The 57671-nt window shown below is 70.5% G+C and carries 49 protein-coding genes and 1 tRNA gene (1 of these 50 running past the window's edge); 19 read left to right on the forward strand and 31 right to left on the reverse strand.

Translation table 11 applies throughout. The features are described 5' to 3' along the window. On the reverse strand, window positions 1–1168 hold a 1168-nt coding region (locus QMK24_RS23930; protein ID WP_283468750.1), incomplete at its 3' end, for a lytic transglycosylase domain-containing protein. A 137-nt stretch (window positions 1169–1305) separates the two neighbouring features. Between QMK24_RS23930 and QMK24_RS23935 the strand changes: the two genes are divergently transcribed. Further along, window positions 1306–2175 (forward strand): DUF4184 family protein, encoded by an 870-nt coding sequence (locus tag QMK24_RS23935; RefSeq protein ID WP_283468751.1) that lies wholly within the window; start codon window positions 1306–1308, stop codon window positions 2173–2175. Here QMK24_RS23935 and polA read toward each other — a convergent pair. Next, the gene (gene polA / locus QMK24_RS23940; RefSeq protein WP_283468753.1) at window positions 2106–4844 is read right to left on the reverse strand and encodes a DNA polymerase I; all 2739 of its coding nucleotides are present in this window, start codon (window positions 4842–4844) and stop codon (window positions 2106–2108) included. The two genes, QMK24_RS23935 and polA, sit on opposite strands and share 70 nt — an antisense overlap. A 117-nt stretch (window positions 4845–4961) precedes the next feature. Here polA and QMK24_RS23945 point away from each other — a divergent pair, with 117 nt between their 5' ends. From QMK24_RS23945 to QMK24_RS23985, 9 genes are all read left to right on the forward strand, one after another. Next, window positions 4962–7250: an FdhF/YdeP family oxidoreductase gene (locus QMK24_RS23945; RefSeq protein WP_283468754.1), complete on the forward strand. Its 2289-nt coding sequence runs from the start codon at window positions 4962–4964 to the stop codon at window positions 7248–7250. A 75-nt stretch (window positions 7251–7325) separates the two neighbouring features. Further along, window positions 7326–7799, forward strand: coding sequence for a PaaI family thioesterase (locus QMK24_RS23950; protein WP_283468818.1), 474 nt, complete (start codon window positions 7326–7328; stop codon window positions 7797–7799). A gap of 67 nt (window positions 7800–7866) precedes the next feature. After that, window positions 7867–8250 (forward strand): hypothetical protein, encoded by a 384-nt coding sequence (locus QMK24_RS23955; RefSeq protein WP_283468755.1) that lies wholly within the window; start codon window positions 7867–7869, stop codon window positions 8248–8250. Beyond that, the gene (locus tag QMK24_RS23960; protein ID WP_283468757.1) at window positions 8247–9026 is read left to right on the forward strand and encodes a hypothetical protein; all 780 of its coding nucleotides are present in this window, start codon (window positions 8247–8249) and stop codon (window positions 9024–9026) included. The genes QMK24_RS23955 and QMK24_RS23960 overlap by 4 nt, the downstream gene beginning before the upstream one ends. 170 nt (window positions 9027–9196) lie before the next feature. Continuing rightward, complete coding sequence (locus QMK24_RS23965; RefSeq protein ID WP_283468819.1) at window positions 9197–10423, forward strand: branched-chain amino acid ABC transporter substrate-binding protein; 1227 nt, start codon at window positions 9197–9199, stop codon at window positions 10421–10423. A gap of 105 nt (window positions 10424–10528) precedes the next feature. Beyond that, window positions 10529–11458 carry a branched-chain amino acid ABC transporter permease gene (locus QMK24_RS23970; protein WP_283468758.1) on the forward strand — a complete coding sequence of 310 codons (930 nt, stop codon included), beginning with the start codon at window positions 10529–10531 and terminating at the stop codon, window positions 11456–11458. A gap of 5 nt (window positions 11459–11463) precedes the next feature. After that, window positions 11464–13293: a branched-chain amino acid ABC transporter permease gene (locus QMK24_RS23975; RefSeq protein ID WP_283468759.1), complete on the forward strand. Its 1830-nt coding sequence runs from the start codon at window positions 11464–11466 to the stop codon at window positions 13291–13293. An 8-nt stretch (window positions 13294–13301) separates the two neighbouring features. Further along, complete coding sequence (locus tag QMK24_RS23980; RefSeq protein ID WP_283468762.1) at window positions 13302–14180, forward strand: ABC transporter ATP-binding protein; 879 nt, start codon at window positions 13302–13304, stop codon at window positions 14178–14180. Then, a complete protein-coding gene (locus QMK24_RS23985; RefSeq protein ID WP_283468764.1) occupies window positions 14177–14893 on the forward strand; it encodes an ABC transporter ATP-binding protein in 717 nt (238 codons plus the stop codon). Before QMK24_RS23980 ends, QMK24_RS23985 begins: the two co-directional genes overlap by 4 nt. Window positions 14894–14964: 71 nt before the next feature. Here QMK24_RS23985 and QMK24_RS23990 read toward each other — a convergent pair whose 3' ends face one another. Beyond that, a complete protein-coding gene (locus QMK24_RS23990) occupies window positions 14965–15540 on the reverse strand; it encodes an ANTAR domain-containing response regulator (protein WP_283468822.1) in 576 nt (191 codons plus the stop codon). Window positions 15541–15685: 145 nt separating this feature from the next. Between QMK24_RS23990 and QMK24_RS23995 the strand changes: the two genes are divergently transcribed. After that, window positions 15686–15760, forward strand: a tRNA-Leu gene (locus tag QMK24_RS23995). A 35-nt stretch (window positions 15761–15795) separates the two neighbouring features. On the opposite strand, the gene QMK24_RS24000 is transcribed toward QMK24_RS23995, so the two are convergent. From QMK24_RS24000 to QMK24_RS24010, 3 genes are all read right to left on the reverse strand, one after another. Then, on the reverse strand, window positions 15796–16095 hold the full coding sequence (locus QMK24_RS24000; protein WP_283468765.1) for a helix-turn-helix domain-containing protein: 300 nt from the start codon (window positions 16093–16095) through the stop codon (window positions 15796–15798). Window positions 16096–16269: 174 nt separating this feature from the next. After that, on the reverse strand, window positions 16270–17703 hold the full coding sequence (gene pyk, locus QMK24_RS24005) for a pyruvate kinase (RefSeq protein ID WP_283468766.1): 1434 nt from the start codon (window positions 17701–17703) through the stop codon (window positions 16270–16272). 170 nt (window positions 17704–17873) lie between these two features. Next, window positions 17874–18587 (reverse strand): SIMPL domain-containing protein, encoded by a 714-nt coding sequence (locus tag QMK24_RS24010; RefSeq protein WP_283468767.1) that lies wholly within the window; start codon window positions 18585–18587, stop codon window positions 17874–17876. A gap of 148 nt (window positions 18588–18735) precedes the next feature. Between QMK24_RS24010 and QMK24_RS24015 the strand changes: the two genes are divergently transcribed. Beyond that, window positions 18736–20571, forward strand: coding sequence for a bifunctional metallophosphatase/5'-nucleotidase (locus QMK24_RS24015; RefSeq protein WP_283468768.1), 1836 nt, complete (start codon window positions 18736–18738; stop codon window positions 20569–20571). On the opposite strand, the gene QMK24_RS24020 is transcribed toward QMK24_RS24015, so the two are convergent. The 6 genes from QMK24_RS24020 to QMK24_RS24045 all read right to left on the reverse strand — a co-directional run bounded on the left by QMK24_RS24020 (window position 20543) and on the right by QMK24_RS24045 (window position 30918). Next, entirely contained in the window at window positions 20543–21964 is a 1422-nt protein-coding gene (locus tag QMK24_RS24020; RefSeq protein WP_283468769.1) for a lysine N(6)-hydroxylase/L-ornithine N(5)-oxygenase family protein, read from the reverse strand. The two genes, QMK24_RS24015 and QMK24_RS24020, sit on opposite strands and share 29 nt — an antisense overlap. After that, window positions 21961–23349: a pyridoxal phosphate-dependent decarboxylase family protein gene (locus tag QMK24_RS24025; protein ID WP_283468770.1), complete on the reverse strand. Its 1389-nt coding sequence runs from the start codon at window positions 23347–23349 to the stop codon at window positions 21961–21963. Before QMK24_RS24025 ends, QMK24_RS24020 begins: the two co-directional genes overlap by 4 nt. Window positions 23350–23479: 130 nt before the next feature. Continuing rightward, window positions 23480–26020: an aminopeptidase N gene (gene pepN, locus QMK24_RS24030; RefSeq protein WP_283468771.1), complete on the reverse strand. Its 2541-nt coding sequence runs from the start codon at window positions 26018–26020 to the stop codon at window positions 23480–23482. A gap of 33 nt (window positions 26021–26053) precedes the next feature. Continuing rightward, window positions 26054–26947, reverse strand: coding sequence for a helix-turn-helix domain-containing protein (locus QMK24_RS24035; protein WP_283468823.1), 894 nt, complete (start codon window positions 26945–26947; stop codon window positions 26054–26056). An 82-nt stretch (window positions 26948–27029) separates the two neighbouring features. Next, the gene (locus QMK24_RS24040) at window positions 27030–30182 is read right to left on the reverse strand and encodes an endo-alpha-N-acetylgalactosaminidase family protein (protein ID WP_283468773.1); all 3153 of its coding nucleotides are present in this window, start codon (window positions 30180–30182) and stop codon (window positions 27030–27032) included. Window positions 30183–30585: 403 nt separating this feature from the next. Next, window positions 30586–30918 carry a hypothetical protein gene (locus QMK24_RS24045; protein ID WP_283468774.1) on the reverse strand — a complete coding sequence of 111 codons (333 nt, stop codon included), beginning with the start codon at window positions 30916–30918 and terminating at the stop codon, window positions 30586–30588. A 190-nt stretch (window positions 30919–31108) separates the two neighbouring features. Between QMK24_RS24045 and QMK24_RS24050 the strand changes: the two genes are divergently transcribed. Next, a complete protein-coding gene (locus tag QMK24_RS24050; protein WP_283468776.1) occupies window positions 31109–32011 on the forward strand; it encodes a hypothetical protein in 903 nt (300 codons plus the stop codon). A gap of 145 nt (window positions 32012–32156) precedes the next feature. Here QMK24_RS24050 and QMK24_RS24055 read toward each other — a convergent pair whose 3' ends face one another. The 12 genes from QMK24_RS24055 to QMK24_RS24110 form a co-directional block, all read right to left on the reverse strand. Continuing rightward, window positions 32157–33617 carry a glutamate synthase subunit beta gene (locus QMK24_RS24055; RefSeq protein WP_283468777.1) on the reverse strand — a complete coding sequence of 487 codons (1461 nt, stop codon included), beginning with the start codon at window positions 33615–33617 and terminating at the stop codon, window positions 32157–32159. Further along, on the reverse strand, window positions 33610–38160 hold the full coding sequence (gltB, locus tag QMK24_RS24060) for a glutamate synthase large subunit (protein WP_283468778.1): 4551 nt from the start codon (window positions 38158–38160) through the stop codon (window positions 33610–33612). Before gltB ends, QMK24_RS24055 begins: the two co-directional genes overlap by 8 nt. A gap of 306 nt (window positions 38161–38466) precedes the next feature. Further along, window positions 38467–39201, reverse strand: a complete 735-nt coding sequence (locus QMK24_RS24065; protein WP_283468779.1) for a VIT1/CCC1 transporter family protein — start codon at window positions 39199–39201, stop codon at window positions 38467–38469. Window positions 39202–39373: 172 nt separating this feature from the next. After that, window positions 39374–40399 carry a prolipoprotein diacylglyceryl transferase gene (lgt, locus tag QMK24_RS24070; RefSeq protein ID WP_283468780.1) on the reverse strand — a complete coding sequence of 342 codons (1026 nt, stop codon included), beginning with the start codon at window positions 40397–40399 and terminating at the stop codon, window positions 39374–39376. 141 nt (window positions 40400–40540) lie between these two features. Beyond that, window positions 40541–41347 carry a DsbA family protein gene (locus tag QMK24_RS24075; RefSeq protein WP_283468781.1) on the reverse strand — a complete coding sequence of 269 codons (807 nt, stop codon included), beginning with the start codon at window positions 41345–41347 and terminating at the stop codon, window positions 40541–40543. Window positions 41348–41415: 68 nt separating this feature from the next. Beyond that, window positions 41416–42273, reverse strand: a complete 858-nt coding sequence (gene trpA / locus QMK24_RS24080; protein WP_283468783.1) for a tryptophan synthase subunit alpha — start codon at window positions 42271–42273, stop codon at window positions 41416–41418. After that, window positions 42270–43505, reverse strand: coding sequence for a tryptophan synthase subunit beta (gene trpB, locus QMK24_RS24085; protein WP_283468784.1), 1236 nt, complete (start codon window positions 43503–43505; stop codon window positions 42270–42272). The genes trpA and trpB overlap by 4 nt, the downstream gene beginning before the upstream one ends. Before the next feature lie 190 nt (window positions 43506–43695). After that, complete coding sequence (gene trpM, locus QMK24_RS24090) at window positions 43696–43893, reverse strand: tryptophan biosynthesis modulator TrpM (protein ID WP_283468824.1); 198 nt, start codon at window positions 43891–43893, stop codon at window positions 43696–43698. 125 nt (window positions 43894–44018) lie between these two features. Continuing rightward, complete coding sequence (trpC, locus tag QMK24_RS24095; protein ID WP_283468785.1) at window positions 44019–44828, reverse strand: indole-3-glycerol phosphate synthase TrpC; 810 nt, start codon at window positions 44826–44828, stop codon at window positions 44019–44021. A 320-nt stretch (window positions 44829–45148) separates the two neighbouring features. After that, window positions 45149–45538 carry a DUF2752 domain-containing protein gene (locus QMK24_RS24100; RefSeq protein ID WP_283468826.1) on the reverse strand — a complete coding sequence of 130 codons (390 nt, stop codon included), beginning with the start codon at window positions 45536–45538 and terminating at the stop codon, window positions 45149–45151. Window positions 45539–45757: 219 nt separating this feature from the next. Continuing rightward, window positions 45758–45967, reverse strand: coding sequence for an HGxxPAAW family protein (locus QMK24_RS24105; RefSeq protein WP_283468786.1), 210 nt, complete (start codon window positions 45965–45967; stop codon window positions 45758–45760). Between the two features lie 146 nt (window positions 45968–46113). After that, window positions 46114–46755, reverse strand: a complete 642-nt coding sequence (locus tag QMK24_RS24110) for a TIGR02234 family membrane protein (RefSeq protein WP_502989161.1) — start codon at window positions 46753–46755, stop codon at window positions 46114–46116. Between the two features lie 389 nt (window positions 46756–47144). Here QMK24_RS24110 and QMK24_RS24115 point away from each other — a divergent pair, with 389 nt between their 5' ends. Further along, entirely contained in the window at window positions 47145–48428 is a 1284-nt protein-coding gene (locus QMK24_RS24115; RefSeq protein ID WP_283468788.1) for a S53 family peptidase, read from the forward strand. A 49-nt stretch (window positions 48429–48477) separates the two neighbouring features. Here the strand turns inward: QMK24_RS24115 and QMK24_RS24120 are convergent, their stop codons facing one another. The 4 genes from QMK24_RS24120 to QMK24_RS24135 form a co-directional block, all read right to left on the reverse strand. Continuing rightward, window positions 48478–50055 (reverse strand): anthranilate synthase component I, encoded by a 1578-nt coding sequence (locus QMK24_RS24120; RefSeq protein ID WP_283468789.1) that lies wholly within the window; start codon window positions 50053–50055, stop codon window positions 48478–48480. A 38-nt stretch (window positions 50056–50093) separates the two neighbouring features. Beyond that, on the reverse strand, window positions 50094–50759 hold the full coding sequence (locus QMK24_RS24125) for an enhanced serine sensitivity protein SseB C-terminal domain-containing protein (RefSeq protein ID WP_283468790.1): 666 nt from the start codon (window positions 50757–50759) through the stop codon (window positions 50094–50096). Window positions 50760–50809: 50 nt separating this feature from the next. After that, window positions 50810–50938 carry a hypothetical protein gene (locus tag QMK24_RS24130; protein WP_283468792.1) on the reverse strand — a complete coding sequence of 43 codons (129 nt, stop codon included), beginning with the start codon at window positions 50936–50938 and terminating at the stop codon, window positions 50810–50812. 78 nt (window positions 50939–51016) lie between these two features. Further along, window positions 51017–51910, reverse strand: coding sequence for a hypothetical protein (locus QMK24_RS24135; RefSeq protein ID WP_283468793.1), 894 nt, complete (start codon window positions 51908–51910; stop codon window positions 51017–51019). 118 nt (window positions 51911–52028) lie between these two features. Between QMK24_RS24135 and QMK24_RS24140 the strand changes: the two genes are divergently transcribed. Next, window positions 52029–52856, forward strand: coding sequence for a hypothetical protein (locus tag QMK24_RS24140; RefSeq protein WP_283468794.1), 828 nt, complete (start codon window positions 52029–52031; stop codon window positions 52854–52856). Between the two features lie 264 nt (window positions 52857–53120). Here the strand turns inward: QMK24_RS24140 and QMK24_RS24145 are convergent, their stop codons facing one another. Both QMK24_RS24145 and hisI read right to left on the reverse strand, forming a co-directional pair. Then, complete coding sequence (locus tag QMK24_RS24145) at window positions 53121–53279, reverse strand: hypothetical protein (protein WP_283468795.1); 159 nt, start codon at window positions 53277–53279, stop codon at window positions 53121–53123. 299 nt (window positions 53280–53578) lie between these two features. Further along, window positions 53579–53953 (reverse strand): phosphoribosyl-AMP cyclohydrolase, encoded by a 375-nt coding sequence (hisI, locus tag QMK24_RS24150; RefSeq protein ID WP_283468797.1) that lies wholly within the window; start codon window positions 53951–53953, stop codon window positions 53579–53581. A 376-nt stretch (window positions 53954–54329) separates the two neighbouring features. Here hisI and QMK24_RS24155 point away from each other — a divergent pair, with 376 nt between their 5' ends. Further along, complete coding sequence (locus QMK24_RS24155) at window positions 54330–55007, forward strand: hypothetical protein (RefSeq protein WP_283468798.1); 678 nt, start codon at window positions 54330–54332, stop codon at window positions 55005–55007. A gap of 33 nt (window positions 55008–55040) precedes the next feature. Further along, a complete protein-coding gene (locus QMK24_RS24160) occupies window positions 55041–55673 on the forward strand; it encodes a TIGR03085 family metal-binding protein (protein ID WP_283468800.1) in 633 nt (210 codons plus the stop codon). A 24-nt stretch (window positions 55674–55697) separates the two neighbouring features. Here QMK24_RS24160 and QMK24_RS24165 read toward each other — a convergent pair whose 3' ends face one another. After that, on the reverse strand, window positions 55698–56585 hold the full coding sequence (locus QMK24_RS24165) for a LysR family transcriptional regulator (protein WP_283468801.1): 888 nt from the start codon (window positions 56583–56585) through the stop codon (window positions 55698–55700). Between the two features lie 95 nt (window positions 56586–56680). Here QMK24_RS24165 and QMK24_RS24170 point away from each other — a divergent pair, with 95 nt between their 5' ends. Together QMK24_RS24170 and QMK24_RS24175 are read left to right on the forward strand one after the other, a co-directional pair. After that, entirely contained in the window at window positions 56681–57385 is a 705-nt protein-coding gene (locus QMK24_RS24170; protein WP_283468802.1) for a succinate dehydrogenase cytochrome b subunit, read from the forward strand. Window position 57386: 1 nt separating this feature from the next. Continuing rightward, window positions 57387–57671 carry the 5' end (the start) of a fumarate reductase/succinate dehydrogenase flavoprotein subunit gene (locus QMK24_RS24175; RefSeq protein WP_283468803.1) on the forward strand. It continues 1662 nt past the right edge of the window, so the window shows 285 of its 1947 coding nt (coding positions 1–285); the start codon lies at window positions 57387–57389; the stop codon falls past the right edge of the window.

Genomic DNA, 57671 nt, shown 5'->3' on the forward strand with positions numbered 1-57671 from the left:
GCGTCGGCGTGGGAGTCGGCGTCGCGGTCGCGGTCGGCGACGGGGTGGCGGTGGGCGACGGCGAGGCGGAACCGGTCGGCGTCGGCGACGGTGGGGTGGAGGGGGTCGGGCAGCCCGGGGTGGGGCTCCCGGTGCCGGTCGGGGTGCGCGTCGGCGAGGCGCTGCCGCCCGGGGTGCCGCTGGGAGTCCCGGGCCCGGTGTCCGGCGGTGTCGGCCCGACGGTGCCGCCGGTGGGCGACGGTGACGCGGATCCGGTGGGCGACGCGGACGGGCTGGTGCCCGGCGCCGGCACGGCGGAGGCCGGCGGGGAGGTCTTCGCGTTGGGGCGGGCGCCCGGCGTGCGGCCGCTGTCCGGGACGGCGACGGCTCCGGCCTTCGTGAAGTGCTCGTACCAGGCCGTGACCGTGTTCAGGTACTCCTGCGAGTGGTTGTAGCCGAGGATCGCGCGGTCCCGGTCCGCGGGGACCGACAGGTCGCGGCCGTCCGCGCACAGGTAGTGGCCTGCGGCGAGCGCGGCGTCATAGATGTTGTTCGGGTCCTTCACGCCGTCCGCGTTGCCGTCCGCGCCCCAGCTCGCCCAGGTGGACGGGATGAACTGCATGGGGCCGACCGCGCGGTCATGGACGGTGTCCCCGTCGTACAGCCCGCCGTCGGTGTCCGGAATGTTCGCGAAGCCCGCGCCGTCGAGCACCGGGCCCAGGATCGGCTTGAACGTGGTGCCCTTTGAGTCGACAGCGCCGCCGTTCGCCTGTCCGGATTCGACCTGCCCGATCGCGGCGAGCAGTTGCCAGGGCAGCCGGCAGCCCGGGTCCGAGGAGGCGACGGCGCTCTGGGCCCTGCGGTAGGCGTCCAGAACCGTGGCGGGCAGGCCCGTGCCACTGGCGTCGATGCCGCTGCTGCCACCGCCGGTGGCCGTGGGGGCCGAAGTCCCGCTCACGGCACCGCCGGTGGAGTCGTCCGGGGGCGGCAGGGCGGTGAGGTACGGCGATCCGCCGTCGATCTGCGGGCCTGGTGGCGGGGTGGGAGCGGCGTGACGGGCGAGGTGTGCCGCCTGGGCGAAGCCCGGGCCCTGCGAGGCGCTGAGCGTCGCCACCGCCACCGCCGCGACCGCTGTGCCGGCCGCTCCCCTGCGCATCGCGCGTATCCGTCGTCCGTATCGCGCTGCCATGTCCGCAGTCCTCCCACGTGCGAGATGAGCGCGTTACCGCGCCGCAACCCCACGGACCCTACGGGAACTTCCGGCGCGCATCCACCGTGCCGCGGTCCCCATACTGGGCGGAGAGGATCTCTTCACGAGGGGGATTGATGCCGTTCACCCTGAGCCACGCGGCCGCGGTACTGCCGGGGCTGCGCCGCGACGGTTCCGCACGCGGGCCACTGGTCGCGGCGGCACTCGTCGCGGGTTCCTTCGCCCCCGACATGCCCTACTTCGCCGCCTCGGTGGCGTCCGGCGTCTTTCGGTACGGCACGGTGACCCACTCGGCGGCCGGAGCGCTGACCGTTGATCCGCTGATCGCCGCGGGCCTGGTGGGCGGCTGGGTGGTCGTCCGTGACCCGCTGCTCACGCTGCTGCCCGAGCGGTGGCAGGGGCGGGCCGGGGCGCTGTTCGGCGGACGCCCGAGGCCCTGGCCACCGAGTGCCGTGGGCTGGTTCTGGGTCTCGGCGACCGTCGGCGCGGTCACCCATGTCGGATGGGACATCTTCACCCACACCGGGCGGTGGGGGGTGCGCACCGTGCCGGTGCTGAACACCGTGGTGCACGGGCAGCAGCTCTACCAGTGGCTGCAGTACGGCAGTTCCGCGGCGGCGCTGGTGGTGCTCGCCGCCTTCACCGTCCGCGCCCTGCGCGCCGTCCCGCAGGGGCCGCCGCCCGCGCGGCTGCCGCGGCTGACGGTGCGCAGGCGGGCGGCGGGCGCCGTGCTGCTGGGCGGCTGCGCGACGGCGGGCCTGGCCGTGCGCTGCGCGAGCGAGTATGCCGTCAAGGCCCCTCAGTCGCTCGGCGAGGTGGTGCCCACCGCGGCCTTCGGCGCGGGGGCCGGTCTTGCGGGCGGCGCCCTGCTGTACGCGGCCGCCGCCCGTCTGCGCCTGAGGCGGCGCCGCCGCCGTCAGTGCGCCGCGGACTCCCAGTCCTTGCCGACGCCCACCGAGACATCGAGCGGGGCGCGCAACGGGTAGGCGCCGGCCATCTCGCGGCGGACCAGTTCCTCGACGCGCTCGCGCTCGCCGGGGGCGACCTCCAGCACGATTTCGTCGTGCACCTGGAGCAGTAGCCGCGAGCCCAGCTTCTCCTTGGTGAGCGCCTCGTCGACCCGGAGCATCGCGAGCTTGACGATGTCGGCGGCCGAGCCCTGGATCGGCGCGTTCAGCGCCATCCGCTCGGCCATCTCGCGGCGCTGTCGGTTGTCGCTGTTGAGGTCGGGCAGATAGCGGCGGCGGCCCAGCAGCGTCTCGGTGTAGCCGGTACCGCGGGCCTCCTCCACGACGCGCTGCAGATAGTCCCGCACCCCGCCGAAGCGTTCGAAGTAGGTGTCCATCAGGACCCGTGCCTCGGCCGGTTCGATACCGAGCTGCTGCGACAGGCCGAACGCGGACAGCCCGTAGGCCAGGCCGTACGACATGGCCTTGATCTTGCGGCGCATCTCGGCGTCCACGGCGTCCTTGGGGACGCTGAAGACATGCGAGCCGACCGTGGTGTGGAGGTCCTCACCGGTGTTGAACGCGTCGATCAGGCCCTCGTCCTCCGACAGGTGGGCCATCACCCGCAGTTCGATCTGGCTGTAGTCGGCCGTCAGCAGCGACTCGAAGCCCTCACCGACGACGAAACCCCGCCGGATCTCGCGGCCCTCATCGGTACGGACCGGCACATTCTGCAGATTGGGGTCGGTGGACGACAGCCGGCCGGTGGCGGCCACGGTCTGGCTGAACGTGGTGTGGATCCGCCCGTCCTCGGCGACGGTCTTGACCAGGCCCTCCACCGTGACCCGCAGCTTGGCCTGCTCGCGGTGGCGCAGCATGATCACCGGCAGCTCGTGGTCGGTCTGCGCCGCCAGCCAGGCCAGCGCGTCCGCGTCCGTGGTGTAACCGGTCTTGGTCTTCTTGGTCTTCGGCAGCCCCAACTCCCCGAAGAACACCTCCTGGAGCTGCTTGGGCGAGCCCAGATTGAACTCATGGCCCACCGCGGCGTGTGCCTCCTTCACCGCCTGCATCACCGCGTCCGCGAAGCGCTGCTCCAAACGCTCCAGATGGTCGCGGTCCGCCGCGATGCCGAACCGCTCCATCCGGGCCAGCAGCGCCGAGGTCGGCAGCTCCACATCCCGCAGCAGGTCCGTCGCGCCGTCCTGCTCCAGCCGGCCGGTGAACGCCGTGCCGAGGTCCAGGACCGTACGCGCCTGCGCCATCAGCGCGTCCACCGCGGCGGAGTCCTCTTCCTCCTCGCCGAACGCCAGCTGTCCGCTCTCGGCGCCGGCCGGCGCCAGCTCACGGCCCAGATACTCCACCGACAGCGCGTCCAGCGCGAAGGAGCGGCGGCCGGGCTTGATCAGATACGCGGCGAGCGCGGTGTCCATACCGACGCCGGCCACCTGCCAGCCGTGTTCGGCGAAGACCCGCGCCACGTTCTTCGCGTTGTGCAGCACCTTGGGGCGGGCGGCGTCGGCGATCCAGCCCGCGAACACCTTCTCGTCCGCCTCGCCCAGCTGCGCGGGGTCGAACCACAGCGCCGGGCCCTCGGCCCCGGCCAGCGCGACCTGGGTGACGCTGCCGCTGCCCAGCGCCCAGGTGTCAACGGTGGCCAGGCCCAGCGGCTCGGTGCCGTGGCCTTCCAGCCACTCCCGCAGACCGCCCTCGGTGAGCACCGCGCCGTCCACCGCGACGCCCTCGGCGACCTGGGCCTCTTCCTCCCGCGCGCCCGGATCCACCGCGAACAGCCGGTCCCGGAAGTTCTGGTTACGGAACTCCAGGGTGTCCAGCACGATATTGAGCGACTCGCGGTCGTACGGCGCCCGCGCCAGGCCCTCCGGGCCGGCCGGCAGCTCCACGTCCCGCACCATCTCGGTCAGCCGGCGGTTGAGCTTCACCGCGTCCAGGTGCTCGCGAAGGTTCTCGCCCGCCTTGCCCTTGACCTCGCCGGCCCGCTCCATCAGCGCCGCGAACGACCCGAACTGGGTGATCCACTTGGTGGCGGTCTTCTCCCCCACCCCGGGGATCCCCGGCAGATTGTCCGACGGGTCGCCGCGCAGCGCCGCGAAGTCCGGGTACTGGGACGGCGACAGGCCGTACTTCTCCTCGACCTTCGCGGGCGTGAACCGCGTCAGCTCCGAGACGCCCTTGGTCGGGTACAGCACCGTCGTGTGCTCGCTGACCAGCTGGAACGCGTCCCGGTCACCGGTCACGATGAGGACCTCGAACCCCGCGGCCTCCGCCTGGGTGGCCAGCGTGGCGATGATGTCGTCCGCCTCGTACTTCTCCACCGCGAACCGCTTGACACCCATCGCGTCCAGCAGCTCGCCGATCAGCTCCACCTGGCTGCGGAACTCATCGGGAGTCTTGGAACGGGTCGCCTTGTACTCGGGGAACTCGTCGAACCGCCAGGTCTTGCGCGACACGTCGAACGCCACGGCCAGATGCGTCGGCCGCTCATCACGCAACGTGTTCGCCAGCATCGACGCGAAGCCGTACACGGCGTTCGTCGGCTGGCCGGTGGCGGTATTGAAATTCTCCACCGGCAGGGCGTAGAACGCCCGGTACGCCAGGGAGTGCCCGTCGAGCAGGAGCAGCCGCGGCCGGTCTCCCGCCGCGGGTGCCGTGCCGGTCGTCTCGCTCGTCTTCGATGCCTTTGCTGCCACGTCCTCGATACTCCCACGGCCCACTGACAACGCCCGACAACGCCCGCCGGTACACGAGCGCCGGTACACGAGCATGCGACGCGGCGGCTGTCGGCCCCGCGTGGCAGGATCGGACACATGGCAGCCAAACCCCCCGCGGACGACCCCGTACAGGACGCACCCGACGTCACAGCGCCGCAGCACGCCGCCGCCGGCCTGCCCGCGGTCGCGCACACCCTGCGCATGGCCCAGCAGCAGATGGGCGTGCGCCGCACCGCGCTCACCCTGCTCAAGGTCAACCAGAAGGACGGCTTCGACTGCCCCGGCTGCGCCTGGCCCGAGCCCGAGCACCGCCACAAGGCCGAGTTCTGCGAGAACGGCGCCAAGGCCGTCGCCGAGGAGGCGACGCTGCGCCGCGTCACGCCCGACTTCTTCGCCGCGCACCCGGTGTCCGACCTGGCGCGGCGCAGCGGCTACTGGCTGGGCCAGCAGGGCCGCCTCACCCAGCCGATGTACCTGGCGGAAGGCTCCGACCACTACGAGCCGGTGCCCTGGGAGCGGGCCTTCGACATCGTCGCCGAGGAGCTGCGCGCGCTCGCGTCACCCGACGAGGCGGTCTTCTACACCTCCGGGCGCACCAGCAACGAAGCCGCCTTCCTGTACCAGCTCTTCGCCCGCCGGCTGGGCACCAACAACCTGCCGGACTGCTCCAACATGTGCCATGAGTCCTCGGGCTCCGCACTCACCGAGACCATCGGCGTCGGCAAGGGCAGCGTGCTCCTGGAGGACCTGTACCGCTCCGAGCTGATCATCGTCGCCGGGCAGAACCCGGGCACCAACCATCCCCGGATGCTGTCCGCCCTGGAGAAGGCCAAACAGCAGGGCGCGCGGATCGTCACCGTCAACCCGCTGCCGGAAGCGGGCATGGAGCGCTTCAAGAACCCGCAGAACGCCCGCGGGCTGGCCGGTTCCGGCACCGCTCTGGCCGATCTGTTCCTGCAGATCAGGCTCGGCGGCGACCAGGCGCTGTTCCGCGCCCTGAACCGGCTGCTGATCGAGGCCGACGCCGTCGACCGCCCCTTCATCGACGAACACACCCACGGCTACGAGGACTTCGCCGCCGCCGCGCGCACCGCCGACTGGGACGAGGTATTGCGCGCCACCGGCCTGGAGCGCGCGGAGATCGACCGGCTGCTGGCCATGGTCCTGGAGGCGAAGAGCGTCGTCGTGTGCTGGGCCATGGGTCTCACCCAGCACAAGCACGCCGTCCCCACCATCAAGGAAGTCGTCAACTTCCTCCTGCTGCGCGGCAACATCGGCCGCCCCGGCGCCGGCGTGTGCCCCGTCCGCGGCCACAGCAACGTGCAGGGCGACCGCACCATGGGCATCTTCGAACGCCCCGCGCCCGCCTTCCTCGACGCCCTGGAGAAGGAGTTCGGCTTCGCCCCGCCGCGCGAGCACGGCCTGGACGTCGTCCGCGCCATCCGCGCCCTGCGCGACGGCACGGCGAAGGTCTTCTTCGCCATGGGCGGCAACTTCGTGGCCGCCTCCCCCGACACCGGGGTCACCGAGGCCGCGATGCGCAACGCGGCCCTCACCGTGCACGTGTCGACGAAACTCAACCGCTCGCATGTCATCACCGGATCCCGCGCGTTGATCCTGCCCACCCTCGGCCGTACCGAGAAGGACGTCCAGGCGGGCGGCGAGCAGTTCGTCACCGTCGAGGACTCCATGGGCATGGTGCACGCCTCGCGCGGCGGCCTGCGGCCCGCCTCCCCGCACCTGCTGTCCGAGCCCGCCATCGTGTGCCGCCTGGCCCGCGCCACCTTCGGCGACGACCCCGCCGTCCCCTGGGCCGCGCTCGAAGCCGACTACGGCCTCGTCCGCGACCGGATCTCCCGCGTCGTGCCCGGCTTCGACGACTTCAACACCAAGGTCGCCCACCCCGGCGGCTTCACCCTCCCGCACGCCCCGCGCGACACCCGCAGCTTCCCCACCGCCACCGGCAAGGCCAACTTCACCGCGGCGCCGGTCGAGTACCCGGCCGTGCCAGAAGGCCGGCTCCTGCTGCAGACCCTGCGCTCCCACGACCAGTACAACACCACGATCTACGGCCTCGACGACCGCTACCGGGGCATCAAGGGCGGCCGCCGCGTCGTCCTGGTCAACCCCGGCGACGCGGCCGCCCTCGGCCTGGCCGACGGCTCCTACGCCGACCTCGTCAGCGAGTGGACCGACGGCACCGAACGCCGCGCGGACGGCTTCCGCGTGGTCCACTACCCGACCACCCGCGGCTGCGCCGCCGCCTACTACCCCGAGACGAACGTCCTGGTACCGCTCGACCACACCGCGGACACCAGCAACACCCCGGCATCGAAGTCGATCGTGATCCGTCTCGAACCGACGGACCCGGTGCACGGTTCGTGACTACCGTCCGGTAGAAAGTTGACCAGTACACCGATTCACGGACCCCACCGAACGATGACGATCGGAGCCGGCCGCATGGGCGAGCAGACGAGCACGCAGTTCCCGCAGGAGATCCTGGCGCAGTGGTCCGGCCTCGGCCTCGACCTGGCCGCCCTGTTCTCGGCCGGCCACCTCGGGGACCGTATGAGCATCCAGATCACCGAGGCCTCGCCCGAGCGCGTCGTCGGCACCATGCCCGTCGAGGGCAACACCCAGCCCTACGGTCTGCTGCACGGCGGCGCCTCCGCCGTCCTCGCCGAGACCCTCGCCTCGGTAGGCGCCATGCTGCACGGCGGCCCCGGCAAGCTCGCCGTCGGCGTCGACCTCAACGCCACCCACCACCGCGGCATCCGCTCCGGTCTCGTCACCGGTGTCGCCACCCCGGTCCACCGCGGCCGCTCCTCGGCCACATACGAGGTCGTCATCACCGACGAGAACGACAAGCGGGTCTGTACCGCGCGCCTCACCTGCATGCTCCGCCCCGCCAGCCCCAGCACCACCGCGGTCTGAGCCCCTGACCGGCACCGATCGGCCCTGCACCGTTGTCGCGCGCGCCCGGACGCCCTAACTTTTCGCCATGGGGGCAGCCATGGCGGCAGCGGGAACCGGGCACGCGCGGCACATCCCCACGCTCACGCCCGCCGCCACCGCCGCACTCACCGTCCCCGCCGCGCTCACCGTCCCCGCCGCGCTCGCGCTCCGCACACTCGCAGTCACCTTCCGGGCCGAGCGGCGGCTCAGCGCCCCCGAGCACACCGGTCCGGACCATCAGGAGATCGGGCTCGCCGACGGCGAGAACACCATCGTCCGCGACCCGGTCAGGGCCGCCTCCACCGAACGCACCCGCCACGGCGCCGGCGCGGCCAGCGCGCTGATCAGACGTCAGGGCGCCGGAAAATGCCCCCAACGCATGCACAGTCAGCCTCAATCCCCTGACCACACAGGAGTCCGGCCGCAATGAGCGGCATCGGTCCGGTCGAAGGCCCGGTCGAGGACCCGGTCACGGGTCCCGCCGGACCCGGCGCGGATTCCGGCCCCGTTCCGGCCCGCGGCACGCTGTCCGTCCGCGAATACCTCACCGCCGACTCCCGCCCGCCGGCCGGGTATTGGGACGGGCTGACCACCCGGGGACGCCGTACGGCCAAGGCCGCCATCGCGGCCCTCGCCGCCGCCGCGGTCATCGGCCTCGGCCACGCGATGCGCACCGCGGAACCTCTACCGGACCCCGGCCCGTGGCCCGCCCAGTCCACGTATATCGCCTACGCGACAGGCCAGTCGGCATCCGGGGCGCTCGCCGGGTCCGGGGTATTCGGCTTCAACGTGACCGTACGGAACGGAACTCCGCTGACCATTCTCCGCGTCACTCCGTCTTTCGAGGGGCTCACCGCCGAAATCGACCCCTCCGCACCATTCACGGTCAACCCGGGAACAACCCGTCACATCACGATAAAGATGATCGTGCATAAATGCGCCGGGCTGCCGCTCGACGCCGACCTGCCCTTCCTCGACGTAACGCTACGTAACGCGCGCGCAATACAGAATCAAAGCTTCATCTTCGGCGGCGCCTGTCCACGCGATCTCTCCGCATTCCTGCACGAGGCCTGCCGGCAAACCGCTGCCACCAGCTCCTCCATCCCATGGCGGAAGTGCGGGTTCTCAGCATGCGGACGCGGCCACAAAGCGCCCAAACCCCTCAGCCGACCTCAACGGAAGCTCAAGAGTTTCCGTCGGGCATAACAAGACAGTCACACTCTTCCCGCACATCTGCCCGACCTGCCCGCACACGCCTAGAGTCACGGCCAGTCACCGCGCCACCGGATATGTCAGTTCGGGTTCACGCGCACGACTCGGCCTCTCACCAGAGACGGCCGCGCCAGGGGAAAGGACTGATCGTGCGACACCGTTCCTTGCTGATACTGACCTCCGTGCTCACCACTGGGGCCCTCACCCTCACCGCCTGCGGCTCCCGCAGCGACAACAAGGGTGGCAACAACAGCAGCGCCCCGACCACCAACGTCGTCATCGGCGTGGATGCCCCGCTCACCGGCCAGAACTCAGCCACGGGCCTCGGCATCCAGTACGGCGTGCAGATCGCGGTGGACGATGCCAACAAGAACAACACCGTTCCCGGTGTCCACTTCAGCATCAAAGCCTTCGATGACAAGGCGCTGCCGGCCAGCGGCCAGCAGAACGCCACCGCCATCACCGGCGACACCAGCATCTACGCCGCCGTCGGCCCGCTGAACTCCGGTGTCGCCCGATCGATGCAGCAGGTCTTCGCCACCGCCAACATGGTCGAGATCTCCCCCTCGAACACCGCCGTCGACCTGACGCAGGGCAAGGGGTGGTCCACCGGCACCAAGAAGCGCCCCTTCACGACCTACTTCCGTACCGCCACCACCGACGCCATCCAGGGCGGCTTCGCGGCGGACTACGCATTCAAGGACACCGGCAAGAAGAAGGTCTACGTCGTCGACGACAAGCAGGCCTACGGCGCGGGTCTCGCCGGCCTGTTCAAGGAGCACTTCACCAAGCTCGGCGGCGCCATCGCCGGCGAGGACCACGTGAGCACCGGCGACAAGGACTTCTCCACCCTCGTCACCAAGATCAAGAACTCCGGCGCCGACCTCGTCTACTACGGCGGCCAGTACGACGAAGCCGAGCTGGTCTCCAAGCAGCTCAAGGCCACCGGCGCCAACATCCCGCTGATGGGCGGCGACGGCATCTTCTCCGACACCTACATCAAGGTCGCCGGCAGCGCCTCGGAAGGCGACTACGCCACCTCCGTCGGTGTCCCCGTCACCACCCTCCCCGCCGCCCAGAACTTCATCGCCACATACAAGGCCAAGGGCTACCAGGGCGACTACGGCACCTACGGCGGCTACTCCTACGACGCCGCCACCGCCATCATCAAGGCCGTGAAGACCGTCATGGACGCCAATAGCGGCAAGCTCCCCGCCGCCACCGACGCGCGCGCCAAGATCGTCGACGCCGTCCAGAAGAGCGACTTCGCGGGCATCGCCGGCCACGTCTCCTTCGACGAGTACGGTGACACCACCAACAAGCAGCTCACCGTCTACCAGGTCAAGGGTGGCAAGTGGGTCGCAGTGAAGAGCGGCACCTACACCGGCTGACCCCACCCGCAGCACAGTGACCCGGGCCGCGCGGAAGGTCACCCCGACCGCGCGGCCCGCAGCTTCTCCCACCCCTTGCTCCCTCAGCGACATGGAGGCCATGCGGTGCACACCCTGCCGCAACAGCTGGCCAACGGGCTGTTCCTCGGCTCGATGTACGGGCTCATCGCCATCGGCTACACGATGGTGTACGGCATCGTCCAGCTCATCAACTTCGCCCACGGCGAGATCTTCATGACGGGCGGCTTCGGCGCCCTCACTGTCTACCTCAACCTGCCCGACCACACCTCCATGTGGATCGCGCTGCCCCTCATGCTCATAGGCGGCGCCATCGTCGCCGTCCTCATCGCCGTCGGCGCCGAGCGCTTCGCCTACCGACCGCTGCGCGGCGGCCCCCGCCTGGCCCCCCTCATCACCGCGATCGGCCTCTCCCTCGCACTCCAGCAAGCCGTCTTCAACTGGTACCCCAACGCCACGAGCGCGCGCGTCTTCCCGCAACTCCCCGGCGGCCCGTACCACCTCGGCTCCATCAGCATCCAGAGCGGCGACGTCTTCCTCATCATCGCCGCCCCCGTGTGCATGGCCGCCCTCGCCGCCTTCGTCCGCACCTCCCGCACCGGCCGCGCCATGCAGGCCACCTCGCAGGACCCGGACACCGCCCAGCTCATGGGTATCGACACCAACCGCATCATCGTGATCGCCTTCGCCATCGGCGGCCTCTTCGCCGCCGTCGCCGGAGTCTCCTACGGTCTCAAGTACGGTTCCGTCGACTACAGCATGGGCTTCCAAGCTGGCCTCAAAGCCTTCACCGCCGCCGTACTCGGCGGCATCGGCAACATCTACGGCGCCATGCTCGGCGGCCTCGTCCTCGGCATCGCCGAAGCCCTCGCCACCGCGTACATCGCCAACATCCCCGGCATGCAGCAACTCGGCGGACAGGGCTGGTCCGCCGTCTGGGCCTTCGTGCTCCTCATCCTGGTCCTGCTACTACGACCACAGGGCCTACTCGGCGAACGCGTAGCGGACAGGGCGTGAGCGACATGACGACTGAACTCCGCACCCACGAGACCACACAGGTCATCCCGCTGCCGACCACCGTGGCCCGCGCCCTCACCACCGGTGGAGCCGCGCTCACGATCGTCTCCACCTTCCTGGCCTGGACCTGGACCCCGGACTTCCCCGGCGACCTCAGCGTCACCGGATACCCCGGCGGCCTGCAGATCCTCACCCTGGTCGGCGGAGCACTCACCCTGCTCTTCGCCATCGCCGGCTACAACGTCCCCGCACTGCGCTGGCTCACGCCCTCGCGCTCCAACAACGCCGTACTCACCTTCGGCATCGGCGCCTTCGCGATCACCTGGTACACGCTGATCTCGATCGCCTACGAACTCGGCGGCCTCGCCAACCTCGAACCCGGCGGCTTCGTCGCCGGAATCGCGGCACTGACCACCCTCGTCGGCGCCCTCGGACTACACCTCGACCGAAACACCGAGGAAGCCCAGCGACCCGAAGGCGGCCTCGCCCGCGCCCCCTTCGTACGCTACGCGTACCTGGCCATGCGCGCCCTGAGACTCAGCAGCGCCGACCGTCCGCTCCCCGACGCCGCGAAACTCCCCGGCTGGATCCAGCGGATCATCATCACCATCGCCGCTGCCATCGGCCTGGAACTCTTCAGCTACGGCATCGACACCGAATACGGCGAGCTGTTCGTCGGCTTCCTGATCCTCGCCGGCTTCGGCGCCGCGGGACTCTACTTCGCCGGCCTGACGACCCAGTTCTCCCAGCTCACGGCCGCCAACCGCGGCTTCGCCGCCACCATGGGCTTCCTCGCCGCGGCGGCATTCCCCTTCACCCAGAGCAACGACCACTACGCCAACATCGGCGTCAACATCCTCATCTTCGGCACCGTCGCCCTGGGCCTCAACATCGTCGTCGGCCTCACCGGCCTCCTCGACCTCGGATACGTCGCGTTCCTCGGCGTCGGCGCCTACGCGGCAGCCCTCGTCTCCGGCTCCGAATACTCCGTATTCTCCGGCGCCCAGTTCCCGTTCTGGGCCGCCGCCCTCACCGGCATGGGCGCCTCACTCGTCTTCGGCGTCCTCATCGGAGCACCCACCCTGCGGCTGCGCGGCGACTACCTCGCCATCGTCACCCTCGGCTTCGGAGAGATCTTCCGCATCGCCGTCAACAACATGGACGGCACCTCCGGCCCCAACGTGACCAACGGCCCCAACGGCATCAACCAGATACCCGACCTGTCGCTCTTCGGCTACAACCTCGGAGCCTCACACACCATCGGGTCCTTCACACTCGGCCGGTTCGCCAACTACTTCTTCCTGATGCTCCTCATCACGGTCCTCGTGGTGCTGATCTTCACCCGCGCCGCCGACTCCCGTATCGGACGCGCCTGGGTCGCCATCCGCGAGGACGAGACCGCCGCCACCGCCATGGGCATCAACGGCTTCCGCGTCAAACTCGTCGCCTTCGCCCTCGGCGCCTCGCTCGCCGGCCTCGCCGGCACCGTCAGCGCCCACGTCACCTACAGCGTCACCCCCGCCCCATACCAGTTCGCCGGCGCCGCCCCACCCAACTCCGCGTTCCTGCTCGCCGCAGTCGTCCTCGGCGGCATGGGCACCGTCAACGGACCCCTCCTCGGCGCCGCACTGCTCTACCTCATCCCCGAAAAGCTCGCCTTCCTGCAGAACTACGAGCTCTTCGCCTTCGGCATCGCCCTCATCCTCATCATGCGATTCCGGCCCGAAGGCATCATCGCCGACCGCCGCCGGAAGCTCGAATTCCACGAGGACGGCGGCCTCCTCCTCCCCGACGCCCTGGACGGAACTGCCGCCACCAGCAAGGCAGGGGCGTGAAAGACACCATGACCACAACCACCATCGCCAACGGCACCCCCCTCCTCGAAGCCAGCGGCGTCATCATGCGCTTCGGCGGCCTCACCGCCGTACGCAACGTCGACCTCACCGTCAACACCGGCGAGATCGTCGGCCTCATCGGCCCCAACGGAGCCGGCAAAACCACCTTCTTCAACTGCCTCACCGGTCTCTACGTGCCCACCGAAGGCACCGTGAAATACCAAGGCAACGTCCTACCGCCCAAACCCCACCTCGTCACCAAAGCCGGCATCGCCCGCACCTTCCAGAACATCCGGCTCTTTCCCAACATGACCGTCCTGGAGAACGTCCTCGTCGGCCGGCACACCCGCACCAAAGAAGGCCTCCTCTCCGCCATCATCCGCGGACCCGGATACCACCGCGCCGAAGCGAAATCCCGCGAACGCGCCATGGAACTCCTCGAATTCACCGGCCTCGCCGCCAAAGCCGAACACCTCGCGCGCAACCTCCCCTACGGCGAACAGCGGAAACTCGAAATCGCCCGCGCCCTCGCCAGCGAACCCGGCCTGCTGCTCCTCGACGAACCCACCGCAGGCATGAACCCGCAAGAGACCCGCGCCACCGAGGAACTCGTCTTCGCCGTCCGCGACCAAGGCATCTCCGTACTCGTCATCGAGCACGACATGCGCTTCATCTTCAACCTCTGCGACCGCGTCACCGTCCTCGTCCAGGGCGAGAAACTCGTCGAAGGCACCAGCGCGGTCGTCCAGCGTGACGACCGCGTCATCGCCGCCTACCTCGGCGAACCCTTCGAAGGCGCCCCCGAGGACGAAGCCCTCGCCGAAGTCGAAGCCGCGGAAGCAGTCAGCACCAACGCCACACCCAGCACGACGGAGGACGACCAATGACCGCACTTCTCGAAGTCGAGGACCTGCGCGTCGCCTACGGCAAGATCGAGGCCGTCAAGGGCATCTCGTTCAGCGTCGAGGCCGGCCAGGTCGTCACCCTCATCGGCACCAACGGCGCGGGCAAGACCACCACACTCCGGACCCTGTCCGGACTCATCAAGCCGCTCGCCGGCCGCATCACCTTCGACGGGCAGCCCCTCGCCCGCGTACCCGCACACAAGATCGTCGCCCTCGGACTCGCACACTCCCCCGAAGGCCGGCACATCTTCCCCCGCCTCACCATCGAGCAGAACCTGCAACTCGGCGCCTACCTCCGCAAGGACAGCGCCGGCATCGCCAAGGACATCCAGCGCGCCTACGACCTCTTCCCCATCCTCGGGGAACGGCAGAAACAGGCCGCGGGCACCCTCTCCGGCGGTGAACAGCAGATGCTCGCCATGGGCCGGGCCCTCATGTCCCAGCCCAAGCTGCTCATGCTCGACGAGCCCTCCATGGGACTCTCCCCGATCATGATGCAGAAGATCATGCACACCATCGTCGAGCTCAAATCCCAGGGCACCACGATCCTGCTCGTCGAACAGAACGCCCAGGCCGCGCTCTCCCTCGCCGACCAGGGCCACGTCATGGAGATCGGCAAGATCGTGCTCTCCGGAACCGGCTCCAACCTCCTGCACGACGAATCCGTGCGGAAGGCGTACCTCGGCGAGGACTGACGCCAACGCGAAGGGCCCGCACCGTGCACGGTGCGGGCCCTTCCCTTCGCCGTGTCCGGCGACTACGTCTCCTACTTCTCCGGAACCTCGTCGATCACAGCCTGCGCCACCTGCTGCATCGACATCCGCCGGTCCATCGACGTCTTCTGAATCCACCGGAACGCCGCCGGCTCCGACAGCCCGTACTTCGTCTGCAGCACACTCTTCGCCCGGTCCACCAGCTTCCTGGTCTCCAGCCGCAACGACAGATCCGCGATCTCCAGCTCCAGCGCCCGCAGCTCCTGGAACCGGCTCACCGCCATCTCTATCGCAGGCACCAGATCGCTCTTGCTGAACGGCTTCACGAGATACGCCATCGCCCCGGCATCCCGCGCCCGCTCCACCAGTTCCCGCTGGGAGAACGCGGTCAGCATCAGTACCGGCGCGATCTTCTCCTTGGCGATCTGCTCGGCCGCCGAGATCCCGTCCAGGATGGGCATCTTCACATCGAGGATCACCAGATCGGGCCGGTGCTCCTCCGCCAGCCTGACGGCGGTCTCGCCGTCACCGGCCTCGCCGACGACGGAGTAGCCCTCCTCCTCAAGCATCTCCTTGAGATCGAGCCGGATCAGCGCCTCATCCTCGGCGATCACGACACGCGTCGTCATCGGAGGTACGTGCGACTGCTCGTCTATGGGCTCGGCGGCACTCAACGGGACTCCTCGTTCACGGCGGGGGTAGTGCCCCACGAGCCTACCTAGCTCCGCTAAGGTTGGAGCACGGAGGGAGTACGCTACCCTCTGTTTCGAAGGAGCCCCGGTAGCCCAACTGGCAGCAGGCAATGGATTCAAAACCCATACAGTGTCGGTTCGAATCCGACCCGGGGCACTTTTCCTTCTGTTCCATGGTCCAGCAATGGGCGGTCAGCTCGCGTGATCGAGCGGTTGCAGCTTCACATTGAGCCGCAGCCCCAGAGCCTGCGCCAGGCGCTCCAGCATCATTATCGTGGGCATCGTGCCCCCTGCCTCAAATCGGGCCACCGCGGGCTGCTGCAGCCCGGCGGCCTCGGCAAGCTGCTTCTGTGTGATTCCGAGCGCCTCCCGACGCTCCCGCACCGCGGCCCCGAGTTCGAAGCGGAGTCGGGCAGCCTCATAAGCCACGCCGGCCCCGGGTCGTCCCATCACCTCGGCCCGTTTCACGCTCCACGACTTCCTCTCGCTCACGCCCGCTCCTCCTCACTATCCGCCGTATGCGCCTGGGTGATGCACCGCTCCATCGCCCGCCGGGCTCGTTCCACCTCTCCTTGCTCGCGCATCCGCTGCTTGCGGAAGACCGTAAGCAGGACGATGCGCCGCTGCGAGGCAATCCAATAAGTGATACGGACGGACTCACCCCGCCTATCGCGGCGAGTCGTCCTCGCCGATGTGGTGCACGCGCACCAAATTCGTGGTTCCGGGGACGCCGGGTGGGGAGCCGGCGGTGATGACGACGACGTCGCCCTTCTTGCAGCGGCCGATGCGGAGCAGGCGTTCGTCGACCTGGTCGACCATTTCGTCGGTCGTCTGGACCATGGGGCCGAGGAGGGTTTCGACGCCCCAGGTGAGGTTGAGCTGGGAGCGGGTGGCGGGTTCGGGGGTGAAGGCGAGGAGGGGGATCGGGGAGCGGTAGCGGGAGAGGCGGCGGACGGTGTCGCCTGATTGAGTGAAGGCGACGAGGTATTTGGCGCCGAGGAAGTCGCCCATTTCGGCGGCCGCGCGGGCGACGGCGCCGCCTTGGGTGCGGGGTTTGTTGCGTTCGGTGAGTGGGGGGAGGCCGGAGGAGAGGATTTCTTCCTCGGCGGCGCAGACAATGCGGCCCATGACCTTGACGGTTTCGACGGGGTGTTTGCCGATGCTGGTCTCGCCGGAGAGCATGACGGCGTCGGTGCCGTCCATGATGGCGTTGGCGACGTCGGAGGCTTCGGCGCGGGTGGGGCGGGAGGCGTCGATCATGGAGTCGAGCATCTGGGTGGCGACGATGACCGGCTTGGCGTTGCGCTTGGCGAGTTTGATGGCGCGCTTCTGGACCATGGGTACGGCTTCGAGGGGCATTTCGACGCCGAGGTCGCCGCGGGCGACCATGATGCCGTCGAAGGCGTCGACGATCTCTGCGAGGTTCTCGACGGCCTGCGGCTTTTCGATCTTGGCGATGACGGGGACGCGGCGTCCCTCTTCCTTCATGATGCGGTGGACGTCGACGACGTCGTCCGCGCTGCGGACGAAGGAGAGGGCGATGATGTCGGCGCCGATGCGCAGGGCCCAGCGGAGGTCCGCGATGTCTTTTTCTGAGAGGGCGGGGACGGAGACCGCAACGCCGGGGAGGTTGAGTCCCTTGTTGTCGGAGACCATGCCGCCTTCGATGACGATGGTGTGGACGCGGGGGCCGTCGACGTCGGTGACTTCGAGGGTGACGCGGCCGTCGTCGACGAGGATGCGTTCGCCTTTGCCGACGTCTGCGGCGAGTCCTTTGTAGGTGGTGCCGCAGGTCTGGCGGTCGCCTTCGACGTCGTCGATGGTGATGGTGAATTCGTCGCCGCGTTCAAGGAGTACGGGGCCTTCGGTGAAGCGGCCGAGGCGGATCTTCGGGCCCTGAAGGTCGGCGAGGACACCGACGCTGCGCCCGGTCTCTTCCGAGGCTTTGCGGACGCGGTGGTAGCGGTCCTCGTGTTCGGCGTAGGAGCCGTGGCTGAGGTTGAAGCGGGCGACGTCCATTCCGGCTTCGACGAGTGCTTTGATCTGGTCGTAGCTGTCGGTGGCGGGGCCCAGGGTGCAGACAATTTTTGCTCGGCGCATGTTTCGAGCCTATGACCTACCGACGGGTAGGCAGATGGGTGGAGGCGACTGTCCAACGACGGGTGGATTAACGGTTGTTGACAAGTGTCGAAGTGTGCAGCGATGTGCTCATGTGAGCGGCGGGGCGGGCTGGTTGAAGGTGAGGTGGGCTCGGTGGAGGTGCGGCGGGGTCAGCCGAGGTCGGGTGGGGTCATGGTGAAGTGGGCGGTGACGTGTGCGTAGACGCTCTGGCGTTCGGGTTCGAGGTCGAGGGCTTGTGGGGCCATGTCGGCCGTTCCGGGGGCGGCGACGGCGCGGGTGCTCATTCCGGCGAAGCCTTGTTTCGGGTAGGGCGTGGCCTGGTGGACGCCTTCGTCGGCGAGTTCGATGAGGGCGGTGAGGGTGGCGCCGAGGGCTTCGGCGTATTCGCGGCCGCGTTGGAGGGCGTCGCGGACGGCTTGCCGGCGGGCTTCCCGGTAGGCGGGTGACTGGGGGCGCAGGGACCACCAGGGGCCGTCGACGGCGGTGAGTTCGAGGTCGGCGAGGCGGGTGGTGAGTTCGCCGAGGGCGGTGAAGTCGGTGAGGGTCGCGCCGATGCGGACGGTGCCGTGGTAGGCGCGGATCTTCTCCCCGCGGTCGCGGCCTCGTTCGCGCAGTTCGGGGGCGAGGTAGAACGTTCCGGTTTCGAGATTCTCGATGGCGTCGCCGTATCCCTTGATGAGGTCGAGGGCCTGGGTGTTGCGGCGGGTGAGGTCGTCGAGGGTGTGGCGGCGGTCGGCGCCGCGGGCTTTGACGGTTACGGAGATGCGGGCGAGTTCCGGTTCGACTTCGATGGTGGCTTCGCCGCGGACGCCGACGTGCGGGGCGGCGGGGGTTGGGTAGGTCCTGTCCGTTTCTGCGGTCATGTGCCCCACTGTCGCAGGCGGGGGATTCTCCGGCGGGACATCTGATGGAAACGTGCGGGGGGTGTCGCGGGGTGGGGTTGCTGCGCCAGAATCTACGCGCGTTACGTCGCAGAGAACGTCGCAGAGAACAAGGGGACCGGGAGCCGACATGCCGCTCAATCGAAGGACTTTCCTGAACCGTTCCGCCGCCACGGGTGCGGGGGTCGCGCTCGCGGGCGCGGGCGCCGTGGCCGGCGCCGCGCCGGCGGAGGCGCACGACCGGGGCGAGGGACACGGGCACGGTCCGAGGACCCACTCGCTGCGGGTGCTGGGGACGACGGATCTGCACGGCCATGTCTTCAACTGGGACTACTTCACGAACGCGGAGTACGACGACAGGACGCACAACGACGTGGGTTTGGCGAAGATCTCCACGCTGGTGGAGCAGGCGCGTGCCGAGAAGGGCTGCGACCGGACCCTGTTGATCGATGCGGGTGACATCATCCAGGGCACCCAGCTGTCGTACTACTACGCGCGGGTGGAGCCGATCACGGGCAAGAGCGGCAAGGGCGGCAAGCACGCCCCGGTGCACCCGATGGCGCTGGCGATGAACCACATGCGGTACGACGCGGCGGCGCTGGGCAACCATGAGTTCAACTACGGGATCCCGGTGCTGCGGAAGTTCCAGGAGCAGTGCGATTTCCCGCTGCTGGCGGCGAACGCGGTGGACGCCAAAACGCTGAAGCCGGCGTTCCCGCCGTACACGATCAAGCGGATCAAGGTGCATGGCGGGCGGGACATCAAGGTCGGGATCCTGGGGCTGACGAATCCTGGTATCGCGATCTGGGACAAGGCCAATGTGCAGGGGAAGATGGCGTTCCCGGGTCTGGTGGAGCAGGCGAAGATCTATGTGCCGAAGCTGCGGGCGCTGGGCTGCGATGTGGTGATCTGTACGGATCACTCGGGTCTGGACGGGAGTACGTCCTACGGTGACGCCCTGCCGTATCCGGAGAACGCGTCGTCGCTGGTGGCGGAGCAGGTGCCGGGGATCGACGCGATCCTGGTGGGGCACACCCACAAGGAGGTGGCGTCGCGCTCGGTCGTCAACACCGAGTCGGGTAAGAACGTGGTGCTGTCGGAGCCGTTGATGTGGGGGATGCGGCTGAGCGTCTTCGACATCGAGCTGGAGTTCTCGCGGGGCCGCTGGTCGGTGACGTCGGTGGTGGCGGAGGTCCGCAACGCGAACGCGGTGGCGGAGGATCCGCATGTGGTGAAGCTGGTGAAGGCGGAGCACGACAAGGTCGTGACGTACGTCAACCAGGTGGTGGGCTCGTGCACGGCGGCGATGTCGGCGGCGGAGGCCCCGTACAAGGACACGCCGATCATCGATTTCATCAACGCGGTGCAGATGCAGACGGTGAAGGCGGCGCTGGCGGGGACGCAGTACGCGGCGTTGCCGGTGCTGTCGCAGGCGGCGTGCTTCTCGCGGACGGCGGCGATTCCGGCGGGTCAGGTGTCGCTGCGGGATGTGGCGGGACTGTATGTGTACGAGAACACGCTGGACGCACGGGTGCTGACGGGCGCGCAGGTGAAGGACTATCTGGAGTTCTCGGCGAAGTATTTCACGCAGACCGCGGCGGGCACGGTGGTGGATGTGTCGAAGCTGACGAACGCGGACAGCACTCCGGACTACAACTATGACGTGGTCGGCGGGGTGTCGTACGAGATCGACATCGCGAAGCCGGCGGGTTCGCGGATCGCGAATCTGACGTTCCAGGGTGCTGCGGTGGATCCGGCGGCGAAGTTCGTGCTGGCGGTGAACAACTACCGGGCGAACGGCGGCGGGAATTTCCCGCATGTGGCGGCTACGCCGTCGGTGTGGGCGAATTCGGATGAGATCCGGAACACGATCATCGCGTGGGTGAAGGCGAACGGTTCGATCGATCCGTCCGCCTTCGGCGGTGACAGCTGGAAGCTCACCCGCGACGGAGTGCCGCTGTTCTAGTCGGCACGTTGGAGGCGGCGGCGCCGTCGAGGCCGAATGTGGTGAACGCGGTTCTGGCCGGCAGGGGGTAGGGCTCCTTGCCGGTCAGTGCGTTGAGGATGACGGCGGAGCGCCAGGCGACGAGTCCGAGGTCGGGGGCGCCGACGCCGTGGGTGTGGAGGTTGGCGTTCTGGATGTGGATGGCGCCGCTGATGGACGGGTCGAGGGCGAGCCGGTGGTCGGCGTCGATGCGCAGCCGGCCGCCGGTGTCGCGGCGGAGGTAGGGGTGGAGGGGGGCGAGGAGCTGGTCGACGGGGCGTTCGCGGTAGCCGGTGGCGAGGATGACGGCGTTCGTCGTGAGGCGGCTGCGGGTGCCTTGTTGTTCGTGTTCGAGGTGGAGTTCGATGGCGTTGGTGCCGAGGCGTCCCGCGGTGCGGACGGTGACTCCGGGGGTGAGGGTGGCGTCGGGCCAGCCGCCGTCGAGGGTGCGGCGGTAGAGCTCGTCGTGGATGGCGTTGATGGTGTCGTGGTCGATGCCTTTGTGGAGCTGCCACTGCTGGGGGACGAGTTGGTCGCGTACGGGTTCGGTGAGGCCGTGGAAGTAGTGGGTGTAGTCGGGGGTGAATTGTTCGAGGCCGAGTTTGCTGTATTCCATGGGGGCGAACGCGGGGGTGCGGGCGATCCAGGTGAGGCGTTCGCGGCCGGCGGGGCGGACGCGCAGCAGGTCGAGGAAGACTTCGGCGCCGGACTGTCCTGATCCGACGACGGTGATGTGGTCGGCGGCGAGGAGTCGGGTGCGCTGGTTGACGTATGCGCTGGAGTGGATGACGGGGACGGTGGGTGCTTCGGCGAGGAGCCGCAGGGGCTCGGGGATGTGGGGTGCGGTGCCGGTGCCGATGACGAGGTTGCGGGCGTGGGTGCGGCCGAGGGCTTCGGCTTCGCCGTTGCGGTCGAGGTGGGTGTGGTCGATTTCGAAGAGGGCGCGGCCGGGGTTCCAGCGGATGGTGTCGACCTGCTGGCCGAAGTGGGTGGTGGTGAGGGTGTCGGCGACCCAGCGGCAGTAGGCGTCGTATTCGGCGCGGTGGATGTGGAATCGCTCGGCGAAGTAGAAGGGGAAGAGGCGGTCGCGGGTTTTGAGGTAGGAGAGGAAGGACCAGCGGCTGGTGGGGTCGGCGAGGGTGACGAGGTCGGCGAGGAAGGGGACTTGGAGGGTGGCGCCGTCGATGAGGAGGCCGGGGTGCCATTGGAAGGAGGGGCGCTGGTCGTAGAAGGCGGCGGTGAGGTGGGGGATGCCGTCGGCGAGGGCGGCGAGGGAGAGGTTGAAGGGCCCGATGCCGATGCCGAGCAGGTCGAGGGGTTCTTCGGGAGTGGCGGGTTCGCTGGTGGTGGCGGGGGTGGTGGGCGCTGTTGTCATCGGGCCGTGGTGCCTTCCGTGGTGAGGTGCAGGAGCGCTGTGAGGTCGGCGGGCCGGGTGTTCGGGTTGAGCAGGGTCGCTTTGAGCCAGAGCCGGCCGTCGGCGTGGGCGCGGCCGAGTACGGCGTGGCCGGTGTGCAGGAGGCGTCGGCGGATGGCGGCGATGTGGGTGTCATCGGCGTGGGTGGGGCGGAACAGGACGGTGCTGATCTGTGGGCGGGCCCACAGGGTGAGGCCGGGGTGGGCGTCGATGAGGTCGGCGAGGTGGTGGGCCTGGTCGCAGACGGTGTTGATGAGGGCGCCGAGTCCGTCGCGGCCGAGTGCGCGGAGGGTGACGGCGATTTTGAGTACGTCGGGGCGGCGGGTGGTGCGCAGGGAGCGGCCGAGGAGGTCGGGGAGGCCGGCTTCGGTGTCGTCGGCGGCGTTGAGGTAGTCGGCCTGGTGGCTCAGGGGCCGTAGTGCGGTGGTGTCGGGTACGGCGAGGAGTCCGGCGGCGACGGGCTGCCAGCCGAGTTTGTGCAGGTCGAGGGTGACGGAGGCGGCGGATGTCAGTCCGTCCAGGCGGTGTGCCTCGCGGTCGCTGAACAGCAGGGGTCCGCCGTAGGCGGCGTCGATGTGGAGTTCGGCGCGGTGGGCCGCCGTGATCCGGGCGGTTTCGGGGAGGGGGTCGATGGCGCCGGTGTCGGTGGTGCCGGCGGTGGCGACGACGAGTACGGGGCTGTTGTCCTGGAGCCGGCTGAGGGCGGTGTGGAGGGTGTTGGGGTCGAGGGTGCCGGCGGGGGTGGGGAGGACGATGGCCGGCGGCAGGCCCAGGAGCCAGGTGGCGCGTTGGATGCTGTGGTGGGCGTTGGCTCCGCACATCACCTGTAGTGGGGGGCCGGCGGGGTGGCGTTCGCGGGCCAGGAGCAGGGCGAGCTGGTTGGACTCGGTGCCGCCGGTGGTGATGAGGGCGTCGGGCGCGGGGTGGCCGGGGTAGACGAGTGCGGCGAGCGCTGCGGTGGTCTCGGCTTCGAGGGCGGTGGCGGCGGGGGCCTGGTCCCAGGAGTCGAGTGAGGGGTTGAGCGCGCTCGCGGCGAGGTCGGCGGCGACGGCGACGGCGAGTGGCGGGCAGTGCAGGTGGGCTGCGCAGTGTGGTTCCGCGGGGTCGGCGGCTCCTGCGGCGAGGGCTTGGACGAGGGTGCGCAGGGCGTGTTCTTCGCCGGTTCCGGTGCGGGGGATGACGGGGGTGCACGCGTCGTGCATGTGCTGGGCGACGGTGCCGGGGCCGCCCGCCGGGAGGGGGCCGCCCCGGGCCGTCGCGCCGTCGGTGAGTGCGCGGAGCACGGTGTCGAGGAGGGGACGCAGGTGGTCGGGTCCGGTGATGCCTCCGGCGAGGTGGGGTGGCATGGGGTGGCCCTTCGCGGTCGCAGCCTGTCGGGCGTGCGCATACGCCCGGTGTGCTCAACGAGAGCCACCGGTCAGGGGTATTGCGGGGCCGGTGCGGAGGATGGGATTCCGGCCGGTCGGGGGTGGTCGGTCAGGCGGTGCCGGCTCCTTCTGCGGGGCGGGTGTTCGCGGCGGCGGGGGTGGGGAATGTCGCCTGGATCTTCAACGCCCTTTGGAGGTCGTGGAGTTGGTCGGCGAGCCTGCGGCGCAGTGCCGGGGCGGGGTCCGCGTTGCGGAGGCATTCCCCGCCGAGGCGCAGGGTGGCGGTGTCGGTGGCCGTGGTGGGGAAGGCGTAGCGGCCGGCGGCCACGGCGAGGGCGGGTCCGCGGCGGGCGGCGAGGGCGGTGGCGGCGGGGAAGTAGCGGGGCACGTAGGGGTCGAGGAGGTCGTGCTGTTCCGGCTGCCAGAAGCCCTGGGCAATGGCGGTGAAGAGGTAGGCGGAGAGGGTGTCGTCTTCGAACATCCGGGTCCAGGCGGCCTTTTTGGCCTCGGGGTCGGGGAGTGCGGCGCGGCAGCGGGCGGCGCCTTCCTGGCCGTTGGCGCTGGGGTCGAGAAGGAGTTCGTCGGCGATGTCGCCGGGGGTGGCGGCGCCGAGGACGGTGAGGCGGAGCAGGAGCCGCCAGCGCAGCTCGGGATCGAGGGCGGGTCCTTCGGCGATCCGGCCGTCGGTGAGCCAGCCGCGCAGCGTCCTGGTGTCGTGCTCGGTGACGGCGCTGTCGATGAGGGTGCGGGCGGCGCTGAGGTGGGGGCCGGTGTCGGTGCCGCTCAGCAGGGCGCGGCAGACGCCGGCGAGGAGAGTGAGGTCGGCGGTGCGGCGGGCGGGGTCACGGTAGCGGTCGATGAGCTGCTCGCGGGTGAAGGTGAGGACGCCCTGGGCGATGGCGGGGTCGGTTTCGGCGGGGAGGTGCCGCTGGACGAGGGCGAGGTAGTCGGCGGGCGGGAGTTCTCCGTCGCGCACCAGGTCGCGGGCGGCGTTCCAGACGACGGCGCGGGAGAGCGGGTCGGGCAGGCCGCTGAGGGATTCGGTGATGGTGGTCCACGACTGGTCGTCGAAGCGGATCTTGGTGTAGCTGAGGTCGCCGTCGTTGAGGAGGACCAGGTCGGGGCGGACGGTGCGGCCTTCGGGCAGGAGCGGGACGGGGGCGGCGGCGAGGTCGGCTTCGAGGCGTTCGCGCAGCACGAGCCGGCCGGGGTCGGTCACGGCGCGGTCGTACAGGCCGACGGCGATGTGGTGCGGGCGGCTGCCGGTGCGCACGATGACGGGCGCGGCGGGGTTCTCGAAGTGCGGCTGGAGGGTGTCGACGCCGGTGGTGCGCAGCCACTGTGCGGCCCAGGCGTGGACGTCGCGGTCGGTGGCGCGGGCGAGGGAGGCGATGAAGTCGTCGAGGGTGGCGTTGCCGTAGCAGTGGCGCGCTATGTGGTCGTTGACGCCCGCGAGGAAGTTCTTGGTGCCGAGCCAGGCGACGAGCTGCCGGAGCGCGGAGGCGCCCTTCGCGTAGGAGATCCCGTCGAAGTTGAGGAGCGCGGAGGCGGTGTCGGGGACGGCCTCGGGGGCGACGGGGTGGGTGGAGGGGCGCTGGTCGGCGTCGTAGCCGAAGACTTTGCGGGCGATGGCGAAGTCGGTCCAGGTGGTGGTGAAGCCGGTGGCTTCGGAGAGCACCTGGTAGCCGAGGTACTCGGCGAAGGACTCGTTGAGCCAGATGTCGTCCCACCACCGCAGTGTGACGAGGTTGCCGAACCACATGTGGGCCATCTCGTGGGCGATGACGACGGCGCGGTACTGGCGTTCGGTGTGGGTGACGGCGGAGCGGTGGACGAATTCCTCGCTGAAGGTGACGAGCCCGGGGTTCTCCATGGCGCCGGCGTTGAATTCGGGGACGAACGCCTGGTCGTAGGAGTCGAAGGGGTAGGGCTCCTCGAAGAGTTCGTGGAAGCGGTCGAAGCAGCGGCGGGTGATGTCGAGGAGTTCGCGGGCGTCGTGGTCGAGGTGGCGGGCCAGCGAGCGGCGGCAGTGCAGGCCGAAGGGCAGGCCGGCGTGTTCGGTGCGCAGTGAGTGCCAGGGGCCGGCGGCGACCGCGAGGAGGTAAGTGCTGATGGGCGGGGTGCGGGCGATCTTCCAGCGGCCCTGGCCGGCGACGCGTTCGGCGATGCCGTTGCCGAGGACGGTCCATGCGGGGGGCGCGGTGACGGTGACGTCGAAGACGGCCTTGAGGTCGGGCTGGTCGAAGACGGCGGCGACGCGCTGGAAGTCGTCGAGGAACAGCTGGGTGTAGAGGTAGGTCTCGCCGTCGGCGGGGTCGGTGAAGCGGTGCATGCCTTCGCCGGTGCGCGAGTAGGGCATGTCGGCCTCGACGCGCAGCTCGTGGGCGCCGGCCGCCAGGTCGGGCAGCGGCAGCCGGTTGTCGTCCAGCGCGGCCGGGTCGAGTTCCCGGCCGTCGAGTACGACGCGGTGCACGGTGGAGGGCTTGAGCTCGGCGAACGTCCCTACGCCGTCCTCCAGCGCGGTGAAGCGGATCACGACGGTGGAGCCGAAGGTCTCGTCGCCGCGGGTGAGGTCCAGGTCGATCGCGTAATGGTGGACTTGGATCAGGCGGGCGCGGGTCTCGGCCTCGGCGCGAGTCAGAGCTGGCATGCCGCACATGCTGCCGTACGAAGTGCCCGCAGGTCACGGCCCCGGGTGATCTGCCGCGGGCCGGGTGATCTTCCGGGGGTCCAGGTGGTCGGTGGACCAGCCGCCGGGGACGGTGCGGTACTGCTGTTCGCGGAAGCGTACGGGGGCGGCGCCGACGCGGCGGGTGAAGAGCCGGCTGAAGTAGGCGGGGTCCTCGTAGCCGACGCGGCGGGCGACGGCGGCGACCGGCAGGTCGGTGGCGGCGAGGAGTTCCTTGGCGCGGCCGAGGCGGATGCCGAGCAGATAGTCCTTGGGGCTGCAGTCGGCGCTGCGGCGTACGGCGGCCCGCAGTTCGGCGAGGGTCATACCGTGCCGGGTGGCGTGTTCGGCGATGGTCAGCGGGAGGAACGCGTCGCGGGCGAGGGCGTCGAGTACGCGGTCGCCGTCGCAGGTGGTGTCGGCGCGGGCGCGGCGCAGGGCGACGAGGAGTTCATGGACGGCGGCGGAGCTCTCGACTTCGAGGAGCGGGTTTCCCGGCCGGGCCGCGCGGGCTATGCGGGCGATGACGGCGCGCGGTCCTGTGGTGTCGCTGAGGGGGACGATGGGCCGGTCGGGCTCGATGTAGCCGAGTTCGGTGTAGGTGGCGGTGGCGGGTCCTGTGAAGTCGACGAAGCTCTCGTCCCAGCCGCTGCCGGCGTGGGGCGCGTAGTGGTGTTCGGCGTCGGGGGTGAGCCACAGCAGGGTGGGCGCGGTAATTTCCACTGCGTCGCCGCCGCGGTGCCGGAACCAGCCGGTGCCGGCGCTGATGACGACGGCGACGTGGTGGTCGATGGTGCGCGGCCCGACCGTGGGCAGCGCTCCGTGCTGCATGCCGACGCCGAGGCATACCAGGCCGAGCCGGTGGTGGACCGGGTTCGGTGAGAAGTAGCGCATCCATGTATGGAACATCGAGGACTGATCTTTGCTCATGGAGCGCGGTGCTGGCCAGGGGGCCTGGGGCGTGGTCCCGGCCCCCTGGCGGTTCAGGGCCCTACACCTTGTCCGCCGCGGGGGCGGAAGCGGGGGCGGAAGCGGGGGCGGTGCCGGGGCCGAGGTCGGTGACGGTGAAGGTGTCGAGGGCGAACTCCGCGGTGCCGCTGTCCCCGGCCTTGCGCAGCCCCACCCAGGTGCCGCCGTCGGCGGGTGCGGTGAATTCATAGCTGTGGACGGCGGGCTGCGCGGCGGCGGGCAGGACCGTACGGGACAGTTCCGTGGTGCCGGGGCGGTCGGTGGCGGTGATCCAGGCGTACTGGCCGGCCGTCTCGTTCTCGTAGCGGAACGCGACGCGGTAGCGGCGGCCGGGCGTGAAGCGGACGGTGTGCTGGACGGTCCGGTAGATCAGTCCGTCGTTCTCGCCGCGGGACTTGAGCGACTGGGTGCCGTCGATGACATCGTCGATGGCCTTGCCGTTCCAGCCGGCCTGGGTGAACTGGGCGTGCCGCTGCGCGATGTGGGTGCGCGGGTCGGTGACGTCGCCGGCGTCGCCCTTGACGAAGACGCCCCAGCCCTGGGGGACGTTCTCGAAGTCCTCGTGGGCGAGGGCGCCGGGCTTGCGGGTGGGGACGGCGGCGACGACGCGGACGTTGTCGAAGGTGACGCGGGGCTGTCCGGCGTCGGCGCGCAGGGTGAGGGTGACCGGGCCGCCGCCCTCGGGGACGGTGAACCAGGTGAACATCCGCTGCATGCGCGATCCGTGCTTGCGGTCGGCGGCGACATAGTTGCCCGCGGTGGAGACGTCGGTCCAGTTGGCGGCGGTGACGCCGTCAGCGGTGCGGACCTCCAGGGCGGCTCTGCGCCGCTCCCCCGCCGTGGCGCCGACCTCGACCTGGACGGATGCCGCGTAGCTGCCGGGCCGCAGGCGGGTGAGGCGCTGGCCGACGGACGCGGCGGCCCCGGGGCCGATGACGAGTTCGTAGTCGCCGATCGGGTTGCGGACGACGCCGGCCGGCCCGTTGACGTGCCAGTCGTCGAGCCGGCCGGAGTGGAAGCCGGGGTCGTGGAGCGGGGTGCCCTCGCCCCAGCCGGGTGCGGTCTGGCGGGGCGCGCGGTCGCGGTGGACGACGTAGGGCTGCCCGGCGTCGGCGGTCACGGTGATCGCGCCGTCGCGCACCGGCAGTTCGCGTTCGAAGCGGCGGCCCTGGTCGGTGAGGCGGTAGAGGCTGACGGTGCGCGCTGCCGCCCAGCCGGCCGGCAGCCGCCAGGTGCCGGCGCCGCCCGCCGGGTTGTAGTGGTAGAGCTTCGGCGGGTTCTTGGCCTGCCGGGGCTCCCAGGGCAGGAGGTAGCTGCCGCCCCGGTAGACGGTCCGGCCGTCGGTGGTGATGGTCTTGGTGCCGTCGGTGTCGGCGACGGAGGTGCCGGTGGGTCCGAAGAAGGTGATCTCGTGGTCGGTCCAGGTCCTGACCGGGTACGCCTGCAGGTACTTGGCGGGCAGGTTCTCGGTCCAGATGGTGCGGTAGAAGGCGTTCCAGTCGGTCTTGCCGACCCAGCCCTCGAAGGTGCCGAGCTTGGCGGTGCCCAGCAGCGGCCACTTGTCGGCGAAGACGTCCTTCTCGTGGTGCCGGACCATGCGGATGAGCTGGGAGTTGATGCCGCGCGAGGTGTCGGGGCCGTAGTCGGTCTCGTTCGCCCAGTGCGACCACAGGGAGGAGCGCTCCAGTCCGTGGCCCCATTCGCTGGTGACGTTCCAGCCCTGGGCGCGCAGATGGCGCTGGAGGCGGTCGGAAGTCCAGCCCGATTCCCGGAACACGTCGATGTAGAGGGTGTTGAGCGCGGGGTCGGTCTCGTCGCGCAGTTGCTGGAAGCGGGCGGCGATGTCGCCGCTGACGAGGTCGCGGCGGGCGTCGATGCGGTAGGACTGGTCGAGCCAGTCCCACTGCTGGTTCGTCTTGTCGACGAGCTTCTCGGAGAAGGCGTGGGCCACGGGGTAGGACTCAGTGGCGTTGACGTGGACGGCGAAGTCGCTGTTCCACCTGGCGCCGCGGGCGACCAGGGTGTTGAGGTCGGCGAGGCCGCCCGCGCGCTGGTTGTAGTTGCCGCCGTAGTCGGGGTGCGCGGAGTCGTGGCCCTCGGACTGGTAGCCCTTGAGGAGGGTGAACTGCCGCAGGCCGTCGGTGGCCAGCGAGATCCGCTTGACGTTGTCGAGGGTGGCGAGGAACGGGTTGGTGGCCTGGCTGGCGAAGTTGAACGGGATGTGGGGGACGACCCGCAGGTGCTGGGTGTCGGCGCCGAGCGGGGTGACGGCGATGTCCCGCAGCGCGATCGCCGCGTCCTGCCAGTCGGTCCTGCCGTCGCCGTTGCGGTCCCGGGTGACGATGACCTTGGCGTACGGCAGCGGCTCGGCGTCATCGTTGGCGCCGCCGGCCTCTGCGGTGGCGGCCCGGTGGGTCCACTGGCCGGGCGCGAGCCCGGACTCCACCCAGCCGTCGCCGGCCAGGGTCTGCCGCCAGAAGCGGCCGTTCTCCCAGGTCGTGCCTGCCGCACCGACCGGCTTGTCGTAGACGGTGTTGCTCTCGATCGCGGCGGCGAGCGCGTCGGTGGCGACGACCGCGTAGGCGCAGCCGGCCGCCGCGGCCTCGGTCGGGGTGGCCGGGGTGACCCGGACGAGGGTGTCGCCGCTGGCGGCCTTGTCGAGCTGCACCTTCGCGGCGAGCAGCGTGGCGCCGGGCTGGTCGCTGCGTACGCTCAGCAGCCGCAGCCCGGGGATCTGCAGGGTGCCCACGCGCAGGCTCGCGGTGTCGGCGATGGCCGTCACCCGGAATTCGGCGGTCCAGCCGTCGACGGTGATCTGCGCCTCGATGCGCGTTCCGCCGTCGAAGGCGAGGGTGTACGCGATCCGGTCGGCGCGCACTGTGCTGGTGACGATCGGGGTATGGGCGGCGCCGTCGATGAGCAGGGTGCCGGCGGCGGTGGCTTGGCCGTGGATCACGGCGCCGGTGCCGCGGTCGGTGTACGAGACGACGCCGGGGAAGGCGGTGTGGACGCGTACGTCCAGGTGCGCCGAGCGGATCACCGCTTCGCCCGCGGTCGCGGCGGCGGCGCTGCCCTGTCCGGGGGCTAGCGCCGCGGCGATTCCGGCGGCGGCGGTGGAGAGCACCACCGCGCGGCGGCTGGGACCGGCTTCCATGCTGGTGTCGGGGGCGGACATCGCACTCCTCACTACGGCATTGCCAAGGCATCGCTGCGCTGCTGGCTGTGCTGGTGCTGACGGGGTCGGACGCCCTACACCTTGCGCCGGTAGTGACCGTCGCGCCCATGGACAAAGGTGCGCCGCTGTTGGACTCCTGCGCCGGCACTCGTGCGCCGGGACTCATGCGCCCGGACTCATGCGCCGGGCGGTGGCACGGGACAGGTGTGGAGTACGGGTACGGGTGCGGGCCCGCGGATGTCAGGCGTCGAGTGACAGCGTCGCCAGGATCTGCCAGCGATACGCCGGTGTAGCGGGCGGCGCGCGCCTGGACGGCGATGCCCGTGACGACGACATCGGCGACGACGTCGATGTCCGGCTGGCTGTCCAGGATCATCCGGACCCGGTCCTGACCACGTCCTGGTCATCGGCGATGACCACGCTGATCGCCATGCGTTCCCCTCGACGTGTGCCGCTCGCCGGGTGCCGCTGTGCCGCGCCCGCGGTGATCCGTGCGGTGATCCGTGCGGTGATCCGTGTGTTGTTCCATGGGAGCGGGGGTCACCGGCCCTCGCAACCGCAGGGCGGACCGTACGCCGTGCGCGGCCACACCCACGAGCAGCACGGTGGCGCCGATCGTGCCGCCGCCGTCGGCATGCGCGGCGAAGGCCGAGACCGCCGGGACCGCGAGCGCGGCGAGGGCGGCGGCCATGACGATGACGGCGGAAGCGGCGATGACACGGATCTTGGCGGGCATACCGGAACATTAGGATCCGCATACCGGGCATACCTCGCCCTTCCGGCCAGATCTCCATCGGCCGAAAGTACCGTCCTCCTGCTGCGCCGCCCCTGGGCAGGCGGTGACGGGCCACCGCCTACGGCGACAACCGCGTGGATCGACGCGTAAGGTCAAAATCACTACGTCACACCGTGATCAGCGGGGGGAGGTGCCGGTGACCGGGATCGAGCATGGGTTTCCGCACCTTGCCACGATCCAGACCTCACTCACCGCGCTGTACAAGCGGCTGTCGGCCGACACGGTGAGCCAGTTCCCGGCGAGTGTGCTCAAGGAGTCGGTGGAGTTCCCGCCGGACGAGGATCCGTACCTGGGGGCGCAGCGCGTGGCGCGCGTCATGCTGCAGCACTTCCGGCTGCCGGACGCCCGGATGGTGGTGGGGTTCCGCGACATGGTGCATGCGGGCAGCGTCGAACTCGCGGCGGGTCCCGAGTACTTCGTCGAGCTGCATTCGCGGTTCAAGACGGACCGGCGGGATGTGGGCGCGGCGCTGGCCCATGAGGTGATGCACGTCTATCTGCACCGGCTCGGCCTGGAGCTGCCCGGCACCCGGGACAACGAGATCCTGACCGACACCGCGACCACGTTCCTCGGTGCGGGCTGGCTGCTGCTGGACTCGTACCGCGAGGAGCCGGCGATCCGCGAGGACCGGCTGATGATGTCCGCGTACAAGCTCGGCTATCTCACGCCGGAGGAGTACGGCTATGTGCTCGCGAAGCGCGCACTGGTCTTCGGTGACGACATGGAGCCGTGGTTCACCAGCCCGCTGGCGCGCGACGCCTACCGGGCGGGTCTGGTCCTCGCCGAGCAGGAGCAGCGGCAGCCGCCGCTGCTCGCCGCCGGCTGGGCGGCCCGGCGGCGCTATGCCAGGGACCGGCGGGCGGGCACCTCGCTGAGCGCGTCACCGCTGGGCGGGTACTCCTTCGAGGCGACGAATCCGCGGCGGGTCTCGTTCCCGTGCCCCACGTGTCATCAGCGCATCCGTGTCCCGGTGCGCGGCCGTCTCACCGCCCGCTGCACGCTGTGCCGGACGGTCCTGGAGTGCGATACCTGATCCCCGGCATCACGGGCGTCACCGTCTTGACCGGCTCCGGACAGAGGTACGCGGCGCCTGCCCCCCTTGGTCGGGGTGGGACAGACGCCGCGTCCATGTTCCGCACGGCGTTGTGCGGGACAGCTGGGGCGGCCGGAGCCGCGGGTCAGACGGTGACCGGCCGGTCCGTCGGCCTGATCGGGGCCGGCAGGGTGCTGGCGCCGGTGAGGAAGCTGTCCACCGCGCTGGCGGCGGACCGGCCCTCGGCGATGGCCCAGACGATGAGCGACTGGCCGCGGCCCGCGTCACCGGCGACGAACACGCCGCCGACGTTGGTCGCGTAGTCCTGGTCGCGGGCGATGTTGCCGCGCGCGTCCAGTTCCAGGCCGAGCTGGTCGATCAGGCCGTTCTTCTGGTCGGTGCCGGTGAAGCCCATGGCCAGGGTGACGAGCTGGGCGGGGATGGAACGCTCGGTGCCCGGCTGCGGCACGAACTTCCCGTCCTGGAACGTCACCTCGATCAGGTGCAGCGCCTGGACGTTGCCGTCCTCATCACCCTCGAACTTCACGGTGTTGACGGCGTAGACCCGCTCGCCGCCCTCCTCGTGCGCGGAGGTGACCTTGTAGGTCATCGGCATCGTGGGCCAGGGCTGGTTGTCCGGGCGGTCCTCGGTCGGCCGCGGCATGATCTCCAGCTGGGTGACCGAGGCCGCGCCCTGGCGGTGGGCGGTGCCGACGCAGTCCGCGCCGGTGTCGCCGCCGCCGATGACGACCACGTGCTTGCCCGCGGCGGTGATCGGAGGGGCGACAAAGTCGCCCTCCTGCACCTTGTTGGCGAGCGGCAGGTACTCCATCGCCTGGTGGATGCCGCCGAGCTCACGGCCGGGAACCGGCAGATCGCGGGCCTGGGTGGCGCCGGCCGCGATGACGACCGCGTCATAGCGCTTCTTGAGCTTGTCACCCAGCAGGTCCGTGCCGATCTGGACACCGGTACGGAACTTGGTGCCCTCGGCGCGCATCTGCTCGATACGGCGGTTGATGTGGCGCTTTTCCATCTTGAACTCGGGGATGCCGTAGCGCAGCAGGCCGCCGATGCGGTCGGCGCGCTCGTACACCGCCACCGTGTGCCCGGCGCGGGTCAGCTGTTGGGCGGCGGCCAGACCGGCCGGGCCCGAGCCGATGACGGCGACGGTCTTGCCGGACAGCCGCTCCGGGGGCTGCGGGGTCACATCGCCGCTGTCCCACGCCTTGTCGATGATGGTGACTTCGACGTTCTTGATGGTCACCGCGTCCTGGTTGATGCCCAGGACGCAGGCGGACTCGCAGGGAGCGGGGCACAGCCGGCCGGTGAACTCCGGGAAGTTGTTGGTCGCGTGCAGCCGCTCGCTGGCCGCGGTCCAGTCCTCGCGGTAGGCGTAGTCGTTCCACTCGGGGATGAGATTCCCCAGCGGACAGCCGTTGTGGCAGAACGGGATGCCGCAGTCCATGCAGCGGCCGGCCTGCTTGCTGATGATCGGCAGCAGCCCGCCGGGAACGTAGACCTCGTTCCAGTCCTGCTTGCGCTCCTCGACGGGACGCCGGTCGCACAGCTGGCGGGGCGTGGTGAGGAAGCCCTTGGGGTCAGCCATTAGCCGCCTCCATCATCTTCGCGGTGGTCTCGGACTCGGAGAGTCCGGCCTGCTCGGCGGCGTTCTTGGCGGCGAGCACTGCCTTGTAGTCCCTCGGCATGACCTTGCCGAAGCGGGTGAGGGTGGTTCCCCAGTCGCCGAGCAGCTTCTCCGCGACGGTGGAGCCGGTCTCCTCCTGGTGGCGGCGCACGACGTCGTGCAGCCACGTGATGTCGTCGGCGTCGAGCGCCTCGACGTTGACCATGCCGGTGTTGACGTTGTCCGGGTCGAGGTCCAGAACGTACGCGATGCCGCCGGACATGCCGGCCGCGAAGTTGCGGCCCGTCTCGCCCAGGACGACGGCCCGGCCACCGGTCATGTACTCGCAGCCGTGGTCGCCCACGCCTTCCGAGACGACCGTGGCGCCGGAGTTGCGGACGCAGAAGCGCTCGCCGGTCCGGCCGCGCAGGAACAGCTCGCCGCCGGTGGCGCCGTAGGCGATCGTGTTGCCCGCGATGGTGGAGAACTCCGCGAGGTGGTCGGCGCCGCGGTCCGGGCGGACGATGACGCGGCCGCCGGACAGGCCCTTGCCGACGTAGTCGTTGGCGTCGCCCTCCAGGCGGAGCGTGATGCCCCGGGGGAGGAAGGCGCCGAACGACTGGCCTGCGGAGCCGGTGAGGGTGATGTCGATGGTGTCCTCGGGCAGGCCCGCACCGCCGTACTTCTTCGTCACCTCGTGGCCGAGCATGGTGCCGACCGTGCGGTTGACGTTGCGGATCGGGAGCTGCACGCGGACCGGCGCGCCGGTGGCCAGCGCCTCTTCCGCGAGCTGGATCAGCGTGTTGTCGAGCGCCTTCTCCAGGCCGTGGTCCTGCACCGCGACCTGGTGGCGGACGGCGCCCTCGGGCAGCTCCGGCACGTACAGGAGCGGGGCCAGGTCGAGGCCCTGCGCCTTCCAGTGGTTGATGGCGCGGCCGGCGTCGATCAGCTCGGCGTGGCCGACGGCCTCCTCGATGGTGCGGAAGCCCAGTTCGGCGAGGATCTCGCGGACCTCTTCCGCGATGAACTCGAAGAAGTTGACGATGTACTCGGCCTTGCCGCTGAAGCGCTCGCGCAGCACCGGGTTCTGGGTGGCGACGCCGACCGGGCAGGTGTCCAGGTGGCAGACGCGCATCATGATGCAGCCCGAGACGACCAGCGGCGCAGTAGCGAAGCCGAACTCCTCGGCGCCCAGCAGGGCGGCGATGACGACATCGCGGCCGGTCTTGAGCTGGCCGTCGGTCTGCACGACGATACGGTCGCGCAGGCCGTTGAGCAGCAGGGTCTGCTGGGTTTCGGCCAGGCCGAGCTCCCAGGGGCCGCCCGCGTGCTTGAGCGAGGTGAGCGGCGAGGCGCCCGTTCCGCCGTCGTGGCCGGAGATCAGGACGACGTCCGCGTGGGCCTTGGAGACACCGGCGGCGACCGTGCCGACGCCGACCTCGGAGACCAGCTTGACGTGAATACGCGCCTTGGGGTTGGCGTTCTTCAGGTCGTGGATGAGCTGGGCGAGGTCCTCGATCGAGTAGATGTCGTGGTGCGGCGGCGGCGAGATCAGGCCGACGCCCGGGGTGGAGTGCCGGGTCTTGGCGACCCACGGGTAGACCTTGTGGCCGGGCAGCTGGCCGCCCTCGCCGGGCTTGGCGCCCTGCGCCATCTTGATCTGGATGTCATCGGCGTTGACCAGGTATTCGCTGGTCACGCCGAAGCGGCCGGAGGCGACCTGCTTGATGGCGCTGCGCCGGGCCGGGTCGTACAGCCGCTCGGCGTCCTCGCCGCCCTCACCGGTGTTGGACTTGCCGCCCAGCTGGTTCATGGCGATGGCGAGGGTCTCGTGCGCCTCCATGGAGATGGAGCCGTACGACATGGCGCCGGTGGAGAAGCGCTTGACGATCGCTGAGACCGGCTCGACCTCGTCGATGGAGATCGGGGCGCGCGCTCCATCTTCCGCGGACTTGAAGGAGAAGAGGCCGCGCAGCGTCATCAGGCGCTCCGACTGCTCGTCGACGCGGCTGGTGTACTGCTTGAAGATGTCGTAGCGGCGGGTGCGCGTGGAGTGCTGCAGCCGGAAGACCGTGTCCGGGTCGAACAGGTGCGGCTCACCCTCGCGGCGCCACTGGTACTCGCCGCCGATGTCCAGCCGGCGGTGGGCGGCGGCGATGCCGGAGACCGGGTAGGCCTTGGCGTGCCGGGCGGCGACCTCCTCGGCGACGACGTCGAGGCCGGAACCGCCGAGCTTGGTGTCGGTGCCGTGGAAGTAGGTGTCCACGAACTCCGTGTCCAGGCCGATGGCCTCGAAGACCTGCGCGCCGCGGTAGGAGGCGACGGTGGAGATGCCCATCTTGGACATGACCTTCAGGACGCCCTTGCCGAGCGCCTTGATGAGGTTGCGGATCGCGTCCTCGGCCTCGATGCCCTGCAGGAAGGTGTCGGCGCGGGCCAGGTCCTCGACGGACTCCATGGCCAGGTACGGGTTGACGGCCGCGGCACCGTAGCCGATGAGCAGCGCGACGTGGTGCACCTCACGCACATCGCCGGCCTCGACGATCAGGCCGACCTGGGTGCGCTGCTTGGTACGGATCAGGTGGTGGTGGACCGCCGAGGTGAGCAGCAGCGACGGGATCGGCGCGTGCTCGGCGTCGGAGTGCCGGTCGGACAGCACGATGAGCCGGGCGCCGTCCTCCATCGCGGTGTCGACCTCGGCGCAGATCTCGCCGAGGCGGGCCGCGAGGGCTTCGCCGCCGCCCGCGACCCGGTAGAGGCCGGACAGGGTCGCGGCGCCGAGGCCGGGCAGGTCGCCGTCGGCGTTGATGTGGATGAGCTTGGCCAGCTCGTCGTTGTCTATCACCGGGAAGGGCAGCACGACGTTGCGACAGGAGGCCGGTGACGGCTCCAGCAGGTTGCCGCCGGGGCCGACCGTGGAGATCAGCGAGGTGACGAGCTCCTCGCGGATGGCGTCCAGCGGCGGGTTGGTGACCTGCGCGAACAGCTGGGTGAAGTAGTCGAAGAGCAGCCGGGGGCGCTCGGACAGCGCCGCGATCGGCGAGTCGGTGCCCATGGAGCCGAGCGGCTCCCCGCCGGACTTGGCCATCGGCGCGAGGATGACGCGCAGCTCTTCCTCGGTGTAGCCGAAGGTCTGCTGACGGCGGGTGACCGAGGCGTGGGTGTGCACGATGTGCTCACGCTCGGGCAGGTCCTCGAGGGCGATCAGCCCGGCGTCGAGCCACTCCGCGTACGGGTGCTCGGCGGCCAGCGCCGTCTTGATCTCGTCGTCCTCGATGATGCGGTGCTCGGCGGTGTCGACGAGGAACATCTTGCCGGGCTGCAGCCGTCCCTTGCGGACGATCTTGCCGGGCTCGATGTCCAGCACGCCGGACTCCGAGGCGAGCACGACCAGGCCGTCATCGGTGACCCAGTAGCGGCCGGGGCGCAGACCGTTGCGGTCCAGGACCGCGCCGACCTGGGTGCCATCGGTGAAGGTGACACAGGCCGGGCCGTCCCAGGGCTCCATGATCGTGGAGTGGTACTGGTAGAACGCCCGGCGGGCCGGCTCCATCGAGTCGTGGTTCTCCCACGCCTCGGGAATCATCATCAGCACGCTGTGCGGCAGTGAGCGGCCGCCGAGGTGCAGCATCTCCAGCACCTCGTCGAAGGACGCGGTGTCGGAGGCCTCCGGGGTGCAGACCGGGAAGATCCGCTCCAGGCTGCCCTCGAACAGGTCGCTGGAGAGCTGGGACTCGCGGGCCCGCATCCAGTTGCGGTTTCCCTTGACGGTGTTGATCTCACCGTTGTGCGCCACGAACCGGTACGGGTGGGCGAGCGGCCAGCTCGGGAAGGTGTTGGTGGAGAAGCGGGAGTGGACCAGGGCGATCGCGGTGGCGGTCCGCCGGTCCGACAGGTCGGGGAAGAACGGCTCCAGCTGTCCGGTGGTCAGCATGCCCTTGTAGATGAGCGTGCGTGCGGACAGCGAAGGGAAGTAGACGTCCGCCTCGCGCTCGGCTCGCTTGCGCAGCACGAAAGCGGGCCGGTCGAGCGCCAGGCCGGACCTGGTCCCCGTGGCGTCCGCCACGAAGAGCTGGGCGAAGTGCGGCATCGTGGAGCGGGCGGTGGCGCCGAGCAGCTCCGGGGTGACCGGGACCTCGCGCCAGCCGAGGACGGTGAGGCCCTCTTCCGCGGCGATCCGCTCGATCGCGTCAACCGCCTTGGTGCGGTCCTCGGTCTCGACCGGGAGGAAGCCGATGCCCACGGCGTAGCGGCCGGCCTCGGGGAGAGCGAACCCGGCGGCCTCGCGCAGGAACGCGTCCGGGACCTGGAGGAGGATGCCCGCGCCGTCACCCGAATCGGGCTCGGAGCCGGTGGCACCCCGGTGCTCCAGATTGCGCAGAACGGTCAGTGCCTGCTCGACCAGCGCGTGGCTGGCCTCGCCCGTCAGGGTGGCCACGAAACCGACGCCACAGGCGTCGTGCTCGTTGCGGGGGTCGTACATTCCCTGCGGGGCGGGTCGCCCGTCCATGAACGCGGAACGCATCGGCTCTCCCGTCGTCGTCATTGGCATATATGCAGTGCCTGTCATAGGCATGCGCAATAGGGACGACGTTGGCCCTCTGCGATTTCGTGCAGGTTACATGATGGCTGAGTGTTCGAGAAGCGGATACTCAGTTCCATCATGTGGACAAGGTGCGGTGTATGCAGGCAGTACGCAGACCGAACGAACCATGTCGTTACCGTGCTGCCCGGGGCGGCTCCGCCCGGGGCGCCACGGTCTGATGCCCGTTGGCACGGGGCCTGAAACGAGGGGGAAACAACAGGAGGCTTGTGGCCTCGGTCACCCGGCTCAGCCGACGGCGGTACCGATGAATGAGCCCAGTACGAAGGTAACCCCGGCGGCCGCTCCGCCCAACAGGAGCTGCCGGATTCCGCTGTACCACCACGAGCGGGCCGTCACCCGCGCCACCGCGGCTCCGCAGCCGAAGAGCCCGATCAGCGCCAGGATGACCGCGGGCCACAACGCCGTGGCGCCCAGCAGATACGGCAGCACCGGCAGCAGCGCGCCGAGCGCGAACGATACGAACGAGGAGCCGGCCGCCACCAGCGGCGACGGCAGGTCCGTCGGGTCGATGCCCAGTTCCTCACGGGCGTGTATCTCCAGCGCCTGCTCCGGGTCATGCGACATCTGCCGGGCGACCTCGAGCGCCAGGGCGGGCTCCACGCCCCGCGAGACATACAGCGCGGCCAGCTCCCGCAGCTCGTCCTTGGGGTGCCGGTGCAGTTCCAGCCGTTCGATGGCCAGTTCCGCCTCGACCAGCTCGCGCTGCGAGGCCACCGAGGTGTACTCCCCCGCCGCCATCGAGAACGCACCGGCCGCCAGCCCCGCCAGCCCGGTGACCACGATCACCTTCGTGTCGACGGCGCCGCCCGCGACACCGGTCATCAGCGCGAGATTCGAGACCAGCCCGTCCATCGCCCCGAACACCGCGGGGCGCAGCCAGCCGCCGCTGACATCGCGGTGGGTGTGGTGCGCGACGTGGTACGGCGCGGTCTTCTCGTCGGTCCCGACGGCCGTCGACATGATCTTGGTGCTCCCTTCAACCGGCGCACGCGCCCCGGTTCCCTCCCTGCGAACACCTCGAAGGTACGCGCGAATTCCGGCCCGTTCCAGCTAGGAAAGGCTGTCCTATCTGCGGAAACACCGCGGCCGCCCGACTCGGGAGAGCACGGCGGCCGCGGGAGGAAAAGGACAGTCAGGACGATTTGGACGCCTCGGCGTCATCGTTCGCGGAGTCCTTGGTCAGGGAGTCCTTCGTCAGGGAGTCCGCGGCCTCGGCGCTCTTGGCGTCCTTGAGGTCCGGGTTTTCGGCGTCCGCGTCCTTGGCCTCGGAGTCGTTGGTTCCGGAGTCCTTGGTCCCGGAGTCCTTGCTTCCGGAGTCCTTGCCGGCTTCGGCGGCAGCCCCCGCGGCCGGTTCCACCACGGCCTCGCGGCCGGGACGCAGCCGCGCCGACAGCACCATGTAGACCACCGCGCCGATGAAGACGACGATCGCGGTCCAGTCGTTCAGGCGCAGGCCCAGGATGTGGTGGGCGTCGTCGACGCGCATGGACTCGATCCAGAAGCGGCCCACACAGTACGCGGCGACATACAGCGCGAAGGCCCGGCCGTGTCCGAGCCGGAACCTGCGGTCGGCCCAGATCACGAGCAGCGCGACACCGATGCACCACAGCGACTCGTACAGGAACGTCGGGTGGTACGTACCGCCCGGGTGGGTGTCGGTCGCGTTGATCTTCAGCGCCCATGGCACATCGGTCGCGCGTCCGTACAGCTCCTGGTTGAACCAGTTGCCCCAGCGGCCGCACGCCTGTGCCAGCGCGATGCCCGGCGCGAGGGCGTCCGCCCAGGCGGGCAGCGGGATGCCCCGGCGGTGGCAGCCGATCCAGGCGCCGACCGCGCCGAGCGCGATCGCGCCCCAGATACCGAGGCCGCCCTCCCAGATCTTGAACGCGTTGACCCAGTTCTTGCCGGCACCGAAGTACAGCTCGTAGTCGGTGATGACGTGGTAGAGCCGGCCGCCGACGAGGCCGAAGGGCACCGCCCACACGGCGATGTCCGCGACCGTCCCCTTCTGGCCGCCGCGGGCCAGCCATCGCTTGTTTCCGAGCCAGACGGCTACGAAGACGCCGATGATGATGCAGAACGCGTAGCCGCGCAGCGGGATGGGTCCGAGGTACACCACACCGCTGGACGGACTGGGAATGAAAGCAAGGATCTCCATAGCAGGGCCGACGCTACCGTGCCGGGCAGGCGGTGTGGCAACCAGCCCGGCTACGGACGCGTAACGGCCTCGCCGTCACGATGCGGTCGGGATGCCTTCGTGATGCGGTCGCAGTGCGGTCATGATGCGATCAGCCGGCTGTCAGGGCGTGGGGGCGGGTGTGACGGTGCCCGGTTTCTTCCCCTTGCCGGCCGCGGCGACCTGCTGCTTGAGCGTCTCCGGGGTCAGCGGGTTGGCCTGGTCCCCGTAGACGCTCTTTCCGTTGAGCAGGATGGTCGGGGTGGAGCTGAATCCGGAGCTGCTGAAGGCGGCTGCCGACTTCTTGATCCAGCCGTCGTACGTGCCGTTGGTGACGCATCCGGTGAAGACGTCGGTCTTCAGCCCCGGCACCTTGTCGGCGAGCTGCAGCAGGTACTTCTTGTCGCCGAACTTGTCCTGCCGCTCGTCCGGCTGATTCGCGTAGAGAACGTCGTGGAAGGCCCGGAATTTGCCCGCGTCCTGCGCGCAGGCGGCGGCGTTGCCCGCGTTCAGCGAGCCGGTCCCGCCCAGGTTGCCGTCGATGATCGTCACCAGGTGGTAGTCGGCCTTCAGCCGGCCGGTGTCCTCGAGGGAGTGGACGGTGTCGCGGAAGGTCTTCTCGAACATGCCGCAGCCGGGGCAGCGGAAGTCCTCGTAGACGGTCAGTGTGGACGGCGCGTCGGCCGCGCCGGTGGGAATGACGAGCTTGTCGCCGCCGGTCGCGCCCTTGGGGATCGCCACTGGTTTGGCCGGTTCGCTCTTGTGGTTGGCCACCAACGCGGCCGCCACCCCGGCAATCGCCAGGACAACGACGGCGGCCCCACCGACCATCAGTGTCCTCTTGCGCTTGTCGCGCGCCTTGTCCTTCTCGCGCTGTTCATGCATCGCCTCACGGGCGGTGCGCTTTCCCTCACGGTTCTTCTGGCTCACACCCCTGGACAACGAACCGGGGAGGCACAGCTGCGCCTCCCCGGTCCTGATTCGCCCTAACGGGTTACCTACCGGTCCTGCGGGAGCGCCTGTGTACGAGCCGGGACCAGCTGCGTACGTGTGCGGACACCCGCCGCCAGCTCGCCGGCCAGCTCGCGCACGCCGGCCAGACCGGTCTCCAGGTCCGGCGCGTCCAGCAGCCGCTTGACGAACGCGGAGCCGACGATGACGCCGTCCGCGAAGGCCGCGACCTCGGCGGCCTGCGCGGGGTTGGAGACGCCCAGGCCGACACAGACCGGCAGGTCCGTGGTCGCGCGGGTACGGCGTACGAGGTCGGCCGCCTGCTCGCCGACGCTCACCCGGGTGCCGGTGACGCCCATCAGCGACGCCGCGTAGACGAATCCGGTGCCCACCGCGGTGATCTTGGCGAGCCGCTCGTCACGGCTGCTCGGCGCGACCACGAAGACGGTGGCCAGACCGTGCAGCCCGGCGGCCTTGCGCCACACCTCGGACTCCTCGACCGGCAGGTCCGGCAGGATGCAGCCCGCACCGCCCGCCTCGGCGAGATCGGCGGCGAACCGCTCGGCGCCGTACCGGTCGACCGGGTTCCAGTACGTCATGACCAGCACCGGCGCGCCGGTGGCGGCATGCGCCTCGCGGACGGTGCGCAGCACGTCCTTGATCCTGACGCCGCCGCGCAGCGCGATGTCGTCGGCGGTCTGGATGACCGGTCCGTCGAGCACCGGGTCGCTGTGCGGCAGGCCGATCTCGACGACGTCGCAGCCGCCCTCCAGCATCGCCGTGACAGCCGCGATGCCACCGTCGATCGTCGGGAAACCGGCCGGGAGATAGCCGACCAGCGCGGCCCGGTTCTCGGCCTTCGCCTTCGCGAGGGCCGCGTTCAACAGCGTGACGTTGCCGCTCACTTGGCTTCCTCCTCATACAGGCCGAAGTAACGGGCCGCGGTGTCCATGTCCTTGTCGCCGCGCCCGGAGAGGTTCACCAGGAGCAGGCCCTCCGGGCCCAGCTCGCGGCCGATCTCCAGCGCCCCGGCGAGCGCGTGGGCGCTCTCGATCGCCGGGATGATGCCCTCGGTCCGCGACAGCAGCCGCATCGCCTGCATCGCGGCGTCATCGGTGACCGCGCGGTATTCGGCGCGTCCGGTGTCCTTGAGGTAGGAGTGCTCCGGGCCGACACCCGGGTAGTCGAGTCCTGCCGAGATCGAGTACGGCTCGGTGATCTGCCCCTCGTCGTCCTGCAGGACGTAGGAACGCGAGCCGTGCAGGATGCCGGGCTCGCCCTGGCTGAGGGTGGCGGCGTGCTCGCCGGTCTCCACACCGTGCCCGGCGGGCTCGCAGCCGACCAGCCGCACCCCCGTGTCGGGGAGGAAGGCGTGGAAGAGCCCGATGGCGTTCGATCCGCCGCCGACACAGGCCACGGCGACGTCCGGGAGCCGCCCCGCGCGTTCCAGGATCTGCCGGCGGGCCTCGACGCCGATCACCCGGTGGAAGTCGCGGACCAGCGCCGGGAAGGGGTGCGGTCCTGCCACCGTGCCGAAGAGGTAGTGGGTGCGGTCGACGTTGGCGACCCAGTCGCGGAACGCCTCGTTGATGGCGTCCTTGAGCGTGCGGCTGCCGGACGTCACGGAGATGACCTCGGCGCCGAGCATCCGCATGCGCGCGACGTTCAGCGCCTGGCGCTGGGTGTCGACCTCGCCCATGTAGATGGTGCATTCGAGGCCGAAGAGCGCGCAGGCGGTCGCGGTCGCGACGCCGTGCTGGCCCGCGCCGGTCTCGGCGATGACGCGGGTCTTGCCCATCCGCTTGGTGAGCAGCGCCTGGCCCAGCACATTGTTGATCTTGTGCGAGCCGGTGTGGTTGAGGTCCTCGCGCTTGAGGAACACCCGGGCACCGCCGGCGTGCTCGGCGAACCGCGCCACCTCGGTGAGCGCGCTGGGCCGGCCGGTGTAGTTGACCATCAGGTCGTTCAGCTCGGCGGCGAAGGCCGGATCGGTCTTGGCCTTCTCGTACTCGGCGGCGACCTCGTCCACGGCGGCGACGAGCGCCTCCGGAATGAACTTGCCGCCGAACGCGCCGAAGTAGCCTTCGGCGCTGGGGACCAGGCCCTCGGGGTCTGGAATGAAGAAGTCATCGGACATGCCGGGCTCCTATGGGGGCACGCGGCCCCCAGAGTCTCGCGTGATGAATACGTACGGGTCGGATCATCTGCGACGGCCGGGCCCTCGCCGGGCGGGCCGGAGGCCGGCCGGGTCACTGCCCGGGCGGGCCGTGGGCCGGCCGGGCACTGCCGGTGCAGTTGCCCGGGCCGTGAAGAGGCCGGGCGTGCGGTCAGGCGGCGCGGGTTGCCGTCGCGGGGACGGCGCGCCATCGGCGCCCGTTCACCTGGCCCGGCTCACAGCCGATGACGTACCGGACGCGGCGTCCGAGAACGCGCCGCGCGGGCGCCCGGCAGCCGCGCGGGCGACAGCCGCGGAGCAGCGGTGCGTGGGTGTCGAGACCGTAAGCCGCCGACCCTGCAAGCGGCACACCGGCGCGGACCCGGCCGCGGACGCCTCGTTCCGGCGCACAGCCGATGACGTACCGGACACGGCGCCCGAGAACGCGCCGCGAGGGCACCCGGCGCCGGAGGTGGATGACGGCCACGGGGTGTCTCAGTTCCGGCCGAAGCGGAGGGCCGGGTGGGCGCCGGCGGCCACGAGGTCGGCGACGGCCGCCCGCGGGTCCTTGCCGGTCACCAGGGACTCGCCGACCAGAACGGCGTCGGCGCCGTCGTTGGCGTACGCGATGAGGTCGTGCGGGCCGCGGACGCCGGACTCGGCGATCTTCACGATGTGGTCGGGGATCTCCGGCGCGATGCGCGCGAAGTTGCCCCGGTCGACCTCGAGGGTCTTGAGGTTGCGGGCGTTGACTCCGATGATGCGGGCGCCGGCGTCGACCGCGCGGGCGGCCTCTTCCTCGTCGTGCACCTCGACGATCGGGGTGAGCCCGATCGACTGGGCGCGCTCGATGAGCGAGACCAGCGCGTCCTGCTCCAGGGCGGCGACGATCAGCAGGGCGAGGTCGGCGCCGTAGGCCCGCGCCTCCCACAGCTGGTACGCGGTGACGATGAAGTCCTTGCGGAGCACCGGGATGTCGACCTTGGCGCGGACGGCCTCCAGGTCGGCCAGCGAGCCGCCGAACTTGCGCTGCTCGGTGAGGACGCTGATGACCGCGGCGCCACCCGCCTCGTAGTCGGCGGCGAGGCCGGCCGGGTCGGCGATGGCCGCCAGCGCGCCCTTGGAGGGGCTGGAGCGCTTGACCTCGCAGATGACCTTGACGCTGTCACCGCGCAGTGCGGCGACGCCGTCCTTCGCTTCGCGTGCCTTGGCGGCCCGCTCCTTGAGCTCGTCGAGGGAGACCTGCGCCTGCCGATCGGCGAGGTCGGCGCGGACTCCGTCGATGATCTCGTCGAGCACACTCACGCGAGCGGTCCCCTTCCGGGCTGGGTAGTGAAGCACGGTCCGTACACCGAAACGATCAAGCCAGTAAATGTCCTCTTCGGCTCACTGATGGTATCCGGCCGAGGGCGGAGGGCGCGCATCCGGTCGATCCCGGTCCCACTACCTGGACAAATCAGGCTACCGGGGGTAGCCGGCGCGCCTTCGGGGCACCGGTCCCGCGGCCGCTCGGGGATACCTGGCCGGATAGGGCCGCTGACCAGCGTGTCGACCCGTGGGCACCCGTGGCTACCCGTGCCGGCGGGCGTCCGGCGGGTGCCGGCCCGGCCGGGAGGGCAGTGGCCCTAAGGGGCGAGCGCCGATCCGAACGGCAGGTTACGGGCGACGCTGAAGATCAGCACCACCGTGCCGATCGCCCACCAGTACGCGGGCCGCAGCCGGATCTCGAACGTGCGGCCGCGCAGCGTGCGCGACAGCCACACGGCCCATACCGCGGCGAAGACCACGTAGCCGATCACGGCCACCGCGTTGAGGCCGAGGGCCGCGCCGAAGTCGCCGTGCGCGACCGCGTAGGCGCTGCGCAGCCCGCCGCAGCCGGGGCAGTAGATCCCGGTGTATCGCAGCAGCGGGCAGGTCGGGTAGTGGCCGGGGCTGTTCGGGTCGACCAATCCGACGTACGCGAACGCGGCGGCCACTCCCCCCAGCACGCCGAGCGGCACAGCGGCCCGCCGCATCCGGCCGGCGAGCGTCGCGGGCCCGGACGGCGGCGCGGCCCCGTCCCCGTATCCCGGCGCGCGCTGCGAAGCGTGCTGCGGCGCGGCGGTGGCGGTCGGCGGCGCGGTGGTCGGGTTGTCGGTCACGTGGCTGATTGTGCCCGCTCACGTACGAAGGCGCAGCCCCTGATCGTCCGGGGCCGCGCCTTGGTGTGTCCGCCGGTGCCGCGGTGCGGGAGATCAGCCGGTGACGGTCTTCCGGGGCTGGCCCAGGCCCATCGCGCGCATCACGAGACCGACGGCTCCGCCGAGCAGGACCACGACCAGACCCGCCCAGAAGCCCATCGGCTCGGCCAGCACCATGAAGGCACCCGAGACGCAGAATCCGATGAACGCGATTATGACGCCGGTCCAGGCGGCAAGGGTGTGGCCGTGGTTGGTGCCCGCCATGAGTGCTCCCAGGTGTTCTCGGTCGGGGAAGTTATCCGCATCGATTGTTGCGCCTACATTCTTGCGCGTTCCCGGAGGTGGTCGTGCACGGGGGTGCGGCGCGCCGGGTGCCGGGTCCGCCAGGTCAGCCCCGGATCAGCCCCGGGTCAGCCCCGGGTCGGGTCCTCGCCGCGGTCGAGGGCCTTCCACAGCTCCTCGGGGCGTTCGGGGTCCGGGGCGGCCCGCTGCGCCTTCCGGGCCGGCAGCCCGGTGGCCCCGTCGCGGTCGTAGCGGTTGGACATCCCCGGCCAGTGGCGGCTACGCAGCAGGGCGAGCGCTCCGGCGGCCAGCAGGAGCACGCCGCCCGCGGCGGCGGCCAGCGGCCACCCGGTGGAGCCCTTGCCGACCGCGCTCGTGCTGGACAGGTGGGTGGCGGCCGTGGCGGCGGCGTCCAGAGCGGCGGTGTCGCCGCCGGCGAGGGAGGCGATCACGATGCCCGCGCCGCACAGCGCGAGCAGCCCGGAGACCACGACGCGGCCGGTGCGGCGGACGGCGAACACGGCGACCAGCGCGGCGAGGCCGACGAGCGCCAGCGCGCCGGGCACCGAGGTGACCTCATTGCCGGAGACGTCGATCGGCAGCGAGCCGTCGGAGGACCTGGCGATCCCGTGGGCCCAGGTCTTGCCCGCCGCTAGCAGGACGACGGCGGCGCCGGCCACCCCGAGCAGCAGCGCGGCGGCCAGGCTGCGGCGGCCCGCCGCGCGGGCGGGCGCGGTCGGTTCGGCCCCGGCCGGGGCGGTGGCCGGGATCGGGGTCGGGTCCGGGGCAGGGGTCGGGTCCTGGGCCGGAGCCTGGGTCTCGGCCGGGGTCGGCGCGGATTCTTCGGCGGGGCGGGGCTGGGGCACGGCAGTCACGTAGACCACTATCGCGCGTCGGCCCGGGGGCGGCGCAGGCGGGGGACCGATCAGGGACAGACCACCACGAGTCGCTTTCATGCACCGGCCAGGCCATGAGTGAGCAAGTTTTCGCCCAAGCGATCGCCGCCGAAAGCAAAGCGGAGGTAGAGACTCCGTCTGCCGTCTTGTTGACGTGCGCTCGTCAGAATACGTTCGCCGCCGATCCCCTTGCGATCATCTCGCGCGCGCGAGATCAACGCACCCCGCACAGCCCCCGGTTTACCCCCACAGGAGGCAGCACGTTGCGCACAACCCTCTCTCCGGCGGCGCTCAGGCGCTCCGGACTCTCCCTCACCGCCATCGCAGGGCTGGCACTGGCGGGCTTCGCCATCGCCCCGTCCGCCGACGCGACCGCTCCTGCCGCCACCCACGTCGACCAGGCCGTCCGCACGGCCCGGGCCTGCGCGACGCCCAAGGCCGGCCAGATGGCCTGCAAGGCGCTCCGCGTCACCAGCGGCACCGTGCACGCCGCCAACGCCCGGGGCATCACCATCACACCCAACGCGGCCGCCGCCACCCCCACCGGTTACGGCCCGAGTGATCTGCAGACGGCCTACGGGCTGACCTCGGCGGCGGCGTCCAACGGCGCCGGGCGCACGATCGCGATCGTCGACGCCTACAACGACCCGAACGCCGAGTCCGACCTCGCCGTCTACCGCTCGCACTACGGCCTGCCGGCCTGCACCGCCGCCAACGGCTGCTTCACGAAGGTCAGTCAGACCGGCAGCACCACCGCACTGCCCACCTCCGACGCCGGCTGGTCGGAGGAGATATCCCTCGACCTCGACATGGCCAGCGCCATCTGCCCCCAGTGCAACATCCTGCTCGTCGAGGCCAAGAGCTCCTCGATGGCCAACCTCGGCACCGCGGTGAACCGCGCGGTCACCATGGGCGCGAAGTACGTCTCCAACAGCTACGGCGGCTCGGAGTCCTCCTCCGACACCTCGTACGACAGCAAGTACTTCAACCACCCGGGCGTCGCGATCACGGTCAGCGCCGGTGACTCCGGCTACGGCGCCGAGTACCCCGCCGCCTCCAAGTACGTGACCTCGGTCGGCGGCACCGCCCTCAAGACCTCTTCCACCACCCGCGGTTGGACCGAGACCGTCTGGTCCACCAGCAGCACCGAGGGCACCGGCTCCGGCTGCTCCGCCTACGACGCCAAACAGTCCTGGCAGAAGGACACCGGCTGCGCCAAGCGGACCGTCGCCGACGTCTCGGCGGTCGCCGACCCGGCCACCGGCGTCGCGATCTACGACTCCTACGGGATCGCCGCCGGTTACTACACCTTCGGTGGCACCAGCGCCTCGGCACCGATCATCGCGGGCGTGTACGCCCTGGCCGGCACCCCGTCGTCCGGCTCGTACCCGACCTCGTTCCCGTACGCCCACACCTCGGCGCTCAACGATGTGACGAGCGGCTCCAACGGCAGCTGCTCGGGCACGTACCTGTGCACCGCCACGACCGGCTACGACGGCCCGACGGGACTTGGTACCCCGAACGGCGTCTCGGCCTTCACGGGCTGACGGCCCCATAGCAGGGGCGGGCGGGGCGGCCTGGCGGGCCGCCCCGCCTTCACCCGTTCGTGCCCCTGCCCGCGTTCGCGTCCCTGCCCGCGGCCGTGCCCCTGCTCGCGGCCGTGTTCGTGTGCAGCCGGCTCGCGGTGGCCACCGCGCGCAGCACCGCCGCCGCCTTGTTGCGGCATTCGGTGTCCTCGGCGACCGGGTCCGAGTCGGCGACGACCCCCGCGCCCGCCTGGACGTACGCCATACCGTCGCGCAGCAGCGCGGTACGGATGGCGATCGCGGTGTCGGAGTCCCCGGCGAAGTCCAGATAGCCGACGCAGCCGCCGTACAGACCGCGCCGGACCGGCTCCAGTTCATCGATGATCTGCATCGCGCGCGGCTTGGGGGCGCCCGAGAGCGTGCCGGCCGGGAAGCAGGCCGTCAGCACGTCGAAGGCGCTGCGGCCGTCGGCCACCCGCCCGGTGACGGTCGAGACGATGTGCATGACGTGGCTGTAGCGCTCGACCGACATGAAGTCCACGACCTCGACGCTGCCCGGCTCGCACACCCGCCCCAGGTCGTTGCGGCCCAGGTCCACCAGCATCAGGTGCTCGGCGCGCTCCTTCGGGTCCGCCAGCAGTTCCTCGGCGAGCGCCGTGTCCTCCTGCGGGGTCGCGCCGCGCGGCCGGGTGCCGGCGATCGGGTGCACCATCGCCCGGCCGTCCTCGACCTTCACCAGCGCCTCGGGGCTTGAGCCCACGACGTCGAAGCCGTCGAAGCGGAACAGGTACATGTACGGGCTCGGGTTCGTCGCCCGCAGCACCCGGTACACATCCAGCGCGCTCGCCGGGCACGGCGTCTCGAACCGCTGCGAGGGCACCACCTGGAACGCCTCGCCCGCCCGGATCCGCTCCTTGATGTCCTCGACCGCGGCCTGGTAGGCCGCCCCGCCCCAGCGCCCGGTGAACTCCGGCAGCTCGGAGGCCGGCAGCTCGACGGCCGCCGACTCGGCCGGCCGGGCCAGGTCCGCGGCCATCGCGTCCAGCCGGGCGACGGCGTCGGCGTACGCCTCGTCGATACCGGTGGCCAGATCGTTGTGGTTGATCGCGTTCGCGATCAGCAGCACGCTGCCGTCCCAGTGGTCCAGCACCGCCAGGTCCGAGGTCAGCAGCATCGTCAGCTCGGGCAGCCGCAGCTCGTCCTCGCCGTGCTCGCCGATCTTCTCCAGGCGCCGCACGATGTCGTAGCCGAGGTACCCGACCATCCCGCCGGTGAACGGCGGCAGCCCGCCCTCCCCGTGCAGGTCGCGCGGGGTGTGCAGCGCCTCCACGGTCACCCGCAGCGCCTCCAGCGGATCACCCCCGGCCGGCACCCCGACCGGCGGTGTCCCCAGCCAGTGCGCCTCCCCGTCGCGCTCGGTCAGCGTCGCGGCGCTGTGCACGCCCACGAACGAGTACCGCGACCACGAGCGGCCGTTCTCCGCCGACTCCAGCAGGAACGTCCCCGTACGCTCGCCGGCGAGCTTCCGGTACAGCCCCACCGGGGTATCGCCGTCCGCCAACAGCCGTCGGCTGACCGGGATCACCCGGCGGTCCTCCGCGAGCTTGCGGAACGTTTCAAGGTCGGGCGCGACAGTAGCGGTGGTCATGGCGGCAGCGTAATGGGCCGGGGGCGGGCCGCGCCCGCTCAACCCCGCAGACCGGGCCGTACGTAGCAGGGTTCGACATCGGCGAGGATGACCTCGCGCAGGTCGTCGGGGACATCGCCGAGGGCCACGATCTGCATCGGGTCGGCCAGGGCGATGTCGGCCGCGGCGGCCACCATCGCGTCCGCGGCCGCGGTGTCGGCCCCCGGCACGCCGTCGACCTCGTACACCACCAGGATCTTCTCCCGGGCGTCCGCGACCCGGTAGCGCGTGAGGTACAGCCGCCGCACCGCGGCCATGGCCTCGATCCGCGGCAGTGCGGCGGCCAGCAGCCGGGGCTGCGGGTCCGCGCCCGCCTTGACCTTGATGTACGCGCCGGCCGGGAACGGCAGGCCCGCCGCGATCACCACATCGCGCTCCTCCGCGGCCACCAGGACCGGCGAGGCGGCGCGCGGATTGATGATCAGCCCGGCCGCCCGCGGCAGTTGGGCGAGCAGTTCCGGAACGGTGATCTGGAACAGCCGGTAGCCCTCGGGCAGATCACGCCGGATCTCCTCCGGGTCCGTGTACGCGACCGCGCACAGCGACCCGGAGACGTCCGTGTAGAGCGGTTCCTCGCCGTGCTCACCCGTCCGCACGCCGATCAGCACGATGCTGTCGGCCAGGCGGTAGATCAGCGGTGAGACTTCGATCGGTTGCCGGCTCATGTCCGGTTGCTGATTCATGTCCGGTTGCTGGCTCATCGCCGGTTGCTCGCTCATAGCTCGATTTCCGCGTTGACGGCGGGCAGGTCCGCGGGCAGCGGTGCCTCGATGCCCATCAGGTTCAGCTGGTCGCCCATGGACATCCTGACTCCGCCGGATCCGTCCCGGATCGAGGTGCGCATGCGGGTTCTCCCGCGTGCCGGAGGCCGCGATCCGCACCCGGCCGTCGTCCGGCGCCCCGGCGCCCATCGGCTCGGTGCTCATCGGCTCGGCGCCGTGAGCTGGGAGCCGTAGACCGAACCCCGGGTGATACCGCCGACGATGGTGGTGCCGCCCTGGGCGGTGGCCGCGGTCTGGTTGTTGGTCAGGATCGGCGATCCGGACGGCAGGTCGAAGTTGTGCAACGGGATGTTCTGCCCGGGGCCGACGGTGGCGATGCCGTTCGGGGCGACCGGCAGGACGTTGCCGCTGCGGTCGATGACCGAGATGGCGCCGGAGTCGATGTGCGACATCACGTCGGGGACGAAGTACTGGGGCAGGCCGCCCCCTCCGAACTGCGGGTTGGCGTTCGCGTAGGCGCCGGCCGCCGGCACGTCGGAGTTGAAGTGCAGGGTGACGCCCTCGGTCCGGTACTCGTGGTGGATGTACGCGTTGCGGTCGGAGGGTCCCACCTGGACTCCCTTGCTGATCTCGGCGGAGTCGCCGCCCAGCGAGGCCATGGTCCCCTCGGGCCTCGCGAATCCGGTGCTGCGCGGGTGCAGCGCCTCGGCGTTGGTGCCGGCCGGGATGACGGTGTCGTGCCACACGTCGATACCCGGGTAGCCTCCCGATCCCTGCCAGGCGCGCGCTCCCTGGGACGGCACCTTCGACGCCGCCTGCGTGCCGCCACGCCAGCCCTGGAGTCCCTCGGAAAGGCTGGACCGGAACGAGCCGAAGAGTCCCGCCCCGTCGCCGAAACCGGCCCCGAAGCCGGTCAGCGCGCCGGAGGCCCCGTACCGCGGCTCGGTGGCCATCGACGTCAGCTTGCCCAGCGCGGTGAACGGCAGTGCGCGCAGCAGTCCCGGGATGGCCGAACGGCCCTTCCACAGGGCCATCGAGCCGGTGCCGAGGCCCTTGATCGCTCCCCATCCGGCGCCCAGGAGATGGCTGCCCACGCCGAGCAGCCCCTCGGCGGCGAACGCCCCCCTTCAGCGCGCCCAGCGAGGTGAGGCCCTTCGTCAGGGGAATGCAGCTCAGCGCCGCCAGGGCCACATCCCACAGGGATGCCTTCCCTTGGGTGTATTTGACCAGGGTGTCCGCGAGCACCAGCAGCGCCGCCGCGAAGACGATCCACGCGATCGGGCCGCCGATGATGAGCGCGATGATGCCGCCGACCGCGACCACGATCTTCGCGACGACGATGAGGCCGTGCCACGCCTTGGCGGCGAGATCCCCGAGCTTGTGCCAGAACGAGTCCGGCGGGATGCCTGCGCCGGCGGCCTCGTGCAACGACCTGCTCGCGGTGTCCGCGGCGGTGTTGCGCAGCTCCGCCGCCTGTCCCGCGAGCCGCTTGGCGGCATCCAGTTGCGCCTGGGGACCGCTGAGCTGCGACTGCAGGGAGGTGACCTGGCCCTGCGCGGCGGTGTGCTTGCGGGCCTGCTCCTTGACCTGGCCGGGGTCGGGCGGGGTGACCGCCTTGTCCAGCGCCGTGAGCGAGCCGTCGGCGGAGACGAGCTGCGCGTGCAGGCTCTTCACCTGGTCGTACACCTGGCGGCCCTGGGAGAGTGCCCGGTCCGCCTGGCTCTGCGCCGAGTCGAGGGACGTCGCGTACGTGTCCAGCGCGTCGGCGGCCATGTGGTGGGAGTGCGCGACCTTGTCGAGCTGACCGGGGAACTTGCCGATCGCTTCCTTGAAGACATCTCCGGCGGCGCCGACCCACGTCATCGTCGCGTGGTCCCCGGCGAGGGCCCGTACGTTCCGCGACGCGGCCTCCGCGTCGTCGGCGATCCGGCGCGTGGTGGTGGCGCCGTCTTGGCGCTGAGCGGCGCGAGCAGCGGGGACAGCCGGTCCTGGGCGTCGCTGCTCGCGTCGGCCGGCCCGGCGACAAAGGAGACGGTGTGACGCACGCGGGCAGCAGGCCGTCCGCGACCGATTCCGCCATCACCGCGCAGTAGACCGCGCCCGCGTTCCAGGCGGCCGCCGCCTGGTTGCGCAGCAGCCGGACGATGTCGGAGCGGCGCTCACGCAGCTCGGGCAGATCGGTGAGGCGCCGGCTGACGAGGTCGGCAGCCGAGGCGGCACGGGTAGCGGGGCGGACGTCGGCCTCGAACCAACTGCCGGGTACGCGCAAGGTGTATCCGGCGCCCGTGTCGAACGCGGGACCACTCATTGCGGCGCCTTGGTGCCGTCGCGCAGCTGCTTGGCGAGATCCTCGTCGACCTTGGTGTAGGCCTTCACCGCCTCGGTGACCATGGAGGACAGGACGCCGGCCGTGTTCTCGACATGGCCGCGACCGTCGCGCCAGCGCTTCTCGAAGTGGTGCATCGCGTCGCGGACCCGGCCGTCACCGTAGTCGGAGTCGGGAATCGATCACTGAATGGCTGGATTCGAGCCCCTGCTTGATCCGGGTGAGCTGGCCGGTGAACGCGTCCAGTGCCCCCAGGTCGTATCCCAGGTCCGTCATCGAACCTCCCGATCAATCCGCGGACCGACAGCTTGCCACAGCGCTCAAGACTGTTCTCGGCCAGGTCGGAAGTGCCCCCGGGACCGGTCCGTGGACCGGATCGGTGGCGCGGATCGGTGCGGCGGATCGGTGGCGCGGATCTGCGGGGCGGATTCGCGGGTCAGCGGCCCATCGGCAGCGGGCCGGCGTCGAAGCAGGTGCGGTCGCCGGTGTGACAGGCGGCGCCGGTCTGGTCGACCTTGACGAGCAGGGTGTCGCCGTCGCAGTCGAGTGCTACGGACTTGACGTGCTGGACGTGGCCGGAGGTGTCGCCCTTGACCCAGTACTCTCGCCGGCTGCGGCTCCAGTACGTGCAGCGGCCGGTGGTGAGGGTGCGGTGCAGGGCCTCGTCGTCCATCCAGCCGAGCATGAGCACCTCGCCGGTGTCGTACTGCTGGGCGATGGCGGGGACGAGGCCGTCCGCGGTGCGCTTGAGGCGGGCGGCGACGGCCGGGTCGAGCGGGGACGCGGGAGACGGAGTGGCGATGTCGGGCATGCCTTCTATTGTGCCGCTGATCTTCCCCGACCTCGTGCCGCCGGTCTTCCCACCCTCCCGTGGCCCAGAAAAGGTCTGATAAGAGGCAAACGCGGCGAGTGAGGCGCCCTTGCTCTTCGAGTTGCTCGCTGTTATCACCCGTATGGGGCATCCTTCGTGCATGGGTTTTCCTCCGCCTCCGCCGAACGGTCCCCCGCCACCAGGGCAAGGTGGCGGCTTCGGTCCGCCGCAGAACTTTGGTCCTCCGACGCCACCCCCTCCGCCGGGTGACGGCGGCTACGGGTATCCGCAAGGCGGCCAGGGCGGTTACGGGTATCCGCAAGGCGGCCAAGGCGGCCAGGGTGGCTACGGCCCGCCCGGTCCTCCCGGCCCGCCGGTGCCTCCGGGCGGTTACGGCTATCCCGGTGGCGGCGGCCCGTACCCGCCGCCTCCGCCCGGTGGCGGGAACAACGGCCCGCGCAACGCGGCGATCGCGATCGGCGCGGTGGTCGTCGTCGGGGCGATCATCACCGGCATCGTCCTGGCCACCAGCGGCGGCAGCGACAAGAAGCCGGACGCGAAGAACAGCACCAGTTCGTCCTTCTCGCCGACCCCGCTGCCCTCGGTCACCGTGCCGACCGATCTGCCGAGCATCACCATTCCGACCGACCTGCCGACGTCGAGTACTCCCAGCGCGAGCCCGAGCCAGGACCTGGTGCCGTACGTAGTGCTCCAGCCCGGCAAGTGCTTCGACCACCCGGGCCTGGACAGCAGCGTGTCCGTCGTCACGACCCGCTCGTGCAGTTCGCCGCACGACGGCGAGGTCGTCGCGAACGAGACCCTGACGGGCACCTTCAACACCGAGACCGAACTGCAGACCAAGGTGCTGAAGCTGTGCGAGCCGGACGCCAAGAAGCGTCTCGGCAGCATCCCGGCCGACGGGAAGACGTACTACTACTACGCGCTCTACCCCTCGCTCATGACGTACCAGATCCAGAAGCGGGACACGATCTCCTGTTCCCTGACCCTCAGCAACAAGGTCAACGGAAAGAAGCTCACCCAGGCCCTGCCGTAGCCGTGCGGCGAGGAGTGGACCTAACCTGTCGTCATGTCGACTCATGCGCAGCGTGAACGTCTGCTCCTCGCCGATCTGCTGGAGAGCTCGGGGCCGGGCGCCCCGACCCTGTGCGACGGCTGGACCACGCGTGATCTGGCCGCGCATATCGTCGTCCGCGAACGCCGCAGCGACGCGGCCGCCGGAATACTGATCCCGCAGCTCGCGGCCCGGCTGGAGCGGGTGCGGCAGGAGTACGCGCTCAAGCCGTACGAGGAGCTCGTCCAGCTCATCCGCACCGGGCCGCCGCGGATGTCGCCGTTCGCCCTCAAGCAGATCGACGAGGCGGCCAACACCGTCGAGTACTTCGTCCACTCCGAGGACATCCGCCGCGCCCAGCCCGAGTGGATCCCCCGCGAGCTGGACAGCGTCTTCTCCGACACCCTGTGGAAGCGGCTGGAGCGGATGGCCCGGGTGGCCGGCCGCCGGTCCCCGGTCGGGCTGGTGCTGCGCCGCCCCGACGGCCAGACAGCCGTCGCCCACAAGGGCACCCCGGTCGTGACGGTCACCGGCGAGCCGGGCGAGCTGACCATGTTCGCCCTCGGCCGCCAGGACGCGGCGCGCGTCGAGACGGACGGCGACAAGGCCGCGGTGACGAAGGTGTACGAGACGAAGCTCGGCCTGTAACCGGACGGCCCCCGAAATCCCCCGTCACCGTCCCCGTGCGGCCTCCAGCAGGATGCGGCGGAGTTCGCGGGCGGCGCGAGGTGGGGAGACGTCGCTGCGGTGGGCGACGGAGATGATGCGGTGCAGCCCCGGGGCGGCGAACGGGGTGACCCGCAGGCCCGAGCGCTCGGCGACCATGCTGGGGACCACGGCCAGGCCGAGACCGGCCCGGACGAAGCCGAGTACCGCGTCCATCTCGCCGCCCTCCACGGAGAAGGCCGGCTCGAACCCGGCCGCACGGCAGGCGGCGAGGGTGTGCTCCCGCAGGTCGTAGCCGCGACGGAACATCACCATCGGACGGCCGCGCAGATCCTCGATGCGCAGGCTCTTGCGGCGGACGGGCGCGGGGGCGGCCGGGGACGAGACCGCGACCAGTTCCTCGCGCAGGAGTTCCTCGGTGGCCAGGGCCGGGGCCTGGCCGGGCAGCGGGGTGATGATCAAGGCGAGGTCCAGCTCCCCGGCGGCCAGCACCCGGACGAGATCCTGCGAGCCGTCCTCATGGACGACCAGGTCGACGCCCGGATACCGCCGGTGGAAGTCCCGCAGGACATCGGGCACCAGGCTGGCGCACAGACTCGGCGGTGCCCCGAGCCGTACCCGGCCGCGCCGGAGCTGGGCCACCTCCTGGACCTCACGGCGCGCGGTCTCGGCGTCGGCCAGGATGCGGCGGGCCAGCGGCAGCAGCGCCTCCCCCGCGTCGGTGAGGGTGATGTGGCCGCGGGCGCGGTGGAACAGCTCAGCGCCCAGCCCCCGTTCCAGGGCCCGGATCTGCTGTGACAGCGAGGGCTGGGCCACATGGACGCTCTCGGCGGCGCGGGTGAAGTGCCGGTGGTCCGCGACGGCGGCGAAGTACTCGAGCTGGTGGAGCTGCATCACCCCAGCCTAGACCTCACCATAGTCACTGACTATCGAAAGCAGCCGCATCATGTCTTGGACACATGGAAACGCCCGGCCTAACGTCCTTGTCCATGGCACTGGCGACACGTACGGACCGACGACCGTCCCCCGCGGCGACGCTGTGGCGCTCGACCGTCGGCAAGAAGGCGGTCATGGCCGCCACCGGCGTGGCGATGCTGCTGTTCCTCGTCGGGCACATGGTCGGCAATCTGAAGATCTTCTTCGGCGCCCCAGACTTCAACGGCTACGCGGCCTGGCTGCGCACCATCGGCGAGCCGGTGCTGCATTACGGCTGGTTCCTGTGGCTGATGCGGGTGGGCCTGGTGGCGGCCGTCGTGCTGCACGGCGTCGCCGCGTACCAGCTCAGCCGGCGGGACCGGGCCGCCAGGCCCGCCAAGTACGCCCACCGGCGACGGCGCGCGAGTTACGCCACCCGCACCATGCGCTGGGGCGGGGTGATCCTCGCGCTGTTCATCGTCTGGCACATCCTGGACCTGACGACGCTGACGGTAAATCCGCGCGGCCAGGCGCACCACCCCTACGAGAACATCGTCGCGGACTTCCGCACCTGGTACGCCGACGTCGTCTACATCGTGGCGATGCTCGCGCTCGGTCTGCACATCCGGCACGGCTTCTGGAGCGCCGCCCAGACCCTCGGCGCCAACAACGCCCGCCGCGACCGGGCGCTCAAGGCCGCGGCCAATGCCCTGGCGCTCATCCTGACCTGCGGATTCATCGCCGTCCCCGTCGCCGTCATGACTGGAGTCGTGAGCTGACATGACCGACTGCACCCGCTACTCCACCGGCGAGCCGATCGCCGACACCCGGGCCCCCGAAGGCCCGATCGCCGACCGCTGGGACCGCCGCCGCTTCGAGGCGAAGCTGGTCAGCCCGGCCAACCGCCGCCGGCACAGCGTCATTGTCGTCGGCACCGGCCTGGCCGGCGGCGCCGCCGGTGCCACCCTGGCCGAACAGGGCTACCACGTCGTGCAGTTCTGCTACCAGGACTCGCCCCGCCGGGCCCACTCCATCGCCGCCCAGGGCGGCATCAACGCCGCCAAG

The organism is Streptomyces sp. PH10-H1 (genome assembly GCF_030063355.1).
Lineage (GTDB): Bacteria > Actinomycetota > Actinomycetes > Streptomycetales > Streptomycetaceae > Actinacidiphila.

Bases quoted from the DNA above. Each gene is read 5' to 3' on its own strand.
- QMK24_RS23935 (WP_283468751.1), top strand. From the start codon at position 1,306: ATGCCGTTCACCCTGAGCCACGCGGCCGCGGTACTGCCGGGGCTGCGC.
- QMK24_RS23945 (WP_283468754.1), top strand. From the start codon at position 4,962: ATGGCAGCCAAACCCCCCGCGGACGACCCCGTACAGGACGCACCCGAC.
- QMK24_RS23950 (WP_283468818.1), top strand. From the start codon at position 7,326: ATGGGCGAGCAGACGAGCACGCAGTTCCCGCAGGAGATCCTGGCGCAG.
- QMK24_RS23955 (WP_283468755.1), top strand. From the start codon at position 7,867: ATGGGGGCAGCCATGGCGGCAGCGGGAACCGGGCACGCGCGGCACATC.
- QMK24_RS23960 (WP_283468757.1), top strand. From the start codon at position 8,247: ATGAGCGGCATCGGTCCGGTCGAAGGCCCGGTCGAGGACCCGGTCACG.
- QMK24_RS23975 (WP_283468759.1), top strand. From the start codon at position 11,464: ATGACGACTGAACTCCGCACCCACGAGACCACACAGGTCATCCCGCTG.
- QMK24_RS23980 (WP_283468762.1), top strand. From the start codon at position 13,302: ATGACCACAACCACCATCGCCAACGGCACCCCCCTCCTCGAAGCCAGC.
- QMK24_RS23985 (WP_283468764.1), top strand. From the start codon at position 14,177: ATGACCGCACTTCTCGAAGTCGAGGACCTGCGCGTCGCCTACGGCAAG.
- QMK24_RS23990 (WP_283468822.1), bottom strand. From the start codon at position 15,540: ATGACGACGCGTGTCGTGATCGCCGAGGATGAGGCGCTGATCCGGCTC.
- pyk (WP_283468766.1), bottom strand. From the start codon at position 17,703: ATGCGCCGAGCAAAAATTGTCTGCACCCTGGGCCCCGCCACCGACAGC.
- QMK24_RS24010 (WP_283468767.1), bottom strand. From the start codon at position 18,587: ATGACCGCAGAAACGGACAGGACCTACCCAACCCCCGCCGCCCCGCAC.
- QMK24_RS24015 (WP_283468768.1), top strand. From the start codon at position 18,736: ATGCCGCTCAATCGAAGGACTTTCCTGAACCGTTCCGCCGCCACGGGT.
- QMK24_RS24020 (WP_283468769.1), bottom strand. From the start codon at position 21,964: ATGACAACAGCGCCCACCACCCCCGCCACCACCAGCGAACCCGCCACT.
- QMK24_RS24025 (WP_283468770.1), bottom strand. From the start codon at position 23,349: ATGCCACCCCACCTCGCCGGAGGCATCACCGGACCCGACCACCTGCGT.
- pepN (WP_283468771.1), bottom strand. From the start codon at position 26,020: ATGCCAGCTCTGACTCGCGCCGAGGCCGAGACCCGCGCCCGCCTGATC.
- QMK24_RS24035 (WP_283468823.1), bottom strand. From the start codon at position 26,947: ATGTTCCATACATGGATGCGCTACTTCTCACCGAACCCGGTCCACCAC.
- QMK24_RS24040 (WP_283468773.1), bottom strand. From the start codon at position 30,182: ATGTCCGCCCCCGACACCAGCATGGAAGCCGGTCCCAGCCGCCGCGCG.
- QMK24_RS24045 (WP_283468774.1), bottom strand. From the start codon at position 30,918: ATGCCCGCCAAGATCCGTGTCATCGCCGCTTCCGCCGTCATCGTCATG.
- QMK24_RS24055 (WP_283468777.1), bottom strand. From the start codon at position 33,617: ATGGCTGACCCCAAGGGCTTCCTCACCACGCCCCGCCAGCTGTGCGAC.
- gltB (WP_283468778.1), bottom strand. From the start codon at position 38,160: ATGCGTTCCGCGTTCATGGACGGGCGACCCGCCCCGCAGGGAATGTAC.
- QMK24_RS24065 (WP_283468779.1), bottom strand. From the start codon at position 39,201: ATGTCGACGGCCGTCGGGACCGACGAGAAGACCGCGCCGTACCACGTC.
- lgt (WP_283468780.1), bottom strand. From the start codon at position 40,399: ATGGAGATCCTTGCTTTCATTCCCAGTCCGTCCAGCGGTGTGGTGTAC.
- trpB (WP_283468784.1), bottom strand. From the start codon at position 43,505: ATGTCCGATGACTTCTTCATTCCAGACCCCGAGGGCCTGGTCCCCAGC.
- QMK24_RS24100 (WP_283468826.1), bottom strand. From the start codon at position 45,538: ATGCGGCGGGCCGCTGTGCCGCTCGGCGTGCTGGGGGGAGTGGCCGCC.
- QMK24_RS24105 (WP_283468786.1), bottom strand. From the start codon at position 45,967: ATGGCGGGCACCAACCACGGCCACACCCTTGCCGCCTGGACCGGCGTC.
- QMK24_RS24120 (WP_283468789.1), bottom strand. From the start codon at position 50,055: ATGACCACCGCTACTGTCGCGCCCGACCTTGAAACGTTCCGCAAGCTC.
- QMK24_RS24125 (WP_283468790.1), bottom strand. From the start codon at position 50,759: ATGAGCCGGCAACCGATCGAAGTCTCACCGCTGATCTACCGCCTGGCC.
- QMK24_RS24130 (WP_283468792.1), bottom strand. From the start codon at position 50,938: ATGCGCACCTCGATCCGGGACGGATCCGGCGGAGTCAGGATGTCCATG.
- QMK24_RS24145 (WP_283468795.1), bottom strand. From the start codon at position 53,279: ATGCACCACTTCGAGAAGCGCTGGCGCGACGGTCGCGGCCATGTCGAG.
- hisI (WP_283468797.1), bottom strand. From the start codon at position 53,953: ATGCCCGACATCGCCACTCCGTCTCCCGCGTCCCCGCTCGACCCGGCC.
- QMK24_RS24160 (WP_283468800.1), top strand. From the start codon at position 55,041: ATGTCGACTCATGCGCAGCGTGAACGTCTGCTCCTCGCCGATCTGCTG.
- QMK24_RS24165 (WP_283468801.1), bottom strand. From the start codon at position 56,585: ATGCAGCTCCACCAGCTCGAGTACTTCGCCGCCGTCGCGGACCACCGG.
- QMK24_RS24170 (WP_283468802.1), top strand. From the start codon at position 56,681: ATGGCACTGGCGACACGTACGGACCGACGACCGTCCCCCGCGGCGACG.